Below are 57671 nucleotides of genomic sequence, written 5' to 3'. Positions count from 1 at the left end.
CGAGGTCAGGGCGACGTACTGGGCGGCAGCGAGCGACGCGACGTCCGACATGGCCGGTACAGTACGCCGGTGGTCAAGCTGTCGATCCTGATGCCGGTCTACAACGAGGAGGCCCGGGTGGCGGCGGCCGTCAAGCAGGCGCTTGACGTCCCCTACCCGTGCGAGGTCGAACTCGTGGTGGTCGACGACGGCAGCCGCGACGCCACCGCCGAGATCCTCGGCACGTTCGACGACCCCCGGCTCACCGTCGTGGTGCAGCCGCGCAACCGGGGCAAGGGCGCCGCGATCCGCACGGCCACCGAGTCGGCCTCCGGCGAGTACATGGTGATCCTCGACGCCGACCTCGAGTACGACCCGCAGGACATCCCGAAGCTGCTCGCGCCGGTGCTCGACGGACGCGCTGAAGTCGTCTACGGCAACCGGTCGTTCGGATCGCACAGTTCCTTCTCGTTCTGGTACGTGATGGGCAACAAGGCGGTCACCACCTACGCCAACATGCTGTTCAACTGCTACATCGGCGATCTGGAAACGTGCTTCAAGCTGATGCCGTTGGCCCTGTACCGCTCGCTCGACGTCAAGTCCCGCGGGTTCGGGATGGAGGCCGAGGTCACCGGCAAGCTGCTGCGCCGCGGGGTGCGCCCGTACGAGGTGCCGATCAGCTACCGCGCCCGCACCCGTGAAGAGGGCAAGAAGATCACGTGGCGCGACGGGGTGGAGGCGCTGGCCATCCTGGCTCGCGAGCGGGTCCGCCGCCCGTAGCCGGCGCGTCGCCCGTCGCGGACGCGTCGCCCGCAGCGGGCGCGTCGAGGAGGAGCTTGCCGGTGTGCGAGCTCTCGGTCATCACCCGGTGCGCCTCGGCGGCGTCGGGCAGCGGCAGCCGGCGGTGGATCACCGGCCGGATCCGTCCCTGCTCGACCAGCGGCCAGACCTCTTCGCGCACACCCGCCACGATCGCCGCCTTCTCCCCCAGCGGACGCGCCCGCAGCGTCGTCGCGGCGATGGTGGCCCGCTTGGCGAGCATCAGCCCGAGGTCGAGTTCGGCCGTGCGGCCGCCCTGTGCGCCGATGATCACCAGGCGGCCGTTGGTCTTCAGCGCGGCGAGGTTCCGGGCGAGGTACGGCCCGCCGATGATGTCGAGCACGACGTCGGCGTCGACCCGCTCGGCGAAGTCCTCGGTCTCGTAGTCGATCGCGGTGGCGCCGAGCGCGGTGATCGCCGCGTGCTTGCCGGCCCGAGCCGTGGCGAAGACCTCGCAGCCGAGCGCCCGGGCGTACTGGATCGCGAACGTGCCGATGCCGCTCGCGCCGCCGTGCACCAGCAGGGTCTCGCTGGACTTCAGCCCCGCGACCATCCGGAGATTCGACCAGACGGTGCAGGCGACCTCGGGCAGTGCGGCGGCGTCGGCCAGGGCGACGCCCCGCGGCACCGGCAGCACGCACGCCGCCGGCACGACGACCCGCTCGGCGTAGCCGCCGCCGGCGAGCAGCGCGCACACCTCGTCGCCGGGCTCCCACCCGGTGACGCCCGCACCGACGACGCTGATCCGCCCGGCGCACTCCAGCCCCGGATAGGGCGGCGCACCGGGCGGTGGCGGATACCTGCCGGACGCCTGCATGAGGTCGGCCCGGTTGACGCCGGCGGCGACAACATCGATGAGAACCTCACCGGCACCGGGTTCCGGGTCGTCGACCTCGGTCCACCGGAGTTCGCCGCCGTCGGCTGCTGCCGATTTGTCGCCGAAGGAGGCGACGATGACGATCGCGTGCACGCCGTTGAGCTTATTGGGCCTTCTGCGGTACCCGCGCCACCGCGACGACCGACTGGCCGAACGGCGGGTTCGCGATCTTCTCGAGCGCCCGGTTGACCGGCGCGACGAACCGGTCGTAGACGAACACCAGCTTGCCCGGGCCCGGCATCAGCCGCAGGATCTTGGTGGTGAACACGTAACCGAAGAGGCCGAACATGTTGGCGTAGTGCAGCTTCACGATCTCCAGACCGGCCGCGTCCATCGCCTTGCGCATCGACTTCTTCGTGTACCGGCGCACGTGCCCGGTGGCGTAGTCGGCCGGGCTCATCGCCCAGTTGAACGCCGGCACCACGATCACCACGTGGCCGCCCGGACGCACGAGCGCGCCCATGCTCCGAAGAGCGCTCACGTCGTCGTCAATATGTTCCAAAACGTTGTACGAGACCGCCGCACTGTGATCGCCCGGCTCCGTTGCGGGGAGCATCAGCTCGCGAACATCCATGCCGGGGTCGGCGGCGAACCGCTCCTTGAGCGCGACCAGGCGGTCGGGCTCCACCTCCGACACGGTCATCCGAGGGACCTGCGCGAACCACTCGGCCGCGTAGTCACCCATCCCGGCGCTCACCTCGATAGGGTGATCGCCCAGGTACGGGACCGCGAAGTCCGCGAACCACTTGCGGTGGTTCACGCACATCGACAGGCCCTCAAGGACCTCGGACTGGACCTTCTGGTCGCCCAGGATCTCCGCCATCCGCGCTCGTTTCCCGTCGTCAGTCATGTCGATCAGTACGCCAGAACCCAGGTAGCCTACCGGCTAGAGATTTCGAAGGCATCTCAGGCGCCGTACACTGCGCCGGGTAATCGGACGACGCATACCGGTGCAGGGAGGCAGTCAGGGTGAGCAGCACGGTGACGTCGCTTGCCCCGCAGGCACCGGAACCGCCGCCCACGGAAGATCCCGCGCCCGAGTCCCGCCCCCGCCGCCGCTGGATGCCCGACGCGCTGGTGGCGGCCGGGTACCTCGCGGCAGCGGTGTATGTCACATGGGGATTGTGGCTCGGCAACGGGGTGTTGCGGGAGAACCGCGACGACCCTCTTTTCTTCCAGTGGATGCTCATCCATGCCTCGCGGGTGTTCACCCACGGCGAGAACCCGTTCTTCGCGGAGCAGATGAATGCTCCGTACGGGCTCAACCTCATGGCGAACACGTCGACGCTCGGCTGGACCCTGCCGCTGGCGCCGGTGACCATTCTGTTCGGTCCGTGGATCGCCTTCCTGGTGATGACCACGCTCGGCCTGGCCGGTACGGCGTATGCCTGGTACCACGTGTTCGACCGGCACCTGGTGTCGAGCCGCGTCGCCGCGATCATCGGCGGTGCGTCTTGCGGCTTCGCGCCGGGAATGATCTCGCACGCGAACGGTCACCCGAACATCGTCAGCCAGTTCCTGGTGCCGTTCATCGTGCTCAGGGTCCTCAAGATGCGCGACCCGTCGCGGTGGCGGCGGAACGGCCTGGTGCTCGCCGGTCTGGTGATCTACCAGGCGTTCATCAACGAAGAGGTGCTGTTCCTCACCGCGCTGATAATGATCGTCTTCGTGCTGCTCTGGGCGGTGCAGAAGCCGCGGGAGGCGCGGACGCTGGCCGGGCCGGCGCTGAAGGCCTCCGGCCTGTGCCTGGGTGTGGCCGGAGCGGTGCTCGCGTACCCGCTGTACTGGCAGTTCTTCGGGCCGTCGTCGTACCACGGGCTGCCGCTGGGTGTGCAGACGATGGGCACCGACCTGATGGCCGTGAAGGCGTACGCCAGCCAGTCGGTGCTCGGGTCGAAAGCCACCTCGTACGCGCTGGCGTCGAGCGGGTCCGAGGAGAACACGTTCTTCGGGCTGCCGCTGCTGTACGTGCTGCTCGGCGTCGCCGTGGTGCTCGCGCGGTCGGCGGCCGGCCGCGCGCTGATGATCACGCTGCTGTGGTTCTGGTGGTTGTCGCTCGGCCCGAACGTGCTGATCGACGGCCAACCCACCGGCGTGCGCACGCCGTGGTACTACATCGCCGAACTGCCCCTGTTCAACTCGGTGGTGCCCACCCGCATCGGCCTGGCATTGACCCCGATGATCGGCGTTTTGCTCGCGCTCGCGATCGACCGGTTCCAGCCGGCCCGCTTCCGGGTGCTGTGGACCGCGATCGTGGTCGCCGCCCTGCTGCCGATCGCGCCGACGCCGCTCGCCACCTCGGCGCCGCACGTGCCGGCCACGCCGGTCTTCTTCACCAGCGGGGCATGGCGCGACGTGATTCCCGAGGACGGCGTGGTGCTCTCCACGCCACCGGGCTGGGTCCCGTACCTGAGCGCCATGTCCTGGCAGCTCGACACGAACCTCGACTTCGACGTCGTCGGCGGCTACTACCTGGCACCGACGCCCGGCGACCCGACCCGCCGGGCCAACTTCGGGCCGTACTACCCGCCCACCATGAAGCTGATCTGGTACGTCGGCGAGGGCGGTGTCGACGCGCTGATCACCGACGAGCACCGGCGCCAGGCCGTGAAGGATTTCCGCGAGTACAAGGTGACGACGCTGATCCTGCCCGTCACCACCCCGCGCGCCGACCTGGTGAAGAACACGGTCGACCTGCTGGTCGGTCCGGCCCGGCTGGTCGAGGACGTGTGGGTGTGGGACGTAAGGGAGTTCGTGGCGAACGGGGTACCCGGTTAGGCTGTGCGCACCGGGAGGGTTCGCCTAGTGGCCGATGGCGCTGGTCTTGAAAACCGGTATGGGGAAACTCATCGTGGGTTCGAATCCCACACCCTCCGCAGTTGCCTTTGAAGGCGGGCTCAGACGCCGCCGCGGGCTTCGATCGCGGCCAACTTGGTCTTGATGGCGGTGTCCAGGTCGATGCCGGCCAGGAGCGCGGTCACGTGGGCGACGATCACCACGTCGGCCAGTTCCTCGGCGACCGCCGACCAGGGTGCCGTCGACCGGGCCCGGCCGGTGGCCCGGCGGTAGGCCTGCACGGCCTCGCCGACCTCCTCGGCCAGGCACAGCACCTGGGTGTCGAGGCAGGTGGAGGCGTCGGCGTGACGGGCGCGGACACGCTCGGCGATCGCCCGGATCGCACCTTCTGTCTCTGTCACAGCGAGACAGCTTAAACTCCGGGCCGTGGCGATCGATCAGAGCGAACCCGGGCGCGAGCCCGTCGACGGGCGGCGTACCGCTCTGGACGCGGAGAACGAAGTGTCCGACCGGGTCAGCCTCGTCAAAGAAGAGGAAGAGACCGCGGTCGAGGCGCAGCCCGAGCGGCCGCCGCTGATCTACCGGCTCGCGCCCTACTTCGCGTACGTCGCGTTCGCCGTCTACCTGCTCAACGACCTCTGGGGCGACCCGGCCGGCCGGATGCTCCTGGACAACTACCAGGATCAGGTCTTCTTCGAATGGTTGCTGACCAACGGCGCCAACGCGATCGCCCACGGCGACAACCCGCTGTTCTCCGCCAAGATCAACGCGCCGTACGGCCTGAACCTGATGGCGAACACCTCGGTGCTCGCGCTCGCGCTGCCGCTGTCGCCGATCACGATGATCTTCGGCGCCGACGTCACGTTCGTCCTGATCACCACGATGGCGCTGGCCGGTACCGCGTCGGGGTGGTACTTCGCGCTGAACCGGCTGCTGGACCACCGGATGGCCGCCGCGATCGGCGGTGCGTTCTGCGGGTTCGCGCCGGCGATGATCTCCCAGGCCACCGGCCACCCGAACATCTCCGGCCAGTACGTGCTGCCCTTCGTGGTGCTCGCCGTGTTCAGCCTGGGCAAACCGGGCCGGCACCCGGTGATGCGCGGGCTGATCCTGGCCGGTCTCGTGATCGTGCAGGTGTTCATCAACGAGGAACTGCTGTTCCTCACCGCGCTCGGCCTGTTCGTGTTCCTGGTCCCCTACGCGTTCGCGCGGCCGCGCGAGCTCGCGCAGCGCGTCCCGGATGCCCTTAAAAGCCTGGCCACGACCGCGGTCGTGGCCGGCGTGGCGCTGGCCTACCCGCTCTATCAGCAGTTCTTCGGCAAGGGCTACTACCGCGGCCTGCCCGACTACATCCTCCTGTACGGCGCCGACCTCGCCGGCTACTGGACGTTCGCCCGGCGGTCGGTGGCCGGCGACCCGCTGATCACCGCCAAGATCGCTCAGGGCTCCACCGAGGAGAACTCGTTCTTCGGCTGGCCGCTGCTGCTCGTGCTGCTCGCGGTGGTGATCTGGCTGCGGCGCGACGCGATCGTGCGGTCGTTGGCGATCACCGGTGTCGTGTTCACCCTGCTCTCGCTCGGCTCGGAGCCGAAGATGAACGGTGAACCGCTCGACATCGTGGCGCCCTGGGGCTGGCTCGACGCGCTGCCGCTGTTCGACTCGGTGGTGCCGACCCGGCTGGCGCTCGTGGTGACACCGGTGGTCGGCTGCATGCTCGCGGTCGCGGTCAAACGGTTCGACGAGGCCGTCCACCGCCGGGCCGCGACGACCACCCTCGGCGACACCGCCGCGGAGGGGACGGTGGTGCGCCTGCTCGGCGTCGTCGTGCTCGCGATGGTGCTCGGCCCGCTGACGCCCACACCGTTGCCGGTGTTCGAACGCCCGTACGTGCCGCCGTTCTTCACCACGGCGATGTACAAGGACCACATCCCGCGCGACGGGGTGGTGCTCGGCGTCCCGCCCGGCTGGGGTCCGGCCCTGCACACGATGCAGTGGCAGACGGCCACGAACCTCGACTTCCGGATCTTCGGCGGGTACTACCTGGCCCCGAACCCGAACGAGCCCGACCGGGTCGCGATGTTCGGGCCGATCTACCCGCCCACGATGTCGATGCTCGGGCAGATCGCCGAGCAGAACGTGATGGTGACGGTCACCCCGGAGATCCGCGCCCAGGCGGCGACCGACTTCCGGGCGACCGAGGTGACGACGCTGGTGATGCCGGCGCACCACTGGCGGGCGGAGGAGCTGCGCACGGTTCTCGACCAGCTGGTCGGTCCGGGCGAGCTGGTCGGCGGCATGTGGGTGTGGGACGTGCGTCCCATGCTGTGACGCCGGGCGCGATCAGCGGATGCAGCAGCCCTTGCACACTTTGGGCTCGGGCAGCGTGAACGCCAGGCAGCAGGTGCGCCGGGCGATGTGCAGGCCGCCGGTGGCCGGGTCGGTGGTGATGTCGACCAGGTCGTCGACGCCGAGCGCGGCGAGCACCTCGTCGATCAGGGGCAGGATCGGGCCGGGCACCGAGTCGGCGGCCCGGTACAGGGCATGTGCCACGCCCGAGGCGAGCGAGCCCCACAGCGTGCGCCGCCCGACGTGCACCCGCTCGCGGATGCCCGCCATGAGCGCCTCGAGGTGATCGTCGACGAGGGCCCGCTTCAGTTCGCGCAGCAGCGCCGCGTCGTCCTGCTGCACGAGGACGCCGGGCCGGCGGCCCGCGGCCAGCGGGTCGCTCTCGAGGACCGCCACGAACGGACGCCGTAGCGCCAGGCGGAGGAACGGCTGGTGCTCGGAGTACCGCACGAGCACGTCGTCGAGTGCCGGCAGCGGCACCCGGCGGGCGCCGGCGTAGCCGATCAGGGCCGGCAGGGCGAGCCAGTACGAGTAGCACTTCCAGGCCAGGGCGGCCGCCACGTGCGGCTGCGCCTTCCAGCGCTGCTCGGCGGCGGCGAGGAAGTTCGCGAGGCCGGCCCCGCCGATGAGGTCGCTGGCCGGGATCCAACCGGTGGGATCGTCGACGACGAGAGTTGGCGCCAACCCGCGGACCGTTTTCTCGCCGTGCCGGGTCGCGAGGTCACGTAGCGTGGCGACCACGGGGGACATCGACGCGGCAAGCGCATCGTGTTTCGTGGTCAGCACCACCGTCGTCTACCCCCGATCCCAACGTTCAAGCGCCTCACCATACGCGCATTAGGGCAGCCTAACCAATGCCCGGGGGTGGCGTGATTCAGTGACGGAAAGTGGCGCGAATCCGGTACCGGGGAGTCGCCGCGTCCGGCCGATGCCCTGTCAAGGCTTTTGTCAGCAATCCGTCGACTCGATAAGGCCGTTCTGTCAGGACGGCGACACTGAGCGTACAGGGGACGTCTCCCTGGGGGCTGGGTAAATGGGCACGGGCGAGTCGCCCGTACAACGGGCATCGGCGGAGTTCGTCACTGAGTTTGCGCGCTGGCGGCTCGAACGCGGCCTGTCCAAGAAGCAGTTGGCGGCCGAGATGGGGTTCGACCCGTCCTACCTCAGCCATGTCGAGGCGCACCGGCACCGTCCCACCGAAGACTTCGCCCGCCGGGCCGAAGCCGTGCTGCAGGCCGGCGGGGCGATCTGGCGGCGCTTCCGCGAGTACGACGAGCTGCGCACCACGTCGCGCGCCCACCGGCAGGCGGCGGCCGCCCAGTCGCCCCAGATCCCCAGCCAGCGCGACCCCGACGCGTGGCTGCCGCCCAGCGCCGGCCTGGTGGTCGAGCGCGAGGTCGCCCGCCTCTCGTACGTCGACGGCCGGTACCGCTGCACCGTGCGGCGCTCGCTCTACAACGCCGGCAACGAGCCGGTGACCCGGTACCTGATCCGGGTCGCGGTCGACCGGTTCCCCAACGAGAGCGAACGCTCCAACCTGTACCACCGCGAGCACCCGCTCACCTGGGACGAACTGCACCTGATCGCGAGCTGCGGCGGCGAGCGGATGGAGTGGCGTCCCAAGACCGACCGGGACACGTTCAAGGAAGCCTGGCTGCTGTTCGAGAACGACCGCGGCCGGTTCCCGCTCTATCCGGGCCAGCGGGCCATGATCCAGTACACGTACCACGTCGGTGCCGACAAGTGGGGCCCGTGGTTCCAGCGTTCGGTCCGGCTGCCGACGCGGCGCATGCGCATCGAGCTCGACCTCCCGATGGCCATGCGGCCCGTGGTGTGGGGCGTCGAGACCACCCTCAGCGCCGAGTCGGTGCCGCTGCGCACCCCGATCGAGCAGGAGATCGAGGGCGACCGCGCGGTGTTCGGCTGGTCGTGCGAGAACCCGCCGCTGCATGCCCGGTACCGGTTGGAGTGGCGGTTTCGCGAACCGGCCGAGCCGGCGGTGTCCGCGCAGCGCACGGCGGTCGCGGCCGGTAACGGCCGCGGTCATCGTCCGATGGGACGCACGGAGCCCGCTCCGGCGCTCCCCAGCGTCCGCATGGCGGCGGCCGGGATCATCCAACGCGGTGCCGAGGTGCTCCACTCGCCGGGCCGGTGGTTCGACCTGCCTCGCGAGTCGGCGCTGGCCGAGGAGACCGTCGAGCGGCTGGGGTCGGCGCTGGTGCACGTGCAGCGGCTGCACCGCTTCCGCAAGGGCATCGGCCTGGCCGCTCCCCAACTGGGCCTGTCCCTGGCCGCCGCGGTGGTGCGCCCGATCGGCGCGCGCGAGCCCATCGTCCTCCTTAACCCCCGGGTGGTGGCCGCCTCGGCGGAAACCGATGAACAGTTCGAGGGCTGCCTGTCATTCTTCGACGTGCGCGGCCTGGTGGCCCGCCCGTTACGCCTGACCGTGGAGAGCGCCACCATCGCCGGTGAACGCATCCGGGTGACCTACGAGCAGGCCGTCGCCCGCCTGGTCGCCCACGAGGTCGACCACTTGAACGGCCAGCTCTACACCGACCGCATGTCGGCCGACGCCCCCCTCGTGCCCGTCACCCAGTACGACCAGGCCGACCAACCCTGGGTCTACTGACTCACAGGTCGCCGAAGGCGTCGTATTTGATGCGCATGGCGGGGACCTGCATCTCGGCCAGGGTGCGCAGCGTGCTGCGGACCATCGGCGGGGAGCCGGACACGAAGAAGTCGTGGTCCTGCCAGGGGCCGTAGCGGGCCACCACCTCGTTCAGGTTGCCCTGCTCGCCGTTGAAGTCGAAGTCGTCGCTGCAGGCGGGGACGACCGACAGCCACGGGTACGAGTTTGCCAACCGGTTCAGGGCGGGCAGGTCGTACAGGTCGTCGCGGTCGCGGGCGCCGTAGAAGACGTGCACCCAGCGGGTCCGGTTGTATCTTGTCAGCTCCTCGATCAACGCCTTGATCGGAGCCAGCCCGGTGCCGCCGGCCACGCACACGATGTCTCTCGTCGAGCGGCGGTCCAGCACCATCGAGCCCATCGGGGCGGCGAGACGGAGCATGTCGCCCGGTTGTACCCGGCGCACCAGCGCGCTCGACACCCAGCCGGCGCCCACCGACCGCACGTGGAAGTCGATGGAGCCGTCCTTGCGGGGGGCGTTGGCGGCGGAGTAGACCCGCCAGAGCCGGGGCTGGTACCGGCATTCGAGGCTGAAGTACTGCCCGGCGCGGAACTCCAGCGGCGCCAACGGGCGCACGGTGAGCACCGCGATGTCGCGCGACCGCCGCTCGTGGAACAGCACCTCGGCGTGCCAGTACGGCGGCTTGTCGGCGTCGTTCTCGGCACCCTTGATCATCGTCTGGGCGATCGCCGCGTAGGCGTCGCGCCAGGCCTGGTCGTATTCGGGACCCCACTCGTCGCCGGCGAATGTGCGCAGCGCCTCGATGAGAGCCGCGCCGACCACGTCGTACTGCTCGGGGGTCACGTGGAACTTGCGGTGGTCGCGACCGAGGGAGCTGAGGTACTCGTCGAAACGCTCCGGGTCTTCGACGGATTGGACGGCCGTGACGATCGCGCCCAGCAGACGGGCCCGTTGCACGTCCATCTGGACGGGGAACAGGTCGCGAAGCTGCGGATTGCTCAGGAACATTCGGGCGTAGAAGTAGCTGGCGAGTTTGTCCTGCTGTTCCTCGACGAGCGTCCAGCTTTCCTTCAACAACCGCGACAAGCCACTCATGAGCGGGTTTCCGGGGTACGCACGTGATTCAGCGTGGGGTGCGGTAACGGCCGACGACGCACATTTCGTGCGACGTCATCCGGCCCGATTTCCGCACCCTGGCCGTTCGACCGACGGCGTTCGGGTGGGATGCATACCCTTGCCTATACCCTATCGCCATCGAGAATGCTTCGAACGTATGTTCGAAGAGTTCGACGGATAGTGTTTGCGGGTGGTCGACGATCAACGGCGTTCCCGCGGCATCGAGGTGCTGCTCGTCCTGGCTATCTCGCTCGGCATGTCGGCGGTCTATGCGATGGTCTCGTTGGCCGCGAAGCTCACCGCGCCGGGCGGCCTCGCCAAGCAGACCGCCACCCTCAACGACGAGTTCGTGGTCGGGCGGCCCTGGCTGGACCTCACGTACCAACTGTTGAGCGTCACCCGCGGGGTCATTCCGGCGCTGTTCGCCGTCTACCTCCTGAGCCGCGACCCCGGCGATGCGCGCCGGACGCTCGGCCTGGACCTGCGGCGGCCCGGCTTCGACCTGGGGACGGGAGCCGCGCTCGCGGCGCTGATCGGGCTGCCCGGCCTGGCCCTGTACGTGGCGGCGCGGGAACTCGGTCTGAACGCCAGCGTGGTGCCGGCCGCCCTGGCGCCGCAGTGGTGGGTGGTGCCCGTACTGGTCCTGTCGGCGGTGCAGAATGCGGTGCTCGAAGAGGTAGTGGTGGTGGGCTACCTGTTCGAACGCCTGAAGCAGCTGGGCTACCGGACGGTGACGGTGGTGCTCACCAGCGCCGTGCTTCGCGGCGCGTACCACCTGTACCAGGGCATCGGCGCATTTGTCGGAAACGTCATCATGGGCGCGATTTTCGGGCTGTTCTATGTCCGATTCAAGCGGGTACTTCCGCTCGTGATCGCGCACGCGATCCTCGACGTGGTGTCATTCGTCGGGTATGCCCTCCTGAAGGATCGACTGTCGTTTCTCTCTTGAGTGCCGCCGATCGTGTGTCCGACGTGGACAGTCACCGATGGTCACGAGATAGATACATCGACGCGCTGCTCTTCTCTTAGGTGTACGTATGCAAATAAGCTCCGCGTCGCAACGTGGGCCACCCTCGACCCACGAAACGGCTCGGAGGTCAGCACCTGTGTCGTTAAGAAAGCAGGCCGGGCTGAGGCGCCCGGCAACGGTCGCGATCGCGACAGCGGCGATCACGATGATGACGGTGGCAAGCTCCACCTGGGCCCAGGCCGCCCCAACCAAAGCCACGGCCGCACCCGGCCTGTACGTGGTCCAGTTCGACGACAGTCCGTTGGCCGGCTACATCGGTGGCGTCAACGGAATCGCGGCGACCAAGCCCACGAGTGGCGGCAAGCTCGACACGAAGTCCTGGAACTATGACGCCTACCGCAAGTATCTGCAGAGCAGGCGTGCCGATACGTTGAAGCGGGCGAAGGTCACCGGCAAGAAGGCGGTGTTCGAGTACAGCGCCACGTTCAACGGTGTCGCCCTCAAACTCACCGGCTCGGAAGTGCAGAAGCTGCGCGCGACCGCCGGCGTGAAGAACGTTTACAAGCAGGAGATTCTCAAGACGCAGACCGCCGACACCCCGAAGTTCCTCGGGCTCGACGGCGCCAACGGCGTCTGGCAGAAGCAGTTCGGTGGCGACGCGAACGCCGGTGCGGGCGTGGTTGTCGGTGTTCTCGACACCGGTATCTGGCCGGAGAACCCGAGCTTCGCCGACATGCCCGGTGCCGGTCCGATCGAAGGCTGGCAGGGCGAGTGCGTTCCGGGTGAGGAAGCGCCGTTCGTCGAATGCAACAACAAGTTGATCGGTGCCCGGTACTACCCCATGGACGGGGTCACCGACTACGACTTCCTGTCGCCGCGCGACTACAACGGCCACGGCTCGCACACGTCGAGCACGGCGGCCGGCAACCACGGCGTTCCGGCCACCGTCAACGGTGACCCGCAGGGCAACATCAGCGGCATGGCGCCGGCGGCGCGGCTCGCGATGTACAAGGTCTGCTGGGAGACGGTCTCGGGTGCCGGCTGCGGCACGTCGCAGATCCTCGCGGCGATCGACGACGCGGTTTCCGACGGTGTCGACGTGATCAACTTCTCGATCGGCAGCAGCTCGCAGAGCCCGGTGCTCGACGCGATCGAGCTGTCGTTCATGAACGCCAGCCTGGCGGGCGTGTTCGTCGCCGCCTCGGCCGGCAACAGCGGCCCGGGGGCATCCACCGCCGACCACGGCTCGCCGTGGCTCACCACGGTGGCGGCCGGCACCCACGACCGCACGTTCGAGAAGTCGGTCACCCTGGGCAACGGCACGACCTACACCAGCCGTGGCTACGGCAAGGCGGTCCCGTCGAGCCCGTTGATCGACGCGGCCACCGCCGCCCTCCCCGGTGCCAACCCGGTCGAGGCGCGGCGCTGCTACAGCCAACGCGGTGACGCCCCCGGCGCCCCGCCGACCCTCGACCCGGCGAAGATCGCCGGCAAGATCGTGGTCTGCGAGCGCGGCGGAAACGCCCGCACCGACAAGGGCTGGGCGGTCAAGAACGCCGGCGGCGTCGGCATGGTCATGTACAACCCGACCACCAACTCGGTGAACGCCGACTTCCAGCCGGTTCCGACCGTGCACGTCGACGTCCCCACCGGTGCCGCGATCAAGGCGTACGCCAACACGGCCGGTGCCACCGCGTCGATGGCGGCGTCGGTTCGGAAGGTGGCGCAGGCTCCGGTCGTCGCCGCGTTCTCCAGCCGTGGCCCGTCCGACCCGTCGCAGGGTGACCTGCTCAAGCCGGACATCATGGCGCCCGGTGTCGACGTGATCGCCGCGGTCGCCCCTCCGGGCAACCACGACAACAACTACGACGCCCTGTCGGGTACCTCGATGGCCAGCCCGCACATCGCCGGCATCGCGGCTCTGATGAAGCAGAAGAACCCGACCTGGTCGCCGGCGGCGATCAAGTCGGCGCTGATGACGACCGCGGGCCAGACCGACAACACGGGCGGGGCGATCCGGCAGGAGAACGGCGCGACCACCGCGCCGTCGAACCCGCTCGCCTACGGCGCCGGTCAGGTGCGTCCGGCGGCGGCCTACGACCCGGGCCTCGTGTACGACTCCGGTGTCGAGGACTGGCTGCGGTGGATCTGCGGCACGTACAACGAGATCGGCGACGCCGAGAACGCCGGCTTCAACTGCGCCGACGTCAAGGCGGCCGTGGGCGAGGCCGACCCGAGCGACCTGAACTACGCGTCGATCGCGGTCGGTGACCTGGCGGCCAAGCAGACGATCAAGCGCACGGTCACCAACACCACCAACCAGGCCAGCGTCTACGTCCCCAAGGTCGAGGCGCCGGCCGGGTACACGGTCAAGGTGACGCCGCCGGTCCTGACGGTGCTGCCGCGCCGCTCGGCCAGCTTCACGGTCGAGATCACCCGCACGAACGCGCCCTTCGGCCAGTGGTCGTTCGGCTCGCTCACGCTGGCCGACCTGCGCGGCCACAGCGTCCGCACCCCCATCGCGCTGCGGGCGGCGCCGGCGTCGAGCCCGCTCGAGCTGAGCCTCAGCGGCACCAGCGGCTCGAAGCCGTTCGTGGTGCGCGGTGGCGTCAACGGCACGCTGAACTCGAAGGTCAACGGCCTGGTGCCGGACACCATCGACACCAAGCACCTGGTGGGTACCAACGTCGGCTTCGACGTCGACAACCCGGCCGAAGGGCCGGCGGTCATGAAGGCGACGGTCAACGTGCCGGCGGACACCCTGTTCGCCCGGACCAGAACGTTCGCGTCGGAGTATCCGCCGGGAACGGACCTCGACATCTTCGTGTACCGGGACGGCGAGCTCTGGAACCTCAGCGCGACGGGCAGCACCGACGAGGTGGTCGACCTCGAGCCGGGCGGCACGTACGACGTGTACGTGGTCCAGTACGCGAAGCCCGACAGCGTCGACGGGCAGGACGTCAACCTGCACTCGTGGGTCCTGCGGCCGGTGACCGCCGGCAACCTGACCCTGTCGCCGGCGAACCCGACGGTGACGGCGGGTGCCCCGACGACGATCACGGCGAACTGGACCGGGCTCACCCCGGGCCGGATCTACCTCGGCATCATCCAGTTCGGCCAGGGTGGCAACCTGACCAACGCGACTGGCGTGACGGTTCGTACCTGATCCTGATGTAAGCGAGGGCCCCGGCTTGATGCCGGGGCCCTCGCCTTTTTGTCCAATATGGACAGACACGCTATGTGATCGAAGGGTGCCACTTTCTAGATTCGAGCGAAGTGAATAGCCTTCGTGCATGCGCGGGCTGGCGCGTGTCCCTCGTCGGGCGCGGGCCGCTCAGGGGGGATTTACGCAGACACGGAGGTTTGTGTGTCAAACACGATGCTGCCGGCCGGTCAGCGGCGCGGGCGGGCCAGAGCCCTGCTCGCCATCGGTGCCACGAGCGCCGTCGTCGCTGCCCTCGCCGTCCCGGGCGCGGTCTCAGCCAAACCGCTGCGCGCCGAGAGCTCCGGGATCTACCTGGTGCAACTCGCCGGGGATCCGCTCGCCACGTACACCGGCGGGGTCGCCGACATTCCGGGGACCAAGCCGCCGGCCGGGCAGAAGCTGGACACCGGCACGTGGAACTACGCCGCCTACCGCCAGTACCTCCAGAAGCTCAGGGCCGAGGCACTCGACCGGGCGGGAATCGAGGAGAACCAGAAGGTCGTCGACTACTCGGTCGCCTTCAACGGGTTCGCCGCCTTCCTCACGCCGGCCGACCTCAACCGGCTGAGGGACTCTCCGGGCGTCACGCAGATCTTCGCCAACCGGCTCGTCACCACCCAGACGAACAACACCCCGCGGTTCCTCGGCCTGTCCGGTGAGGGCGGCGTGTGGAACCGGTTCTTCGAGGGCCAGGACCACGCGGGCGAGGGTCAGATCATCGGTGTGATCGACAGCGGATTCTGGCCCGAGAGCCCCAGCTTCGCCCCGCTGGCCGAGCCGCGCCCGGACGCCGACGCGATCGCGGCGAAGTGGAACGGCAAGTGCGACGCCGGTGACACGGGCCAGATCGACTGCAACAACAAGGTGCTCGGCGCGCGCTGGTACGACGTCACCGGGCAACTGCGCTCGTGGGAGGGCGAGTTCCAGTCGCCCCGCGACCGCAACGGACACGGCTCGCACACGTCGAGCACCGCGGCCGGCAACCCGACCGACGCGAGCGTCGCCGGCTCGCCCGTCGGCCGCGTCAGCGGCGTCGCACCGGCCGCCCGGCTGGCGGTCTACAAGGCGCTGTGGCACAACCAGGCGACCGGCGGAGCCAACGGCACCGAGGCCGACATCGTGAAGGCCATCGACGACGCGGTCGCCGACGGCGTCGACGTCATCAACTACTCCGTCGGCGACGGCCTCGACCGGCTCAGCGCCATCGACGTCGCGTTCCTGCAGGCCGCGTCGGCCGGGGTGTTCGTGTCGGCGTCGGCGGGCAACTCCGGCAACGCGTCGCCGACCGTCGACAACACCATGCCGTGGCAGGCGACCGTCGCCGCGAGCACGCACGACGTCATGTACGCCAAGAGCGTGGTGCTCGGCAACGGCGCGACCTACGAAGGTGTCGGCGTCGGCCCGGCGGTCGCGTCCGCACCGCTGATCCACGCGTCCGCCGCCGGCAAGGCCGGCGCCGACGCGACGCAGGTGCGGCTGTGCTTCTCGGCCGGTGCGGTGCTCGACCCGGTGAAGGTCGCGGGCAAGATCGTGGTCTGTGACCGGGGCAGCAACGCCCGCGTCGACAAGAGCGCCGCGGTCAAGGCCGCCGGCGGCGTCGGCATGGTACTGGCGAACAACACGGCGGCGGAGAGCCTCAACACCGAGATCCACTCGGTGCCGACCGTGCACCTCGGCCCGAACGAGTCGGTGGCGGTGAAGGCGTACGCGGCCACCGCCGGTGCGACCGCGTCGCTCACGTCGTTCACGCCGAAGGCGCAGCGGGCGCCGACCGTGATCGGGTTCTCGTCGGTCGGCCCCAGCCGGGCCAGCGCCGGTGACCTGCTCAAGCCGGACATCACCGCGCCGGGCGTCGACGTGGTCGCGGCGGTGCCGCCGATCGCCAACCCGACCGGGTCGTTCTACGACCTCAAGGGCGGCACCTCGATGGCGGCTCCGCACATCGCCGGGCTCGCGGCGCTGCTGCGCCAGGAGTTCCCGACGTGGTCGCCGAACGCCGTCAAGTCGGCGCTGATGACCACCGCGGGCCAGACCGACAACCAGGGCCGGCCCATCGCCCGGGCCGGTGCCGGCAACGCGACGCCGTTCGACATGGGTGCCGGGCACGTCCGGCCGGGTTCGGCCTTCGATCCGGGCCTCGTGTACGACTCCGGTCCGCTGGAGTGGCTGCAGTGGTCGTGCGGCATCGGGGTGGCGCTGAAACTCGGTGACGGCACGTCGGTGTGCAGCGCGGTCGGTTCGATCGACCCGAGCAACCTGAACTACCCGTCGATCGGTATCGGCAGCCTGGCCGGCACGCAGACCGTCACCCGCACGGTCACCAACACCACCAACCAGGCCAGCGTCTACGTCGCGAAGGTGCAGGCGCCGCCGGGGGTCAACGTCAAGGTGACGCCGTCGGTGATCACCGTGCTGCCGAAGCGTTCGGCGACGTATACGGTGGAGTTCACCCGCACGTCGGCACCGTTGAACGCGTACCTGTCGGGCTCGATCACGCTGGCCGACCTGCGTGGTCACAGCGTCCGTAGCCCGTTCGCGGTGCAGCCGACCGCGCTGAACGCGCCGACGGTGGTCAACGGCACCGGCACCAGCGGTTCGCAGCAGGTGAAGGTGCAGGCCGGTTACAACGGTGCGGCCTCGGCCGCGGCGTTCGGCCTGGTGAAGCCCGAGGTCCGCACGGCGCACCTGGTCGGCGCCGACGGCGGAGCGTTCAACGAGGACGCGCCGGCCACGAGCGACACGGTCGCGAAGTTCACGCTGACCGTGCCCGCCGGCACCCGGTACACGCGGATCGCCACGTACGGCGGCGACTATCCGTCCGGCACCGACATCGACCTGCACGTGTACCCGGCCGGCTCGAACCAGAAGTTCGCGGAGAGCGCCGGCGGTGCCTCCGACGAGGCGGTGCAACTGCCCCCGGGCACGTACGACGTGTACGTGGTGCAGTACGGCCTCGCGCAGGGCGTCGACGAGCAGGACGTGAAGCTGTACACGCACATGGTCGGCGCCAACGCCGGCAACGTCTCCGTGACGCCGTCGACGCAGTCGGTGCGTCTCGGCGGCGAGGTGACGTTCACCGTCAACTGGACCGGATTGACCGCCGGCACCCGCTACCTCGGCGTCATCGAATACGGCGACGGCAGTGTGGTCACCGGTCGGTCGCTGGTGAGCGTTTCGACCTGAGGCGTGCGGAGGGGCGTCACCAGAAACTGGTGACGCCCCGGCCGGAAATCAGTAGCGGCTCTGGCATCCCGCGGAGGAGCCGTCGCTGTCGCGCTTGTACGGGAACTTGATGGCGCCGGCGGTTGTCGGCCCGTAAATCCCGTCGTCGGTGACGCCGGCAGCGTCCTGCGCGTCCTTGAGAGCCTCGAAGGTGTTCTGGCCGAAGATGCCGTCGACCACGAGCCCGGCGTGGTAACAGGTGTTCAACGCACCCTGCAGGGTCCGCACGGCGACCCCCGAGTTTCCCTTGCCCATGACGCAGGTGCCGCTGCTGTTGTAGGCGGGATAGGTGGCGTAGAGGGCGCCCTTCGAGATGTTGACTTTGTTGTTGCATGTGGCCGCGGCCTGTGCCGGAGCGGCGACGGCGAATACGCCGAATCCGGCGAACGCCAGTGGAAGCAGGATCTTCGCGATGTGTGACTTCATGGTCCGAGGACACCACCGGTCCGTACATTTTTCGTACATTTCGGCACTGGGAGAGAATGGTGGGCGTGGATACCCCTGAAGGTGTAGACGGACGACTGACGCTTCGCGACGGACGCGTCCTCGCGTACCACGAGTGGGGTGTACCCGACGGGATTCCCGTTCTCCGCCTGCAGGGCACCCCGGGGTCCCGCTTCTCGCGCTACCCCAAGCCGGAGGTCTGGGAGCGGCTGGGGGTGCGGGTCATCATGGCCGACCGGCCCGGTTACGGCGCCTCGACGCGGATGCCGGGGCGCGGCGTCGCATCGGTGGCCGACGACCTGATCGAGCTGCTCGACCACCTGGGTATCGACCGGTTCCCGGTGATCGGCGGCAGCGGCGGCGGCCCGCACGTGCTCGCGCTCGCGGCCCGCCACCCGCAGCGGGTGAGCGCCGCCACCGTTGTCGTCGGCGCCGCACCGCTCACCGACGAGGACATTCCGCATCTGATCGGCCTGAACGCGGAGTCGTACCGGCGCATCCGCGACGGCGGCTGGGACGGGGTCCATCCGCTTCTTGTCGAGGTCCGCGAAAAGATCCTTGTCGATCCGCTGGCCGGCTTCCGCGAGGCGTTGCGCGACGCGCCACCCGAAGACCAGGCGGTCATGGACGACCCCGCCTGGCAGGAGACGCTCCGGCAGAGCGTCACCGAGGCCCTGCGCCCCGGCGCGGAGGGCTGGAGCGACGAGGCGATCGCCCTGTTCGAGTGGGACATCGCGCCCGAAGACGTGGCCGTCCACATCGTCTGGTGGCATTCCCGCCACGACGCCAACGTGCCGATCCGGGCCGCGCGACGGGTGGTGGACCGGCTGCCGTCGGTCGACTTCCGACTCTGGGAGGGCGGGCACCTGGAGACGTTCCACCGCGAGGAGGAACTCCTGCGGGACCTCCTCGCGCGCTAGCCCTTCTGGACGATGGAGAAGTTGCGGTACTGGTAGGCGCTCAGGTCGAACCCGATGCCGACGACCCAGAACGTGTCCGGTCCGACGCCGGCGGCCGCGGTGACGCGCACCGTGTCCGGTGCCGTCTCCCGGGTCCAGGTCGATCCGTTCCAGTGCAGGACGATCGACGAGCCGCCGCTGCCGCCCGTGCCGGTGGCGAGGATGTTGGTGGGGGACAGGGCGACGATGTCGGAGAGTTGGCCGCCACCGACGATGGTCGGAACGGCGACCCGGCGCCACGAGGTCCCGTTGAACTGTGCGATGTACGGCTGCATCCCGTCGATGTCGGTCTGCGCGTACCCAGCCACCCACACGTTGTTCGGCGTGATGGCTTCGACGGCGGAGAGCCCGGCGTATCCGGGGTTCGGCGGTGGCAGTGACGTCCAGGCGCTGCCGTTCCACCGCAGCGCGACGGGCACGCTGGAGATGCCGCCGCTGGAGCCGTAGCCGACGACCCACGCGTCGGCCGGGCCCGTGGCGTCGACGGCCGCGAACGAGTCGGTTGCCGAGAGGCGGGGCGTGGGGGACCGGCGCCACGTGCCGCCGACGCGCTGCAGCGCCAGGCCGTGGCTGGCGTAGGTGCCGGAGTCGAGGTAGTTGCCGACCGCCCAGACGGTGTCGCCGGCCGCGGCGACGCCCCGGAGGGTGTTCCCGCCGGCCGGGTTGCCGTTCGGGCTGGGCTCCGCCGCCCAGGCGGTGCCGTTCCAGCGGGTGACCAGGGTGCTGGACCGGGAGGTTCCGACCGCCCACGCCTCGGTGGCGGTGACGGCGTCGACCGCGTAGAGCGTCGAATCGTTGGACGCCGCGGCCGGTCGCCAGGTCGTGCCGTCGTAGCGCAGGATCTGGCTGTGCGGGGGGACGGTCCGGGGGCGTGGAACGACCGCACCGACGGCCCAGACGTGCGTGGCGTCGGTGGCGTCGGCCCCGTACAGGAAGTTGTCGCCGGGCTCGTTCGGGGTCGCCACCCTGGTCCAGGTTCCTTGTGCGGGTGCGGGACTGCCGACGAACAGCACACCGACGGCCAGCAGGGCGGCCGCCGTCCGAGTCGATGACCTCATGCCGTCAGCGTGCCGGACGCACCTGGTAGACAGCCTTGGCAAATCCTTGGATCGTCAGCCGTAGGTGTGTGTCGCCACCGCGCGGACCGGGGGCAGCGCGGACGTCGAAGCCATGCGCCGCACGGCATCCGGCATCGCGCCGACCGTGAACGTGTGCACGGCCGGCCCGACGGACACGGTGACGAACGAGGCCACCGCCGGAACCTCGGCGGGGAGCGGAACGACATGCTCGCCCGGATCGAAGCGGGAGTCGACCACGCGCGTCGAGGTGCTTGCCGGCTCGGGCGGCGTGAACGAGGTGGCCCACCAGGCCTCGACGACCACCTGCGCCGGTTGCCGCAGGGTCAGCCGCACGGTTCGCTCCGCGGCGTCGTATTCCACGCCGGTGTCGTCGCCGGCAGCCGACGTGACGCTCTCGACCTGAGCGACGATGAGGCCCGCGATCCCCGCGAGCCCCTGCACGAACGTGACGTGGCCGTTGACCTTCGAGATCTCGTCGCGGAGCTGCCGCTTGCTGTCGGGCGGAACCATGCCACCGAAGACGACGACGTCGACGGTGGCGGTGTCGTAGTCGGTGAGCACGTCGTCGAACTGGTTGGTGGCGTCTGCCCGGAAGCCTTTGCCGCGCAGACGTTCGGCGGCGTCGAGAATCACGCCCGGGCTTCGGCCGATGACCAGGATCCGTTGAGCCATGGCGTTTCCTCCTCGATGTCTAGGCGACATCGTTACATCATGACATGATTACGTCAAGCTATGCTCCGCGGCATGGACGACGAATTCCGCCCACCGACCCTGCTCGGCCTGCCGTCGTATCTCGCCGGCGCCGCGGCCCGCGTGGGCCACCGGCTGCTGGTCGAGGCGCTCGCGACGCACGACCTACGGCTGCCCCACTTCGCCGTGCTCACCGCGCTGTCGGACTTCGGGCCGCTGCCGCAACACGAACTCGCCGACCGCCTCGCGATCAACCGCAGCCATCTCGTCGGCTACCTCGACGACATCGAGCAACGCGACCTCGTCCGCCGCGAACGCGACCCGCAGGACCGCCGCCGTCAACTCGTGGCCCTGACCGCGTCCGGACGGGCCCAGATGCGGCGTCTCCACGAGGTCGCGCTCCGCTCCCAGGCGGAGTTCCTGCACGCACTCACGCAGCCCGAGCAGGAGACCCTCGTCGCGCTGCTCCGGCGCGTCATCAACGCCAACGACAAGGACCGGCTCGCCTGACGTGCCCGGCGGCCCCAGGCAATATGATCATGGCCGAATAACCGTGATCGCAGCGAGTCTGCCAAACTGGCCGGGTGCCGGGATTCCGTTCCATCACCGCTTACCTGCCCGACCGGGCCAGCACTCTTGGCCTCGGCCTGCTGGCGGAGGTCTTCGCCGACCGCAGCCACATGGGCCTGCCCGCATTCGAGGTGACGATCTGCGCCGATCGTCCGGGTGTGGTCCGCACCGACCTCGGCCTGAACGTCCATGTCGAGCACGGGTTGAACCGGCTCGCCGGCGGTGAGTTGGTCGTCCTCCTTCCCGGCAACTCGTTCCGTTCGGACGTCCAAGCCGTCGTCCTCGACGCGGTCAGGGCCGCCCACCGGCGCGGCGCCATCGTCGCCAGCCACTGCACCGGTTCCTACTTCCTCGCGGCGACCGGGCTGCTCGACGGCCGGCAGGCCAGCACCCACTGGCGGTTCGCCGCCGACTTCGCCACGCGCTTTCCCGCGGTTCACGTTCGGGCCGACGACCTCTACGTCGACGAGGGACGCATCGTCACCGGCGCCGGTGCCGCTGCCGGCGTCGACATGTATCTGCATCTGCTGCGGCGCGAACATGGCAGCGCCGTCGCCAACGCCGTCGCCCGCGACGTGGTCGTCGCGCCGCACCGAAGCGGCGGTCAGGGGCAGTACATCACCACACCGGTGCCGGCCGACCCGGACGACGAGCGCCTCGCAGACGTCATCGCCTGGGCCGCCGGGAACCTCGACCGCATCCTGTCGGTCGAGGAACTCGCCGCCCGCGCCCTGATGAGCGGCCGCACGTTCACCCGCCGGTTCAAGGCTGCCACCGGCGCCACGCCCCATGCCTGGCTCCGCGACCAGCGTCTGCGCCGGGCGGAGAACCTGTTGGAGATCACCGACCGTCCCATCGAGCACATCGCCCGCGACGTCGGTTACGCCAGCGCGACCGTGCTGCGTGAGCAGTTCGTCAAGCACCGCGGGGTATCGCCCCGGCAGTACCGGCAGACCTTCGGGTCGACCGGCCGACCCGTTCGGTCCTCATAGGCGGTGGCCGCTCACCGGGGCGTCGTCGCGTCCGGAACGAACGCCGGACCGTGACCGGGTACCACGATGTCCGCCACCGCGAGCACCCGCGCACGGCCGGCGTGCAGCAGTGAGATGTCGACGGCGTGCCGGTCGCCAACCGACGTCGCCTCGTTCCACACGTGGGTGAATGCGACCACGCCGCCCGGTGTGCCAACGAGGACGGTGATGTCCTCGTGCGTGTGTCCCGGCGTTCGGATGAACCTGATCGACGGGGTCAGGTCGTACCCCTCGGCGTCCCGCCATTCCCATCGGTCGTCCTGATAGATGGCCCAGTGGTCGTGGAACCGGGCATGGGGGAACAGCGCGGCGTTCAACGTGTGGTCGGGGTGGTGGTGGCTGAACACGACGTCCGTGACGTCCTCCGGCGCCACCCCGAGACCGCGGAGCGGATCGAGGATGACGGACCGGCTGCGGACCATGCCCGGATCGGTGACGAGGATGACGTCACCGTCGCGCACGAACCCGACCGTGCTCGCCACGTTCGGTGCGCCGTACCCGGCGTGCAGTACGGCGTAGGACGCCGTTGCCGCGCCCGGCCTGTCGCTCATGCGATCGAGCCTGCCCGGCCGCCCGTGGCGGGGCCAGCGCTCGCGGGCCCGTGATCACGGGATTCCCGCCAACTTCAGCGCGCCGCCCGTCGCATTCGACGTGCAGCGTCTCCGTTGCGGATCACCGATGACCTCCGATCGGCAGTCGTGCCACCACGCGGTAGCCGCCTTCGGCCCTGACCTCGGTCTCCAACGATCCTCCGACCAGCCGTACCCGTTCCCGCATGCCGCGCTGGCCGGCCCCACCCGCCGTCTCCACGGGTGGTGCCGGCCGCGTGGCCGCGTCGTTCTCGATCACGATGGTCAGGTAGGTGCCGTCGGTGGTGACCATGATCCGCACAGGTGCGCCGGGAGCGTGGCGGATCACGTTGCTCAACGACTCCTGCGCGATCCGGTACGCGACCAGCGCCACCCCGTCGGGCAGCTCGATGCCCTCGGCCACCCGCAGCTCCACCGGCACACCGGCCCGCTCGGCCGACTCGACCAGCTCGGGGAGCCCACCCAGGCCGGGCACCGGCGTCAGGGTGGCGTCGGCATCTTCGTCACGGAGCACCGCCAACAGGTAGCGCATCTCGTGCAGGGCCGACCGCGCACCGGCGGCGATCTGCGCGAACTCGGCCGTCACCGCCGGATCGAGCGTCTTGATCCGGTACGACGACGAGGTGGCCTGCATGTGGATCACCGACATGCTGTGCGCGACCACGTCGTGCAGTTCGCGCGCGATGCGGGTGCGCTCCTCGGCCACCGCCCGCTGGCTCTGCTCGACCTCGACGTCGTGCCGCGCGTCGGCCAGCTCGCGGCGCACCTCCCGCAACCGGCGCCTCAGCAGCACGGAACCCAGCACGATGATGGAGAAGATCGGGTAGAGGATCAGCATCCCCGTGCCCTCGGTCAACGACCGGCCGTTCCTGACGGCCAGCACCAACAGGGCCACCGCGAGCGCACTCGCCCACCAGACCGCCAACGCCGTTCGCCGCGGGTACCGGGCACCGACGAGCCCCACGTGCGCGATCAGCGTGAACATGCCGACGATCGTGAGCGGCCAGGTGGATCCCGAGTCATGCGGCAGGGCGGCCGCCATCACCGTGGCGGCCAACAGTTGCAGCGCGGTTGCCCACACCGGACGCACCGGCGTGAGGAGCAGCGCGGTGCTCTGCGCGATGCCGACCGCGAACGCCGTGAGGGGATGCACGTCGAACTTCGTGGCGGGGAGGGCCACGTTCAGCGGCAGGAAGATGAGGGCGAGCGCGGCCGTTGCCACCCACCACAGCAGCCACGCCAGTTCCGGACGCCCCCGCACCCGTACCCGCGGCACGTGGCGCGCGAGAATCGCGCGGAGCGTGCCGAGAGCGTTGATGAGGAGCGTCACGCGGACGACGGTATCGAGTTCGGGCGCCGGCCCGCGTCCGGCTGCGGAGGTATCTGACCCCCTACCGCGGAGTGACGCCGAATCCCTCCGCAGAGAGACGCCCCGGCCGTCGCCCTACGCCGAACCTGCAGCACATGGACATGACAACGAAGCGCCTCCGGGCGCTGGTGGCTCCGGTGGCGGTCACCGCAGCGATCCTGGTCGCGGCCCCGGGCGCCGTCTCCGCGGCGCCGGGTCGCGTCGCTCTGGAAAGGCGATTGGACGACGTGCGCACGGCCGGCGCGATCGGAGCGCTCGCGGAGGTGCGGACCGAGCGCGGAACGTGGCGTGGCACGAGCGGCGTGGCGCAGGTCGGTACGACGCGTCCGGTTCGGGTCGACGGGCGGTTCCGTGCCGGCAGCATCACGAAGACGTTTCTGGCCACGGTCGTTCTGCAGCTGGTCGACGAGGGCCGGTTGCGGCTGGACGACCCGGTGCAGGCGTGGTTGCCGGGCGCCGTACCGAACGGTGACCGCATCACCGTCCGCCAGCTGTTGAACCACACCAGTGGCCTCTTCGACTACCGGCTCACGCTGACGCTGCCGCCGGACGCGGGGTTCCTCGCATACCGTTGGCGCACCTGGACCCCGGACGAGCAGGTCGCGCGTGCGGTGGCCAACCCGCCGACGTCCACGGAGCCCGGTACGGCGTTCTCGTACACGAACACCGGATACGTGCTGCTGGGCCAGATCGTCGAGAAGGTCACCGGCCGGTCGTACGCCGACGAGATCGAGTGCCGGATCCTGCGGCCGCTGCGCCTGCGCGACACGTCGATGCCGGGCACGTCGCCGTGGATCCCGGGCCCGCACCCGCATGGCTACATTCCGATCGAAGGGCGCGGCCTGGTCGACTTCACGACCATGAACCCGTCGTTGTTCGGCGCGGGTGGCGAACTGATCTCCACGACGCGTGACCTGAACCACTTCTACGCCGAACTGCTGGGCGGCCGCCTGCTGCCGAAGCCGCTGCTCGTCGAGATGCAGACCCCGGGCATCCCCGGTGGCCGCGCCTACGGGCTGGGCCTGTCCTGGCGGATCACCCAGTGCGGGGTACGCGTCTACGGCAACGACGGCGACGCGCTGGCCTACGAGACCTGGTCCTTCACCACGGAGGACGGCCGCCGCCAGGCGACCGTCGCCATCACTCCCGACCACGACGGCGACCCGGACGACGCCATGGACGCATTCCTGAACCACGTCTTCTGCGGCTGACGGAACGTCTGCCCGAAGACGCGGGCCCGGTCATGGCCGGCGGCCTTCTGCCCGCAGCTACGTCATGGCGCCGCGTACCTCGCCCACGAAGCGCCGCTGCGCCGATGACACCGCTCGGCTCGTCCTCGCCGCCACCGCCGCACCGGCCCGAGGGCCGGAACCACCCCAACGGCGCCCGAGTCGAGGACGAAGCCGCAGGTCAAGGCCTCTCGGCACCCAAGTCGCGCCCACCGTCCACACCGGACAGACGACAATGGCGTCTGGCCCGCGTTTCCGCAGGCCAGACGCCAGTCGATCAAGCGCGCCCGAAGGGACTCGAACCCCTAACCTTCTGATCCGTAGTCAGATGCTCAGGGCGCCTTCACTCCCACGCTTACCCTCTCACAAAGCGTACCGTTACGCAACGTTCTATACCTCGTTCGTGCTGGCGAGTATCGGCTGGTCTACGCGAGGGGCGACTGGCGGGCTCGACGCCCGACGGTGATTGGCCAAGGCGGCGCGCTGATTCCGTTCGGTTGGTGCTCGTAGTTTGCGCTACGTCCGATCACGCCAGGAACACATTGCGATCGCGCGCGCCGGCAAGGCCCTAGTGAACTTGCGCCCCCGAAGGGACTCAAGCGCTTCGAGACCTTCGGTACCGACTCCCGGATGCCGACCTTGGCCGCACTGATCGGGCCAACTTCACCCATCCAAAGCGCCGTTCGGCCGATAACAATACATGTATTGTTATCGGCCATGACGCGTAAGAGAACCTCGGAAGAGGATCGAGTACACGGCAGACGCCTGGGACGCCTGATCGCCGAGCGGCGCGAGCGCAGACAGCTTTCCGCCCCGGATCTTGCGCGCGACTCATCGGTCGCCATCGATACAGTTCGTAGTCTGGAGAACGGTCGGGTTCCGACGCCCGCGTTTCTGACCGTCGCCCGCCTCGCCCAAGTGCTGCAGCTCAGCCTCGATGAGCTGCACACGCAGGCGTCCCGGGAAGTCGATTCGGTGAAAAGCGACGGGCGCCAGGCGCCATGACAAGAGCGGTGCACCTAAGCGACAACGGGCCGACGGTGGTCCTTGCCCCGGTGGGATACCCGGAAAGACTGCTTGCCTGGGGACGTAGCTGGCAGGTTGGCACGGCCGCGTATTGGGTTGCGGTGACCGAGGCTGCCGCCGCAGACGGAACGTTGCGCCGTGGGCCGCATCGTCATCGCCTCGGAAGGAATCTCGCCGAGGAGGTGGCGGCGTGCCTGCTGGGCGGTCACGGCATGCCCTACGAGACCGGGCTGGCCGCCTTCCACGCGGTTCGCGACGCCGGATTGCTGACCCGCGGCGCGGACGAGAGTGAACTTGAACGGGTGCTACGGACGCCGCTCGATGTCAGCGGCCGCACCGTTCACTACCGGTTCCCAGCCCAGCGGGCCCGCTGGTTGGCCGCCGCGCTGCGCTACGTATGTACCCAGCGGCCACCCACCACCTCGCATGAGCTGCGGGACTGGTTGTTGCCGGTGGTGGGCATCGGCCCCAAGACCGCCGGATGGATCGTGCGTAATCATCTGGGCAGCGACGACGTGGCGATCATCGATGTGCATGTGCTCCGCGCCGGCACGGACGCCGGCGTGTTCGACCCGGCGTGGAGACCGACAGTCGACTATCCACGGCTCGAAGCGTTCTTTCTGGCCTGGGCCGGTCAGGGCCGGGTCCGGGCGGCCGATCTCGATGCGGTCATCTGGTCCGAACGGGCGCACGCGGCCCGGATCCCCGGCAGACGCGCCGCCGTGGAGTAACGTCGCCGGAAGGAGCCGGATCGAGAGTGGAGCCACGATGAGCGGAAGTGACGCACCTGCCGGCACGGGAACCGGCGGGGGCGGCGGCTTTGATGCCTGCGCCAGCCTGCGTCTCATCCGGAACATCGAAGCACCCGTTCACGGCGTGGCCGATCGACTCGCACCCGGGGACACGTTAACGATCCTGTTGCGTGAGGGGCCACCCGATCTGGTCGTCGCCGTCGACAACCAAGGTCGGGACGCGGGCGGAATCTCACCGACCATCCAACTGATCAACTGCCTTCGACAAGGCGTGCCGTTCCAGGCCGGCGTGCTGACGGTCCACGGCGGAGCCGTACAGGTCGAGGTTCGGGCGGCGCGGTGATCGTCGTCGGTGGCACCTACCAAGAAGAGGTGACGGTCCCTCCGCACCAGGAACTTGCCGGTAGCGGACTGCGGGCCGCCGCCTGCCTCGGCCCGAACCGCGCCCGTCTGGTCACGGCGATCGACGAGCTCACCGCACCGTTGGCGGCATCGGTCGCAGCCGCCCTCGGATTGACCATGGTCCCGGTGGAACGTGATCAGTCGGTGGGGTTCCGCTACTTCAGCCCGGTCACCGCACCCGTGATCGATGGACCGTCGGCGGCCCATACCGCGGCCTTGAGCGCCGACGACGAAACGGTGTTGGCATTCGGCATGGTCGAGACCGGCCCTCGCAGCATCCGTGCCCGGCAGCTCGTCGTCGACCCGCAACGGCCCCGCGACCTGACCCGACTCGACCTCACCGGTCTGAATGCCGACGCTGTAGCGGTCGTGGCCAACGCCCGAGAGACCCGTGCACTGGCAGGTGGCATCGCCGACCTCGGGGCTGCCGCGCGTCACGTCCGCAGCGCCAGCGGAGCTGTCGCGGTCGTCGTGAAGGACAGCGCCCGCGGCTGCATGGTCCTGGCTGGAGACGGCGACGGGACCCTGACCCGTGTCGGCCCCTACCCGACTCGGACGGTATGGCCCTTGGGCAGCGGGGATGTCTTCGCCGCCGCCTACGCCCACGCGTGGGATAAGGGTGCCGAGCCGGTCGAGGCCGCCCGTATCGCCAGCAGCAGCGCCGCTTGGTGGTGCGGGACGCGGGCCACGGTCGTGCCGCACCAGGTGCTCGGCGGCGCACCCGTCGGCGAGGTACTCCCCGACGCCGGCCCTGTACTCCCCATTCCTGACGATGATCCGCTCGTTTACCTCGCCGCCCCGTTCTTCACCCTCGCAGACCGGTGGCTTGTGGAGACGTGCCGCAGCGTCCTAATCGGCCTTGGGGCACAGGTCTTCAGCCCACTGCACGACGTCGGACCCGGCGGCGATGAAGTCGCCTCCCGTGACCTTGACGGTCTGGACCGCGCGCATGCGGTCTTCGCACTACTGGACGGCTGGGACCCCGGCACCGTCTATGAGGTCGGCTGGGCGCACCGCAAGGGGCTACCGGTGGTCGGCTTCCTCCAGGGCCCATCGCACGAGGGCACGAAGATGCTCGTAGGAACCGGCGCCGAACTGCATCAGGATCTGTCCAGCGCCCTGTACCGCGCGGTGTGGGCAGCCCAGGGTCATCCGCTGACGCCCAGCCGCGTCACCGGTCACACGTGAGCGGAATGGGCGCTGGCCGCAACGACGTCCAGACTTCGCCGCGCCAGGACGGGAGCGTCCTGCTGCTGTCCGGCGGCCTGGACAGCACCGCCCTGGCAGCCTTGCAACGGCCCACCCTGTGTCTGGTCATCGACTACGGACAACGTCCAGCGCCCGCCGAGGTTCGCGCGGCCACCGCGATCACCGACGCGCTCAACCTTCCACTGGAGCACCTTCGCCTCGACCTCGGCGACACCGGTGGTGGCTTGCTCCGAGACGACAGGCCGCTGCCGGGTGCGCCCAGTCCGGAGTGGTGGCCCTTCCGGAACCAGATCCTGGTCACCGCGGCCGCCGCGGTCGCCCTCCGCAACAGCCTGCACACCGTGATGGTTGGTACCGTGCTCGACGACCGCGACCGTCACGCTGACGGCAGCCCGGCCTTCTACGACGCGCTGGACCGGCTCTTCGCGCTGCAAGAAGGAGCGATCCGCATCGTGACGCCAGCGATCGACGAGACCTCAACGGCACTGGTGGGCCGGAGCGGACTGGGCGAAGACGTTCTTGCCTGGACGGTCTCGTGTCACCGGGCCAGTCTGCCCTGCGGCCAATGTCCGGGCTGCTGGAAACGCGTCAAGGTTCTCGAACGCCTTGGCCTGCTGCAAACACCGGATCCGTGACCGGGGTGCCGCGAGACGCTGCGGCGGCTCGCGCCGCGTTAGCGTTCGCCGAGGCCCGCGCCGTCCGTCCGGTCAGGGCCGCACCGTCCGGCGGAGATCCAGTTGATGACCTGGCAGCGCCGCGTGCCGTCCCGGCTATCCCGCTCGACGTGCCCATCACCGATGCCGGTGTCACCCGTCCGTTCGCTGAGGTTGTGGCCGCCCGCCGCAGCGAGCGACACCTGCAACCGCCAAACCTCGCGCAGGTCGGTACCGTCCTCGCCCGGGCCGGGCTAACCCGCGGCAGGTCAACCGATCTCGCCGGCGCCCCCATCGCCCACCGCGCCGCCCCCTCCGCCGGGGGCCGGCATCCGCTGACCCTCGTCCTGCTGGCCGGGCATGTCCGTGGTCTCGATCCGGGAAGCTGGATTCTAGATCCCGACGCGGCCGTCCTGCGCCGCGGCGCACACTCGTCCGACCGCACAACGCAGGCACTGCAAGAACTCGCGCAGGCGATGGACCAGACGCGGCTACCGCCGGCCGCAGTGCTCGCTGTCGCCCACCCCGACCGCACCCTCAGCCGCTACCCCGATGGCATTTCCCTGCTCTGGCGTGAAACCGGTGCGCTGCTCATGCTCGTCCACCTCGCTGCGGCCGATCTCGGCCTAGGCTCCTGCATCGTAGGCACCTGCGGCGTCCTCCACGCCGATGACGGCAGCGGAACCGGACCGGTCGACCTCGGCGCCGTCGTCCTCGGCGCCATAGGGATGGTGCGGATCGGCGTTGATTCGACGCAAAGCGAGGAGACGTGACCAGAACCGCCAGCGTCACCCGATCATTCAGCTTCGACGCAGCTCATCAGCTGCCTTGGCATCCAGGCAAATGCGCGCGCCTGCACGGCCACACCTACCGCCTCGAAGTCACCGCCACCGGACCCGTCGGAACCAACGGCATCGTGATCGACTTCGCTGACCTCAAGTCGGCCGTCGAGAGGGACCTCATCGACCGCCTCGACCACACGCTGCTCAACGACAGCATCGACAATCCCACCGCCGAGCGGGTTGCGCTGCACATCCTCGATACGCTCGTGCAACGTGGGCTGCCTGTCACCCGGATCCGTCTCTGGGAAACCCCGGATTGCTGCGTCGAGGTCCACCCGTGAAACCTGGCACCGGCGAACGTCGTCCACCCCCGCGTGCGCCCGCAGGGTCGCTGCTGCTCAGCGAGACGTTCGTATCGCTGCAAGGCGAAGGGCCAAGCTCGGGTGAGCGGGCCGTCTTCGTCCGGCTCGCCGGCTGCAACCTGACCTGCACCTGGTGCGACACTCGGTACAGCTGGGACTGGGACCGATACGACCCAGCCGTCGAGACGAGCATCGTCGACCCGAAGCTGCTTGCCGCCGACCTCGACCGCCGCGCCGGCCCGCACACCCGCTTGGTCGTGCTAACAGGCGGAGAACCACTGCTTCAGCAACCAGCCGTCGTCACCCTGCTCACCGCGTTGCGCGCACGCCGCCCCGACGTCCGCTGCGAGGTGGAGACCAACGGCACCGTCGCACCCGCCGAGGCACTCGTCCCGCTCGTCTACCGATTTGTCGTCAGCCCGAAGCTGACCCACGCCGGCAGTGCGGCCGCCCGCGTCCGCCCTCAGACCCTCCGCGCGCTGCTCGACCTACCCAGGTCCGTACTCAAAATTGTGCTGGACGGACCCGGCGATCTGCCCCAGGTCGCCTCCCTCGCCGCGACCGCCAGAACTACTCCTGATCGCATCTGGCTCATGCCCCGCGCGACGACCACTGCGGAGTTGCTCATCGGAATGCGCACGCTCGCCGGCCTCGCCGTCGACAACGGCTTCAACCTATCCGGCCGTACGCACATACTGCTCTGGGGCGATGTACGCGGACGCTGACAACACTGAGAGCCGCAGTCGACAGTCTCCGAAACTGGTTAGGGCTGAGCTCGTTGGCCCCAATCAACCCCGCTGATCGCCGCCCCGACCCGCACTCGTCACTCGCTCGGACGACTCCAGACCGTCCTGGCCACCTCCCATCGAGCCAGTGAAGAGGATCCGCATGTGGCGTCTCGTTCTGGCTGAGAGGTTTCCGATGGCTGGCATCGCGTTGCCCCCGGAGCCGCCTGACGTAGACAACGGCATCGAGCATCGCCGGTACGCACGGGTCAGGAGTAGCGCTGGGCCTGACGAGCCCGCCGCAGCGGCTTACTAAGACGTCATGTAGGTATCGAGATGGGAGCGACTGCGGCGGACTGCCGTCTACCAGCGGCGACGCCGGTAAACGGGGACTTCGCGTACGGGCATCTCGGACCAGTGCAGTGGGCGGTCGACGACGGGGCGGGCGAGGTAGGGGGTGATGCGGTCGCGTTCGTGTTCTTCGGCGAATTGCTCGGCTTGCGTGGTTTCACCTGCGAGGTCGAGTGCCTTGATGAGTTCGACCACGAGCAGGTCGAGGCGGTGGTTCTCCGCTTCCGCGGCCGTGAGGCGTTCATGGGCGGCGACGGCGCGGTGGCCGCACCATTGCCGCAGAAGTTCGTGCTCCGGCCGGACGTGCTCGCGGTACCACCGGTACTCCCATTCCGGACTGGACTTTTCGCCCTTGCGGATGGGGTGCGGGCCGCCGTGTTTGCACTTGTGTCGAGCTTCGGCCTCCTCCACGATCACGTGCTCCAGGATCGTGTGCGGGTGGGCGCGGCAGGCGGCCCCCGCGATCACCAGGGTGCCGGCGGGCGAGACGACCGTGGTGTCGTCGGTGGTGAACCACTGAGCCCTGGCCAGGATCTCCTCGACGGGTATCTGAAGGATGTCGGCCAGGGCTGTGCGGTCCTTGATAATCGTCGCGTTCTCGACCGGCCGCCAGTCCAGCTCTGCCACCTCTTCGGGGACGAGGGCGGTGTAGACGGTGCCGACCGCGCTCTGTTCGACGGAGTCGAGGTCGAAGTCGTTGATGCGCTGCCAGTCGGCCTGCTGGGCGTCGTAGGTTTCGACATCCGCCCACCGGGCCTTCAGCCGGGTCGACGGCACGGTTTCACGGCGGCCGTCGTCGAGGAACTCCACCTCGATACTCGCCGTGACCTTCTTCGGCGTAACCGCCTTGATACGTACGCGCTCCGACGGCGCCGTGTCCCGAAGCCGGTACGCCCACTCGTCGCCGACGACGTACAGCGATGCATCGAATGCCACCTGAACCGCCCTTCGGATGCCGACCCTGCCACGACGCCGTATGACCTGGGCGCACAGAACCATGCTGGCATCGACTGATTACACGGCCCACCCGCTGTTGAGGGCCTATGCCGAGGAGGGAGCCGGTCGGTATAACTGGCCGATGGTCGACATCGCCGCGCCGCTGAAACCGTACCAAGTCGAGGTCCTGCGGTGGGTCGACGCGGGATGCCCCGACGGGGGCATGCCGGGCGATGGCGCCAAGCACACCGCGAGGGCGTTACAGGGTCGCCGCCTGGTCACCGTGTCACGTCGGGCCGGCCGGTGGTCGGCGACGTTGACCGAACGTGGCCGCTACTACCTCGACAACGGCCGGTATCCAGCGGTGACCAGCGACCGCGCGGAGAACTCGCCGACGCGGACGACGTCGGTCGGAAAGACCCGTCAGCCGGAGGCGCAACCGTCGGTGATCCAGGAAGCGACCGTCCTGGTCGAACGGCTCCAGACCAGCGGCGGCACTGTGGTCGTGTCGGACCCGGACGCCGACACCCGCGCCAGCTACCGCCGTGCCATCCACGCCGCCAAGCAGCACAAACTCGTACCGGACGGCTACGACCTCCGACACACCGGCCGCAACACCGGTGACCTCGTCATCCGCCTCTACTCGGCAGAGCAGCCCTACGACACCGACTGGAACCGGCTACGACTCAACCAGGGCGACATCCGCGCCACGGCCGCGGCTGACTACGACGCCCTCCAACAGGACCCCACCAACCTGCGGGTAGCACCCGAATCGATCCCCCGGGTACTCGCGCTGCTCCGAGCGATCGACGACGCCGGGGCGGACCGGAAATGCCGCGTCGGCATCAACCTCACCACGAAGAACCCGAAACCGTACGTCAAGTTCGGCAGCGCACGGCGGTCGCTCGAGTTCTTCGAGGAATACGACCAGGTACCCCACGTGCTCACCGCCGACGAAAAACGGACGAAACGACTCCGCCCCTGGGCGCACATCCCGGAGTTCGACAACGTCGCCACCGGCCGCCTGCGCCTCGAAGTCCACCAGCTCCAGTCCAATCAGCGCATCACCTGGCGCGACACGCCCACCAGAAAACTGGAACAGCAGGCCAGCCGCATCGTCGCCGACATCATCAAGGTTATCCAGACACAGGAGCAGGAGGCCGCCACCTTCCGGCAGCGCCAGAAGGAACGGCAGGCTGCGGCGCGACTTGCCGAACAGCAGGCAGCCGAGGAGAGGCGCCAGCGCGAGATTGAACGCAAGGCACGCTGGGAGAACGCCATCGCGAGGGCCCGACGGCTCGCCATCGAGGAGCACCGTACGGCGACGTTCAACACCGCGATGGCACAGTGGCAGAAGGCTGCGAGCATGCGGGCATTCTGCGACGCGCTCGAAAACGCCTCCACCGGCGAGGCCGCCACCAACAGCGAGCTCGCCGCCTGGCTGACTTGGGCACGCGCCCACGCCGACAAGATCGACCCCACTGTCGGAACACCCACACTCACAACCATCGACTTCACCATCGAACCAGGCCCGGAAGATTTACGCCCACACCTCAACGGATGGAGCCCGCACCGCCCAACGAAGGAATAGGGGGAAGATTCAAGGTCTGGCTGAGGAAGAGGCCGTCCATGTTTGACGGTGTTGTGTCAGTCCTCGGGGTCCTCCTCGATTCCTATCTCGCTCTCGGCCAGCGATGCCTCCGTCGGAGGAGAGTCGTCGACGGACGCGTGCATCGGGTCTTCGTGAGGCAGCGCATACTCTCCCGCGAGCTCGGCCAAGTGCATGATCATTGGAAGGACCAGCCCGTCGCGGTAATCGTCGGTCTGCCGCTGCTGATGGACGAACATGGCCCACGCTTCGGCGTTGTCGCCTGCGGCTTGACCTAAGATGGCGATCTCAAGAAGCTGGGGATTCCATGCGTTCTTGTGGTTGTCGATCCGTCGCTTCGCCTCGAGTCTCTCCTCGCCGGAGTCCTTATCTTTGACCTTGACCTGCTTGATGCGCGAAGTCAGTTTGGTGGCGTCGTTCTCGATTTGGTGGGTACTTGAGCGTTCCATGGTGCTGTAGAAGACGCGCCTGTCAGTCTCGCCAGAGCCGGTGAGCCAGAGCCCTTTGGCGATGCCAGCTGTGGCCGGGTCCTTAGGTGCCCACCACTGGGGCGTTTCCGATCGGTCGTCCACGCGAAGCCGGATCAGCCGCAAGTGTTTTCCTTGGAGCGCAAGGCGTTGTACGGGACCGCCGCCGAGTTGGAACATGTCCTGCCTGGTGATGCCGTTCTCGAGCCAGGGAACGTAGGTACGGCTGTTGTTGGCGTGGGTGATCGCGACGGTGGGCTCGTTTCGGAGCCCGTACAAGACTCGGTGGATGAAGCGGGCTGCCTCGGCCTGCTGCTGCGCCTCGGTCTTGAGGTCGTCGCCGCGAATACGCCCCGTCAGACTGCGCAGGAGCTGCGGGTACGGCACCCAGGAGTCACTGTCGGCGGTCCGGCCGAGGATGGCGGGCTGTCCTGGCCTGATGAGGACCGCGATGGGGGTGAACTGCGGCTTCCACCAGTCGCTGTCGGAGCGGCGTTTGACCATCCAGAAGGCCAGCTGGTTGAACGAGTCGGGTAGTGCTGTCCCCAGGCTGTGCTGCGGGACGAACCGCACTCCGACCTGCCGGAGCGCATCGCCCCAGGCTGCATCCGCGCGGTGCGGGCCTGATGCCGCTGGCTCATCCGCGAGTTCCTCGCCATCCTCAGGCGGAGTCTGCTCCACGGTGCGGAACGTCGTGATGAACTGGCTAACCCGGTGCGCGTCCGCGCAGCCGAGCCGGATGGCGAACTTGGGGTCGGTCTGCCGAGGATCCCAGTCCTTCCGTCCGTCCAGTTCGACGATGACCACTTGCGATGCGGGCTCGCTTTCAAGGCGCTCGCGTACTTCCCGGCGTCGAACGGTCACGGCCTCCTCGATTTGCTTCCGCTTTCGGGGTGTGTCTGCGCCGCCGAGCGGTCCGGCCAGCTTTCCTACCGAGCGGGCGTAGATCGTCACCTTGAGTTCGTCGGTGTTCCAGGTGAACGTGGCGGTGCCCGCTTCGGTGTTGTACTCGCCGAGTCCGAGGCTTTCCTCGGCGGCGCGGATGATCTCGTCTCGGCATTCGTCTGTTTGGTAGAGCAGGTGGCAACGAAGGTGGGCGTCGACGGCTTCAGCGGTGAGGGTGCGTAGCGCGAGGCTGTTGGCTGCGGCGATCGTCTCGTTCGCGGCCAGCGCTTTGGCCGTTTTCTCGCCTGTCTTGTCGTTGTCCGGCTTCGGTATCGGCCTTCGCTTCTTGAGCTGCGGCTTCGGGGTTCCCTTCAGGTCGCTGCCGAACAGGTTGGGCAGGCGGGTGAAGTCTGGTTCAAGGGCGGCGGCTGCCCACTCCGTAAGTCGCCGGCGCTCCGAGGGCATCAGCCCGGCTCCGATGCCGTGCTTGCCCATCATCGGGTGGTAGACGACGGCGGCGCGGACGCCGGTCTCTCGGTCCAGCCACTCTTCGGGCCGCTTTTGCAGGATGTCAGGCTCGGGAAAGTCTGAGTTGACCGTCAGGCGCCGCAGCATGCCTTCGGCCCCGGATGCCTTCCATATGACTTTGCGTTCTCGCTTGTTCCATTTGAGGGTGGCTGCCGCGAAGCGGCTGGACGCGGTGCCTGGTGCGGCCGGGTCGTCCCACATCCACGGGCTGTCGGCCAATAGGTAGGTCGTCACGCCGCGGTCGGCTGGCATCCACACTGGTCCGCGGACCCACCGTCTGATGCCGGTGTTGAGGTGAATGCGTGGGGTCGAGCTGAACGGGACGGTGTGCAGCGTGAGGCGGATGTAGGCCGAGTAGCTCCAGATCCGGACGCCGGTCTTGGATGGGACCTGACGTTGCAGCGGCGGCCAGGACATCAGCTCGGCGCCTTCTTCGCGTGCTACACGCTTGAAGTGCAGTGTTTCGCCGTTGTAGGTGTATGGCGTTCGGGTCGGGTCCGCGATCCGGTCCGCGAGCAGGTCGGGTAGCAGGTGATAGAGGTGTCGTGCGGGCTGGGCGGTGCCACCAATGGTCAGCTCCTGCTCCAAGAGATCGACCGAAACAAGGTCCCACTCGAGGTTGTCCACGTCGAGCTGGTGCTGCGTCGCGCGGACCAACGGGAAGTCATCGGGTTTGGGCTGTAGGTCGTTGAGCCAGCCCAGAACCAAGCTCTTGATGATGCTCGAGCGGTACTCCCCGCGGGTGTAGAGCCAGGGAAGTGAGTCGTCGACACTGGCGTACTTGGCGACGGATACAAGGTCCGGTGCGTAGGCCCGGATGACGTCGTTGATCCCGCGGATCGGCACCTGCCGCCGCTGCTCGGGGTTCTTCTTCCCATGCCGGTAGAAGTCGAGGATGATCTGCCGCCAGTGCGCCGGGAACGCCAGGGCGTTGAAGGTCTCCACCAGTCGGTCGCTGCGCGGTGCGGCGGCGAAGGCGGCGGTGCTGATCTGGTCGAAACTCACGGCTGTTCCTATCGGTCACAGGTCGATGGTGTCGAGCGCTTGGTAGAGCGGCTGGTACAGGGCCCGGACCAGTGATTGGTCGACGGGCTCGGCGTTGGAAACGTGGCTCAGGTAGTAGTGCAAGGCGTTGTGCATGCTCAGCAGCAGACTGGTTTCGGCTGTGTCTTCGGCCTGCATACCGGCTTCGCGGGGCGCGAAGGCGGCGTCGACGAACACGACCCGGGCCGGCACGCCGCCGCGCACGAGCCTGCCGATGACCTGCCACATGACCACGAGTTGGTCCCAGGTGAACGCGAGCTTCTCGTCGTCGGGCAAGCTTCCCCAGGACAATCGTCGTGTCAGGAACCGCTGCCAGGTGTGCCGGGCGCGGCGACGGAACTCGCGCCCGGCGGCGTCCGGGGTGCCACAGGCCAGTGCCATCTGGCGGAAATTGCCGCTGCGCACGTAACGCACCGCCCAGTCGTTGACCGACTGGATTGCCAGGGCTATGTCGTCCGGGCGGGGGTGTGGACGGGCGAGAAAGTAGACGGTGCCGATGGCCGCTTTCCCTCCAGTCAGCACAATGTTGTGCCCTCGCTCGACTGCCAGCAGCGGAGCGACCAGGATCTCCCCTCCCGCGTTCGCGAATGAGGCGACGTCGCCGCGGCGCAGGGTCCGTACCGTCGGGTCGCGGGGCAGGGTCTGCCAGGCGTCGTCGAGGTCGGCGTCGTCGGAGACCAGGACCGTGACTCGTCCGTTCCATTCCGGGATCGCGTTGAGATAGCTCGCGGCGCGTTTGGATTCGGCATAGCTGCCGACCAGGAGCAGGATTCGGCGCCGGTCGGGGTCGGTGATGTCGGCGAGTTCGTCGGCGAGCTTGCTGGTGGAGCCGGCCAGGCTGGGGTCGGCCTCCGCGAGCAGCCGCAGCATCTGGGTTAGTACGCGGGGGCGCAGGTCCGGGTTGGTGCCGGACAACTGGAGCGCTACCTGTCCGGCGCCGTCGGCGTACAGGAACTCCTTGCGGAAGGTCGTCTTGAGGATGGCGTCGACCTCGTCCTTGTGCGGTCGCAGGACCGCACCGACGGGATGGTGAATGTGGTATCGGCTTGAGGTACCGGCCCAACTGGTCGCGGACATGAGCAGCACAGCAGGTCCGGGACGGTCGTCCACATTCGGCATCTCGTGCAGGTTCAGCAGCAGGTCCCGCCCCAGTCCGTTGCAGCGGAAGAACCGCAGTGAGCCGCTACGAGCGTCCGTCAGACCGGGTTCCTGGACCTGATCGTCAAGCTGGAACTGGAATCCGAGCACGTTGCCCATCGGCGACTCGGGGATGATCGGCTCGTAGTCTTTCGGCGGCCGGCGTGACAGCACGTTGGAAGTCGCGTCGAGATTCAGCGCGGCCTCGACCCGTGGCCACAGCATCGTCATGAAGTCCAGGCGGTGGTGCAGAGCGGCAAGAACAAGTGTGAACTCGAATTGCATCGCGTGCTGTTCGATGCGAGCTTCGATGGCTGGGTCGTGTTCGACGAGGCCCAGCAGTGTTGTCCGTAGGCGATCCCGTGTGCGGTCGCTCTGCGAGTGCAGGAGCTCCAGAGTGAGGGCCACCAACTCGTTGGCGGTTGACGTAACGGTGTCGGAGGGGTCGGCGTCTGCCGGCTGCAACGGTTGGTCACGAAATCTGTCGAGGATGTCGCTGACATGGTCGCGTCGGCGGGCCCGCTCGTCGGTAGCTAGGCCGGTGTCGTGAAACAGGTCGTCTGCACTGTCGATCGCAAGGTCGGGGAACCAGGTGTTGAGCAACCAGTGGTGCAGGGTGTGAGCGCTAAAATAGTCCGCCACGATCCAGTGGCGCAGCGACTTACTGCGCGTCAGCATGCCGTAGAGCCGGTCCGCGGCCGTTGAAACGGTGTTCAGCGCGTTGATCCAGTCATCGATGAACTGTTGGGACAGCTGGAGTCGCCCGAGCCGGACCAGTTCAGTGATCTTGTGGCTGTGGACTTCGTCGAGCCATGAGTCCTGCCCTCGGCCGACGAGGGTGGTGGCCGGTGCGAACGCTGTATCGAGTTGCATCTGCACCCGATCGGCTTCGTCGACGATGATCAGGTCGGAGCGTTGGCAGGCAAGTTCCAGGTACCGCATCCGTTCGTCGATCTGATGGGCGGGTACCGCGCTGTGGATGAGGCTCGCCGGCGTCGCGACCCAGATTGCTGCGTCGACCAGCTCACGGGCACCGTGATGGCGTGGGCACCGAGCCCAGAGAGGGCATCCGTGGCGCTCCGCCTTCCGTCCGCGCGCGGAGGATTCGCCGTGTTCGTCGTTCATGACACCGGATGTGTCATCGCGCTTCGTGGCGGGATACAGCTGGGCGCAGGGAGCTTCGCGGATGCGAAGCGGCCGGTCCGCCTCCAGGCCACGCAACGCATCAACGGGGCAGGCGCTGTTGACGAACGCGAAGCCTGCATGCTCGTGGCTGAGCATGTTCGCGGCGCCGGCGGTGGCAAGGCGGCGGTGGAGCCGCTGGATGTGCCGTTCCCTGGTGGAGTGGCCGAGGATTGGTGCGGCCCTGACGCCCAGCGTGTTGAACACGCCGACGATGTTGAGGGCTTCGGCGACATCGCCGACCACGATGGTTATCTTCATCTGACGGTCCGCGCATACGAAGGCGAGGATGTCCCGGAGCGTGCTTTTGCCGGCGCCGACCATGCCTACCATGTGCAAGATCTGGTGGATTGCAAGTTTCTGTCCTGGTTCGAATCTTTCGGTGCCTTCGCTCCGGCTAAGAAGCTCGACGCGCCGTAGCCGCTTCAACCAGCTGTTTGCCTTGGTATCCGGGTTGGCGGCTTCGATCCGGTCCATCGCCTCAGCAGCGTGCTCGAGCTCCGTGTAGTTGACGGTGATGGCCTCGCCGTTGGTAACGGGAGGCATTGTGAGGTCGTGGCGTGACGCGGCAGGGCCATGGGCCAGGTCTCCGAAGGTGACGGAGTACGTGCGGTCGCGTACTGGGAACCAGTGCTCACCTGTTCCGGCGATGGGTAGTGTGCTGCGTTCGAACATCGGCGGGCTGGTGAGCAGTTCCCTGTAGCGGTCGAAGCGTTCGTCGGCGCGGGCGGGGGTGAGCCGATCAGGGATCGTGTCGACGTCTTTGACGTCGTAGCCGCGCAGGTCGCGCGGCACGGCCTGGTAGTCCCGGATGGCGGAGTGCCAGACCCGGCGACGCCGTAGCGACCACATGTAGTGGCGAGCTCGGCGCACCATAAGCCGTTGCTCCTCTGTGCGGACGTCGCCGAATGCCTCGCCGTAGGGGTAACCGCCGAACAGCGTCCATGCGTCAGCGGCGGGACGGCCTGGCATCACCGTTTCCAGTAGGTACAGCCCGAACTCGACGTTGAGCAGGTCGCCCGGAGTGAACGATTGAAGGGTGGCGGGCCATGTCGGGCGCAGCAGCTCGGTAAGCCCGCGGTGCCACTGGTTCCGGCTACGCATCGGATCCTCCCGAATCGGTCGGCCCTGTTGCGTGGCTTGCGCGTCGCAGCTCAGCTCGGAGCTTCGTCAGGAGGGCCTTGTCGGTGTGGAGCTTCACTTTTCCGCGAAGGTCGGCCGGCAGGTTCCGGTTGAAGACGCGCTGGTAGTCCTCGCGCTCAACGAGTCTGTACGCCGGCACCACCAAGAAGGCGTGCGTGAACGGCGGGACGGTGCGGAAGGGCGTCGTGGTCCGGCCGAGGAGTGCCGGGCTCGCCCGGTCTTTGACGTCGATTGCCCACACCTGGCCTGTCGGTAGGGTGATCCGCAGGTCGTAGGCGTCGTAGTTGGGCCACATCTCCGCTGTCAGGCGCAGTTTGCCCAATGCGATTTCGAGATCAATTTCTGCCAGTCCGGGCCCGGTGATGAATACCCGCAGCGGGCGACGCAGTTGATGGACACCGCCGCCGGTGTGCGCCAGCAGTTCTCGGCCGATCTCGTCGGTCCCGTCGCGTTTGCACCGATCCAGCTCGCAGCGCAGCGCCCCGCTGGTGATGGGAACCATCAGGCATCGGCATCTCTTGCAGGTGCTGTAGCGGCCGTCGCGCAGATATGCGGCGGGCGCCGGCTCGTAACAGCTGCGGATGACGGTGAGCACCGGGTGCAGGTCGACATCGGCCGACAGTTCGGCAAGTTCCGCGCTCGTGAGCACCGGCCTTTCGATCATCAGCCGGCGCAGAGCTGTGTACGAGTCGGGGGCGTGGGCGGCTCGACAGGTGGAGATGGCCTCGTTCATCAGCAGGTTCTCGAATTGCTCGGTCGTGGGGTCAGCGCTCGACACCGCCCACTCCAGACAGAACTGGGTGGGCGAGGTGGTCTCGGCGTCGACCAAGAGCTGGTGGTCGCTGACTTCGGCGTCGAACAGATCCAGCGGCCATTCTGTGACTGGTCTGGTCCGTGCCCATCGCGCCATCTCCGGCACGCTGCCCGGTGGTGTCTGGCCTCGTCGCAGGCACAGCAGGACAAGCTGGTCGAATGCTCGCTGAACGACCGGTTCGTATACCGGGTCGCCCGGGTGCGGGCGCCTGGAGAGGGCCATGAGCGCGGTTGCGACGGTGCGCAGCAACGGTTCGCCGTCGAATACCGATCCTGCCTGCGGCCTCGTGCGTGTGGCCATCGTGCTCACGCCTCCGTCTCGGCTGATCGCAGGTCGATCGGTGGGCCGTCATCGGACCCGGGAAAGTCCGGGCACCACATTCGAACGGGGCACATCTGGCAATCTGGGCCGGGTTTGGTGACCGCAAGGTCGTCGCGGTGCCACGGCTCAGCGAGCGCTGCGACAATGACGCGCGCCTTCGCCACCACTTCAGGGTCGCCGACGTCGAGGAGTTCGATGTTCGAGCTGGTCGGGGTGAGCGTCTCCAACTCGATCCGGTGCTGGCGAGTGTCGCCGCCGAGGAGGTTCGACGCGAGGATGACGACGCCCAGCGCGAGTTGTGGGTAGAACTGCAGCATGTCGTCGCCCATCCATCGGTGTCGTTCTTTGGTCTTGACCTCTCGCCACACCCGGGCCGGCCCTTCGGCGTACAGCAGGTCTGGTGTGGCCAGTACCAGGACGTTCGCGACGGTGTCGTAGAACGACAACTGCGGCTCTGCAGTTGCGCCGGTGATCTGGTCGTGGTGGAGGTAGGGGCATATCTGCCGATGCCGCCGCAGCATCTGCGCACCGCCTTGTGCGAGGTCGCCGGTGAGCTGTCGTCCTCCCGCCGCCCAGTTGCCCGGGTCCGCGGGAAGATCTTCGGCGGTGCAACACCGTCGAGGAGTCCGCGAGTGGGCGTTCTTCAGCATGTCGTGGACGGCCAGCCCTCGTTCGGCTTCCGGGCCGTACTCGTTGAGCTTGGGCAGGCGGATAGACCGTAGGTGCTGCTGGGCGGGGCATGCAGCGTGGGCGCGGCCGTCACGGATGGCGTAGGAACGGAGCGGTTGACCAGCCCGGCCTGCTATGCCGAGCAGGTGCGGCGCGCGGTTCACCGCGTCACAACTGGTCAGTTGCTTGCAGTCGAGACAATCGGCGCTCGGGATCCGATCACCACCACCTTCGAGCGGCCTGATCGAACTCCTCCCGTGAACCGCGAAGTACTCCTCAGCTTGGGCGACGGTGCCGTCGAACAAGACTGCGCGTGAGCCGTCCAGAAGCCCTACCTCGACGACCCGTACCCGTTCGGCGCGCGGAGCGGCACTAAGGCGAAACGGTTCTGACCAGGGTTTCGGCCAGGCCGCTGGTTCTCCTACCGCGGTCGTGTACGCCGCGACCGCGATCTGCGAGGACGGCCGTGACCAGTCGCCTGCCCTTCCCAGGCGCAGGAACCGGAACTCGCGGAGAGCCCCGTCTGCGGTTCGGTATCGCCGGCCCCACGCATACATCTCCCAGGTCGGCTCCGGACGCTGTCCGGAACGTTGAGTGACCCAGTGGTCCTGAACGGCTTCGAGGGGGTCGTCGCCCCCCTCGGCGGAACTCGCGATGTAGCACTCCGCAGCGTGCCGGATCCAGGTGAGGGTCCCCGCGTGCAGGGTCTGGTCGTCGGTGAGCGCGTCAAGGGCATCCCGCAGCGCGATGCCCTTGAATTCGTGCTGGTTCAGCACATCCATGAGCCGTCCCAGCGGAAAAGTCTCGTAGCGCGGGTCCGGACGCCTCGGGTACACCCGGAGTTTGACGGCAGGTCGCACCTTCGCGGCCAGTTGTTCGGGGCAGGCCGCCTGGTCGTTCAAGTCCTTGGCCGAGACGCGGATGAGATCCGGATCGCCGGTCATGCCATCCGGCATGCGCCAACGCAGATTCAAGATCGCCACCTTGCCGTTGAGGTCGGGCGCCCCCGAGCCGGCAGGCGACTCACCAATTAGAGGGCAACGTGTGAATGGTGTCAACCACGATGAGTCGTAGAGTCAACCAACCGGTGTGAACTCGGCTGCCGACCGCTAAGCTACTGTTCGGAGGAGATGATCGACTTGAGACGGGAGCTGCGCCGTGGCGGAGGGTGTCGAGGTAACCTCGGCGGACATAGCCCGCCTAGCGGCTGTGCGGCCGAGTGCGGTGACAAACTGGCGCCGTCGACACACCGACTTCCCGGCGCCGATCGGCGGCAGCGACAAGAGCCCCACCTTCAACCTTGCCGAGGTCGCGGAATGGTTGCGGCGGCAAGGCAGGCCCTTGGAGATTCCGCTCGCGGACGTGCTTTGGCGCATGGTGGATTCGCTCCGGGACACCTCGCTCTCCACCGGCGACAACGTCGGCGTCGTCGGACTGTTTCTGCTGCATCTTCATGGTGATCTGACGGACGTGCCTGATGATCGACAAGGATTCACGAGGGCGCTCACCCGGGCGGAACATGCAATGCTCCTTCGTGGCGACCGTGTGGTCGCTGGGCTAGTGAGTCTACTGACGCCAATCGAACTTACGGATGATCAATTGGCGGTTCTCCGGATGGCCGGACAGTGCGCGCTCATCGACACGCCGTCAGCAGTTTTTGATCACGTGTGTCAGCGATACTTCGAGCGATCGGCAATCAACGGCTTCTCCCCGACACCACCCGAACTCGCAGAGCTCATGCTGGATTTGGCTTCAGCGGGAAGGGGAACGCTTCTTGACCCAGCGTGCGGCAGTGCCGAGATTTTGATCGCTGCCACGAAGAGGGGGTACCGCCAACTACTCGGCCAGGAGACAAACTCGGCTTTGGCACGTATTGCGGTATTACGTTTGACCTTTGCGACACCGTCGGCGACCGGTCCCTTGTTCGACGTTCACGAAGGCGACTCGTTGCGTGATGATGCCTATCCGACCGGAAATGCGCACGCAGTCGTGTGCAGCCCTCCATTCGGCGAACGAAACTGGGGACACGAGGAATTGAGTCTCGATGCCCGCTGGGAATACGGCGTGCCACCTAGGGTGGAATCAGAGCTCGCCTGGGTCCAGCATTGCCTTGCCCATGGCGGACGGGGCTCGACCGTTGTCATGCTAATGCCCCCGGCTGTCGCTTCGCGGCCGTCGGGCAAAAAAGTGCGTACGGCGCTCGTCACACGAGGGGCAATACGAGCCGTTATCGCTTTGCCACCACGGCTGGCCGCCCAACACTCCGTCCCCTTACAACTCTGGATCCTGCAACCCCCTTCTGCAGCGCCGAATCCTTCATCAAACATCATGTTTGCCGATGTGAGTGATCGGAGTGCGTCGACGTCCGCCGGCGAAAGTTCCGCGTGGACCGTCGTACAGGACCTCGCCACGCGGGCATGGACCGCGTTTCAGAAGGACGGCAGTTCGACTGGTGGAGTAACGCAGGCCAGGGTGGTACCTGCACACAACGTTCTGACCGACGGCGTCGACCTCACCCCACGTCGTTACCTACCCGCCCCAAGCCGTGGCGTATCGGACGGCGACCTGACGGCGCTGCGGCAACAGGTCCAGGCACTCATGACGCAACTTCAGGGCGCGATACCGTCCACCGGACCGGCAATAGGATCAACGCCCTCATCGCGGGCAGTTTCATTGCACGATCTCGCGAATACGGGCGCCATCTTTATTCGCCGTACGCACGCTCGGGACGTTGATGATGGTTCGGCGACATCTCCGGTTCCCATCGTGCGGGCCGAAGACCTGGTCCGAGGAACGCGACCAAAGGAGTTGGTCCCGATTTCCGACGATCCGCTTCAATTAATACAGGAAAACGATGTACTTGTTCCAATAGCCGCTCCTCGACTGATTGCCAGAGTCGCAGGCGAGGAGTATTCGGGTGCATGCCTGTCGTCGTCGGTACTTCTCATACGTGCGAACTCAAGTCTTGTCGATCCATGGTTCCTGGCTGGCTATCTATCCAGCCTTAAGGGTGACCACCAGGCGAGAATATCGACTGGAAGCCCAAGGGAGCTGCTTCGTTTCGATCCTCGTCGCGTACGCCTTCCGCTTCCAGATCTCACCACCCAACAGGCGTACGGGCGGACATTCCGATCACTTTCCGATTTTGAACGAATCTTGCGTACGGCGAACGAGCGCGCCGAACGACTAATACGGGACTTAACCGACACTCTTGCCGCTGACCTGTCCGGCGTCATGCCAAGAGGAACGCATGACGCGTCACGTTCAGACCCCATGAATATCGGCGATACGGGCGTACCAGCTCTACTTGGCTCCCCTCCTCGATGACTCAGTGATCGAGGTCAGCCGCGACCTCGGTGTGCAGGCAGCCGGAGGTACCTTTTAGAGCATCGGAAGCCTCCGGTGGCACTCCGATCAGCCGGTTCGCGCGATACCTGCTCCAACTTGCTGGACGAGAACCACAACCTGCTTGGCGCAGGTGATGGCGGCCTGCAGGAGGCGGCAGGCGCCCTGAAGCCCGTGGGGGTGCAATAGCCCGGGTCGAGTGGCCGGACAACGTTCAGGCCCTCGGCGACGACGACTGCTTCGAACTCTATTTCCTTCGACTTGTGTATGTGTATCAGCGGGGTGGCAGCTGAAACCTCAGGCGCATGCTGCGGCCGGTCACGCGGAAGAACCCGAAACCACCGGCGGCCAAGGGATTCGGCAAGATGTGGAGGCGGCGCCGTGCCGGGTCGAGAGCGTGGGTGACGAAGGCGATGAGGTACTCCTCGTCGGCGGCGAGGGTCTGCGCTCGGCGTACCTCGGACTCGCCGAGGGCGATCTGGAGCGTGGCGTCGACAGTCGCCTTAACCTCGATGAGGATCCGCTTGTCCTGCGCGTTGACTAGGAAGTCGTAGCCGAGGCCGTCATCCCCGTCTTCCGGAAACCGCGTACGGCGGTAGCGGGATTTCCAGGTGGTCTCGGGTGGGTAGCCGAACTGATGCTGGATCCACTCCCCGACCAGGATCTCACCGGCGAGGCCAACCCGCGCGGTCACTTCCGGCGGCGCCGTGGGTGCCCGCCAGCCCCCTCCGGTGCCAGCCGTGCCAGAGCGGCCGGGATTGCCTGGCGGCGCGGCCGGCAGTGCGATTGGCTGAGGCGGCGTCGCCAGGACTTCAGCTGGGACGTCTGAGCGGACTTCATCGACGAACGCTTGGGTCTCCACGGCGTCGTGACCGAATTTCTTGGCTCCGTAGAAGGTGACTGTTGAAGCCTGATGCTGCAGTTCGGTGGCCCGGGTCAGGCGTTCTCGGGCGTTGGCCAGGTCCTGTTCGGTGAGATTCATAAGCGCGGTCTCCCGCGGCATCGTCTCCGGCCACTGTTGGTGGGCGTGCAACCATCGGATGACGTGGGCCTGGGTGAGCCGACGAAAGTCCATGCTGCCGTCTGATGCCATCGCGGCGGCGACCGCCTCGGGCTCACGGGGCCTCTGGGTGCTGCTCGTCGCGGAGCGGTGCAGCCACGCCTCCACCATGGTTCGGGCGGCCACTGTCGCCCGTATGGCGGTGCGATGGCCGGCATCCCTAAGCTCCTTTACGGAGGGTAACCGTTCAGTCGTTGAAGCGGGTTCCGGCGAGACCCGGTCAAGCCATCCCGCGACATGTTTATCGAGCACCGATTCGGATAGATCCCAGTAGCGATCCAGCCACTTCGGGTCGGGGCCAAGGTCGGGCAGGTCGCGCAGCCGCAGGTAGTCGGTCAACGGTTCGCCGCGCTCCGCCACGGCGAGGTACCGGTCGCGCAGTTTGTCATGGATCTCAGCGCGATGCTGCTGGAGGTAGGCCGAGAACTGCCGGGCATGTCCGTCTCGGTTGTGCAGCGGTGTCAGGCCCGTGGCTCGGAAGCCCACGTTCGCGGCCGCAAGGCTGACGCCCAGCTTATCGATCATGGAATGCAGATCGTCCTCGTCGGCGAGAGTGAGGATCCTGTCGGCGTCTACGTTGCGGTCTGCCAGCCAGGTGCGAAGGTCGTCGCGTCCGTCGAACGGCTCCCGCCGGTCCCGGAGTTCTTCGGCCACACCGGTGTCAACGACCGCGAGAACGGTAACCACCGCCGTGTGGTCCGACAGGTGGCTGGTGCCGTCGAGGACCAGCGCCTGCAGATCTTCGACCGGCACTCGCAGGGCCGTTGCGATGTTGGCGATCGTGGGGGATTGTTCGCCGCAGATGCGCTGTAGGTCGATAAGTGCCAACTCAAGCGAGCGTTCAACCTGCGGGAAGCCAGCCAACTCGGCCAGGGACCCGCACGCGGTCCGCAGCAGCGTCCAACGGTCAGAGCTGTCGGCCGCGACGACGATGCGGAGCTTGCCGTCGGCCTCGATGAGAAACGACCGCGGAATGACCCAGGCGCCGATCGGGTTGCCGCCGAGGCTGGCCGCGATCGCGATCGCCACGGCGATCTCGCACTGGCCGAGCCGCCGGTGGGCGAGCGCGAGTTGCTTGTTACTGACCGTCAGGAACGAGTTCTGCTGAAACTCCACGGCGCCGAGCACGACGGTGTGCAGCCACCGCCCCGTGATGTCGTCGAGGCGCCGGTATGTGAGATCTGCTGCTGGTGTGCCGTCCGCAGTGATGTCGAGGTTACCGCGGAGGTGCGAACCAGTCGCCGGGGGCCGGAGCGCTGCAGGAGGTCGTGGACCTGGCTGGCAAGCCGGCGGTTCTTGATCGCGAGCATCGCGACCGGCGTCTGGCCGAGGAGCCGCTCCTGGGCGACGCCGGTCTCGTCGCAGACGTACACCGGCTCTCCTTCGAGGTCCAGGTCGGTTACCTCCAACTGGGCCTGCCGGGCGACGATGATCCGATGCGGAGGCTCGGCAGCCGTGCCGAGGTCCTCCCACGCCTCCTCGTACGCCTTCCGGACGCTGGGCGGGATCGAACCGCCCTGCGGGCGGTGCCGCCCCACCAGATCGGTGAGCTCGTCCAAGCGGCTCCGCGCGGTGGTCTGGTCATCCCAGAAACGGACGCCGAGGCGAGCGAGTCGCGCCAGCACTCGCGGTGTCGCCAGCCCGCGCAGATTAGAAGGTTGGGCGCGTAGGTAGTCGGGCGTTTCCGCCTTCTGGAGCCACCATGCCTGGTCGGGTGACGCGAAGCTCACCCGTGTGCGATCCCCGGGCGCGGTCTGCGGGATCCAGTCGGCCGTAGCCAGAAACGCCGCGACGAAAGTCGGCCAGGCCGGCCGCATAGCGTCGGTGTCGCGTACAAACTGAATTTCCAGCGTCGAATCTGGCCAGGAGTCGAGCCCTCGCAGGATCAGCTCCGCGTAGAGGCGGCGCGCCCTGGCGTCAAATTTCGCCCAGTCCCTTTGGGCTGGGAGAAACGCGACGTTCGTTGCCGGCTGGTAGTACACCGTTTGATGAAGTGGCCCCCGTCGGGGCCACCTCGCTGCGACCTCGCGCCAGCGTCGCTGGTCATCGCCGGACACCGGGATCGACAGATGGCCTGCGGTTGTGGGGGCGCCGACCTGTGAGCCACGCAGCGTTAGCGCGCTCGATCGGATGTAGTTCGGCATGATCCCGTGGCGGACGCCGGCCGACTCCAGGAACGACCGCCAACGGTCCGGGTCTATGCCGCCCAGATGGGCGGGCTCGACTGTTGCGTCGCCGATACGCGCGATCTCGGTAGAAACGTCGCCCGCCGCGACGACCAGTTGCGCGAGGCGGGCGTCGACGTCGCCGGTGTCGCCACCCCAGCCCAGCCCAAAGGTGGCGGTGTTCGCCGTCGTCCAGCCCGACTTGGCCGGCACTCGCAATCGGGCAGTACGGACAGCCTCGGTACTCAGGTCCCGAGGTCCACGCCGCCAGACCTCGAAAGCAAACTCCAGACACCGCTGCAGCGTCTCGGTCTCGCCCACATCGATCGCCCGCATGGTCGACCCGATCAAGCTCAACACAGTGTCGGTTCGATAGTCCCTGACCAGATTCTGCGTGTCCAACCACACGCGACCTGGACGCCGACGTCGCTCGGCCGTCAACCACGGGATGCTGGCCAGCATGAAGGCCAGCCGCGTTCGCACCGCACCGGGTGGCACGTGCGGCCCGGCCCCGTCGTCGGTCGACCCGACGAACACACTTCGCTCACTGCCTGGCGACAGGAGGTTTCCCTCGTCGTCGATGAGGATCCGCCGGTCACGTACCGCTTTCTCATCGAGCCGTTCAGCCGCGAGGTCGTCGTAGAACCCAGCCCATACTTCCGGCTCCACCGATCGGGTCGCCAACGCCGCCGCGACCGACTCCGCGAACACGCCAACATCCGTCGAGCTCGGCTGTGCCAGGACGCCGAGATCACGGGCTAAGACCGACAGCCGGGTCCTTCGAGCGGTGTGGAGCGCCGTATCGACGATCGGGGTGCTCCCAGCGGCGGCGACCGCTTCCGCGGTGAAGACGGTGCCCCGCCCCGTCCACAGCTTCGCGGTTGCCAGCGCCGCTCGGCCGCGATCTGGTCCGAGCACGGGCACCAGCAACAGCTTGGTGAGATCGACACCAATCTCGTCGAACGCCTTCCGAAGACGAGGAAGTGCCGCACTGGACCAGCAGACGAGGTCAAGACCGACGTCGCCGGGCAGGCCGGCTGGGTCGGTTACGGCCTTGGCGCACAGCCGGGCCACCTCGGTGAGGAGCAGGTCGTTCAAAGGAATCGACGGCGAGAGGCTTCGGCGGTCGAGCTGCGCGAAGAAGGGCGCGTTGACAAACGCCGGCATCGGCGCGGGTGCCGCCTCGCCCATCGGCAGAAACGTGTAGAGCCGCCCGCGTTCCAGCGGCCGGTCGACGGGGACCGCGACACACACCTCAGCGTCACCCCGCCAACGCTCCCAGCCGGAGTTCAGACCGTCGTCGTCCCGGCTCTGCTGGATGATCCGGATCATCTCGGCTTCAACGACAGTACGGCGCAGCAGCAGGTAGGCGCCCCCGTCGACGCGAACCTCCTCCATCGCGGGGGCAACGGGACGACTCGAACGGTTGAGCAGGTTTGTATTGTCGGCGCCGACGGCGGTGCGCGTACGGACTGCAATTCGCCCGACCCGCTCCAGAAACAGGTTGAACGGCACGTCCGACGACGAAAGCTCGGCCAGCTGGGATCGGGTTCGCTCCCGCGCCGCCGCGGAACGGAGAACGAGCCGTATAACCGTGGCGAACCCGTCCTGCTCGAACTCGCTCACACGTGCCGGGATTTCGTCCGTCGGGACGGTGACTTTGAGAGAAGATACGTTCGCGCGCAGCGCCTCGGCAAGGTCCGGCCGGTCGGACGCGACGCGTGTTGCAAGGTCATCGAAGTCAGCCGGTCCGGCGAAGCGGAAGCAGAATCCGTCGAAGGTGGATGATTCCGGGACGGACCGGCTGTAGACCTCGGGACTCGCCGACAGCTGAAGCACGCTTTTGAAGCCGACGCCTTTGTTCCCGATGCCCTGGTCGGGACGCTTGCTGCTCATTGCGATCCGGCACATCGAGTCGAAATCGTCCACACTCACTGGTTGACCGCCATTGGCGACATAGAGCACTCCGAACTCAAGTTCATCCTCAGCGAGCAGGAACTCGATCCGGCCATCTCGTCTATCCGCAGGATGCGCGTCATGGCCGTTCTGCAGCAGCTCGACGACCGTCCGCCCGTCGTAGTCGGCCGCGATAACGCCCTGGATGAACTCCTTCTGTTCCCGTGTCGCCGGCTGGCCCAACCGCTCGCCCTCCAGGTACAGCTCGGCGATGCTGTCTGCCTGCCGAATAACCCGGTCTCGGAAGTCGCTCACAGCCTCAGGTTGCCATAGGCGGGTGCGAGGGGAGCGATTTCCTTCGCCGTTCGTCTGCAACGCTGATCGCGTTCGTGCCCGCTGCTCCGTTGAAGCCGGTCAATTCGGTTCTGCGGCACACCAGCGCTGCCCTGGGCCGACAGGCTGTTCGCGGGTGCGCGGCCCTCGACATGCCAAGCGTGTGCTCGCGCACGCCGTGTCAACGATCTCGAAGTGGGCTACCGACGATCCGTCGAACAGTCGAGACCGCCTCGCCGAGGGGGATTCGTTCCTGTTCTATGCGCCGGTACCTCGTCCATGCCTCGGAGGTAAGGCAGTGGAAGAGCTCCGTCTCTGCGTCGGTGAGCAGTGGTACCGGTCGTGGCGTACGTGGTTGCAGAGGTCGACCACGCGGGTCGAGATTCGTGCCGTATCGCTCCCATTCGGTATAGGCGGATAGATCCATGAACAGCGAGGCGGCTGGGACTCCTGCTGCGCGGAACTCGTTGAGGATCTCCAGCCCGTCGGCATCCATATCTCCCCAATAGAATATGTGGCTGGCCGCGACCAGCCACGGCAGTGCCGCGACCGTCGTGCCGCCGCGGCCGACACCCTCGACGCTTATGCCGGCGTCCAGTTCGGGGAAATGAATGGCGGTGTCCTTGTTCTCGGAGATCACCACAACCTGGGGTTGGTACGCCGGCGTCATGTGGTCGTCGACGGTTGCCGAGTCGTGCCAGCGCAGTCCGGCAGAGCGGTGGACGGGGTCGAGGTAGGTGAAGTGGACCCGCGGAGAGTGTGGTGGCAGCAAGCCAAGGTCTTCACGGGATGCTAGACGGCGCACCAGGCCGTGCCGGTGGTTGAGCCACTTGGCGTGCAGTCCTTCGATCGGTACCTGTCTGGGAGTGAGGCCTGTCGCGTCATGCGACGCGAACCAGACTCCGGCACGGCAGAGCAGGTCGAAGTCGACATCGCTCAGGTCGTCGACCGCGGCGACGGTCGCTGCGAGCACGCCCGTGCGGACGAGGTGCGGGAACTGCTGGGCGAGGACCGTGGCCCGTCGGCGGCCCAGTTCTAGTCGCTGGACCCAGGCCGACCCACACAATCGGGCGGCGTTGTCTACATCGCCGATGACGACATGCGTAGGAAGTTCCTGATCGGTGCCGTGTACGAGCCGGGTACGGGTGCGCAGCATCGTGCCGTGCGCGTGGCTCCATGCCCGCCAGTTAGTCGCCCACGCCGCGACAGCGGAGAAGTCCCTAGCGAGACCGGCCGATGCGAGTTGTCCGAGCGGGAATGCGTACGGCCAGGCAGCCGGCAATGCTTCCGCATCCTGGGGCTGCGGCGGGTAGTGGGTAGAGGCGATGTGGTGCGCCCACGTGTTACTGAGCCGGCGTTCGATGTCGGCCAGCAGCCGCTCGATGGTCTTCACCGCGGCGGGTGCCGTTCCGATGTGACCTGTACCGCTGGGGAAGCCGCGCCGTTGACCGGGCCGCGGGGGGAGGGCACAGTCGGCGGTGGCGCGGCAGTGACCGGTGTGGCGTCGGCGATGCGGGCGACGAAGGAGTAGTGCGTGGTCGTGTTCTTGGTGATCGCGAGCAGCTGGTCCATGTGCGGCTCGAGTGCGGTCACTTTGTCCAGCGGCGCGCCCACGATGAGTTGGAACCCGAGCCCTTTCCATGCCTGCACCGCTCGGCCGGCGAACTCGGCGTCGGACTTGACGAAGCCTTCGTCAAGGAAGACCGGCGCGAACCGCGGACGGGCGCGCAGCTCGTCACCGAGCCGGAACCGCAGCGCCGCCCCTACGATGAATGCGACCAGTTCCTGGCTTTCGCCGCCACTCTTGCCGCCAAGGGAGGAGTGCGTGCTGAGCAGCTGTCCGGCGGCGTCGTAGCGTTCGGCCGTGATCTCGACGTGTCGGCGGACATCCAGCAGCCGGTTGCGGTCGCTCAAGTCGGCGACGGCACGGGGGTCGTCGCGGCGACGGATACAGCGCATGAACTGTTGCAATTCATGAAAGCGTTGCTCCATCTGCTGTTCGGGCAGCTCCCGTGTCGCACCGGAGGACAGCACCCGAAGCTGGCGGCGGAACTGGGCCACGGCGTCGGGGGCTAGCCGGCGCAGTTTGATCCGCAGCCGGTCGCGGTTGGCGCCGAACGGCAGGTTGCGCAGGATGCTGTTGATCGGGTCGAGGCGTTCCTCGATCTCGTCGATGGCCGACTCCATCGACCCGGCGAGCGGCACAAGATCTTCACCGCTCCACTTCATCAGCCGTTGCCGCCATGTTTCCCGGCGCTCGTGTAGCCCGGTGGTGAGGATCTTCTCCAGGATGGCCGCGTAGTCGGGGTATGAGGACACTGTGCGTCCCAGATTGGGGTCCTCGAACTTCAACTGGTAGGCGTTGAAGATCCGTTCAAGTTCAGTCTCGGCGTTACGGGCCTGGGTGCGAGCCGACTCGAGGGTGGAGGATAGCCGCTGCCGCAGCCGGACCAGGTTCGTCGGGAACTGGCGGAGATCGTCCGGGTCGGCGGGGACGACTGCCACGGCGAAGTGCAGGTCGAGGGCTGCAGCCTGTTCGTTGGTCAGCGCGACCCGCCGTTCCCGCTCGACTCGGGCCGATTCGGCGTCGACCGTCGTCTGCTGCTCCAGCAGTTCCGACGCCTGATCGCTGAGCCTGGTCTCGCGCTGGTCGAGAGAGAAGCGGTGCCCGCGTGCCTTGTCCAGTTGCCCGCGCAGGTCCTCGATGCGTCCTTGAAGGTGCTGCAGTTGATCGTCGGCGTCGAGAATCGCCTGACGTGCACGCTCCAATTCGCCGATTCTGGCCTCGACGCCGGCGACGTCGATGTCGTCCCAGTTGACCGCCCGGATAGCCTCGTAGGCACCGCGGAGCGCGTCGAGGCCGTCCCGTTCCTCGTCGATCGAGGCTCGCTCCTTGTCGATCGCGTCGAGCCCGACCTTGATCCGGTTGAGCTCATGGTCGATATCGGCGATCGTGTCCTCGTTACTGAACCCGATGATGTTCGCCTGCTCGCCCCGGCCGTGGGTGCCACGTGCCCCGGACCGGGTCTGCCCGGCGAGCGTGACTCGGTACCCGATGCCGGCAAGCTGTGTCGCCGTTTCCACGCACAGGGCGTTGCGGGCGGGATCGGATACATGCTGGCCGACCCAGCCGGCGAACGGAGACTCTTTGAAAACCAGTTTCCCCGCGATCCGGTCCGGGTCATGGTCAACGCGACCATCCAGGCCCGCTGGCACGCCCTCGAACGTCAACCGGCCACGCAGCCGCAGCGGGTCGATGGCTGCAGAGAACGTCTCCAGCCGGTCGCGCGGCACAAGCAGCAGCCGGGCGCTGGCGCCAAGCACGGTCTCCACCGCCGTTCGCCACCGGTCCTGGCCCGGAGCGATGTCGATCAGCTCGGCGAGGAACGGCAACTCGGCGACGTCCATGCCGGCGGCCCTGGCCACATCGAGGCGCAGATCGTCGAGGAACTTTGTCACGCGCCCGGCCCGCCCGGCCAGTGAGCCACGCTCTGCGGTCAGGTGCTTACGGCGTTCCAACAGCGGAAACTCGCGGTCCCGGAGGCCCTCGCGCCGCTCCAGCAGAGCTCGCGTGGCACCGGGGTAGTCGGCGGCGAACTGTGCTGCGGTTGACCGTAGCCGTTCGAAGGCGCCTCGGTCGTCGAGCGGCACGGTCAAGCCGGTGACGCGTTCAGCAAGTATGGCGCGACGGGCTAGGCGCTCGTCGCGGCGCTGACGTTCCTGGTCGGCCTGTTCGGCCAAGGGTTCGAGTTCGCCGCCGCCTGCGTCACGATGCGCGGCTTCGGTCGCGGCGAGTTCTTGCTCCAGCGACTTCACTGCCGCAGACGCCCGGATAAGATCCGTTGCGTTGCGCGCCTGCTCTTCCTGGTTGACGGAGATCGCCGTGTATAGCAAAGCGGTCTCACGTCGCAGCCGCCACAGCACGATCGGACTGTCACCGATCGTGGTAGAGCCAAACCCGTCGATCTGCTCGACGGTGTCTCGCGCCGTCGTGAGCTCGGTGTACTTCTGTGTAATCGGGCCGAGCAGGTCTGCCTTCTGTTGTTCGGTCTGCATCGCCAGGTAAGCGGCCTCGAGATCGTCGAAGTGGCCGATCGCCCGATCGGCAGCCTCGTACGTCGCCGGGCGTTCCAGCACCATCTCCTTGTACAGTTCGTCGACGGTTCGGATCTGATGCCCGGACTGGATGCGTACGAGCAGCCGTAGCGCCTTTTCGCCGTCACCGTTCGCGCCGATTCCCAACCGAGTGTGTAGGCGAGCGGCGAACGCGGCGTAGCTGTCATGGGTCGCCATGCCAGGAAACGCTGCCTTGAGCGACTTCGGGACGAACAGCGCGGCGGCGTGCTCGGCGAGGTCGGTAAGGTCCAGTTGGCCTTCGTAGCTGGCCATCCGCATGGTGATGTCCCCGACCTGGGTTGCGCGCGCGGGAACGTAGTACACGCGCAGTGCTGTGAACAGGCGGCCGTGATCGTCGACGAACGTCATTGCAACGGCGCCCCACGTAGGACGGCCGTCGCCGCGCAGCACCTTTGGTCGTGCCCGGCCGTGATCGTCAGTCGTGGTGTCCGTCTGCCCCCGCAGATACGACAGCAGGTTGCGTTGTTCGGCGCTGCGTGCCCGGCCCGCTACAGCGTCGTTCGACGCGCCGTTGAATGGGGTGTCCGACGGCATCATCAGGGCGATGTACGCGTCGAGCAGGGTGCTCTTGCCTGTGCCTGATGCGCCCGAGACCAGCGTCGCGCCGGGGTGGAAGTCGAAACGGACCCGGCCTTCGAACCCGCCCCAGTTCACTAACTGAAACGAGTCGGCCTTCCACTGCAACGTGCCGTCGGTCGCGCCAGCGACGTAGAACAGCGGGGTGGGCGGTTGACTGCTGGGCTGTGAGATCGACGAGACCTGCAGGAGCGCTGGTTGGTCAGGATCGCTGATCGTCACTGCGCGTCCCCGTCATAGGCGATGTCGTTGCTGATCATCTCGCTGCCGTCTCGGTCAGTGCGTGCGTCCTCGCCACCGTGTCGTCCGCTTAGCCAGCGCAGGAGTTCCTGCAACCGTTCCAACGGCAGCACCACGTCGATAGCCGGGCTGACCTCGAATCGGTCGGCAGTGCTCGCGCCGATCAGCAACCCGGCCCGATTGAGGCTCTCGATCGCCTTCACCGCACGCCGACCGTCGGCGACGTGGTCGGTGGCGTGTGCTGGACGCAACGCGGCCACATGTTCGACCATGTCCTGCCGCTCTACGAACGAACGCGACGCACCAGCGGCCTCCTCCGACCGACTCCGGATCCGCAGGTACACCATCAACGCTGTCTCCTCCCGGCTCCACGCGGTGTCAAACAGCAACGTCGGGAACCTCCCACCGCCCTCGGGAGCCACCTGCCGCTTGTAGGCGACCTCCCGTGCCGCGTCGAGGTGAAGATCGAGGAACATGTCGTTGAGCCGTGACCGGATCGGGCGTGGATTCGCGATCAGCGTCCTCCACTCCTTCGGATGGCTTTGTGCGGTGATGAACCGCTGCTTGAGCAGCGCCACCAGAGTCCGACGCTGCAGCAGTTCCAGCGCGCCCTCGTCCCCTTCGAACAAGGCGACACTGCTTGTCGACTCCCGGTCAGAATCGTCCCAGCCGTCGATCGAGCCGTTGGCGAGGAAGACGTCGTCGAGGCTCATGCCTACTCCGATCCCGCAGACGCACCGGATCTGTCGGCCGTGGACTCAACGATCCCGTCGGGCTGATGCCGAATGGGTGCGATCAGGGGAACCATGAGATCTCGCTGAGAAGAGTCAGGCCGCACAGTGTGGTAGATCTCCTGATGTTCGTCGTCGCGGAGGAAACCGCTCAGATTGGTGATCAGGTGCAGCAGGCCAAGGACTTCGACCGGCCGACGTAGCGATTGATCCAACGTGTCGAACAGGGATCCCAACGACGCCAGCGGCCGC

Annotated in this window: 41 protein-coding genes, 1 tRNA gene and 2 pseudogenes (1 of these 44 running past the window's edge); 22 read left to right on the top strand and 22 right to left on the bottom strand. The window is 67.7% G+C overall.

The window, feature by feature from the left end; genetic code table 11:
* Positions 1 to 51 carry the 5' end (the start) of a PPOX class F420-dependent oxidoreductase gene (locus tag Vau01_RS55980; protein ID WP_204010817.1) on the bottom strand. The gene continues 327 nt to the left of window position 1, outside the view, so the window shows 51 of its 378 coding nt (coding positions 1-51); its start codon is at positions 49 to 51; its stop codon lies beyond the left edge, outside the window.
* A gap of 39 nt (positions 52 to 90) precedes the next feature.
* Here Vau01_RS55980 and Vau01_RS55975 point away from each other — a divergent pair, with 39 nt between their 5' ends.
* Entirely contained in the window at positions 91 to 759 is a 669-nt protein-coding gene (locus tag Vau01_RS55975) for a glycosyltransferase family 2 protein (protein WP_204010851.1), read from the top strand.
* Between the two features lie 37 nt (positions 760 to 796).
* Here the strand turns inward: Vau01_RS55975 and Vau01_RS55970 are convergent.
* Together Vau01_RS55970 and Vau01_RS55965 are read right to left on the bottom strand one after the other, a co-directional pair.
* Positions 797 to 1759 (bottom strand): annotated as a pseudogene (locus Vau01_RS55970) (NAD(P)H-quinone oxidoreductase); the annotation flags it as partial.
* Between the two features lie 19 nt (positions 1760 to 1778).
* A complete protein-coding gene (locus tag Vau01_RS55965) occupies positions 1779 to 2498 on the bottom strand; it encodes a methyltransferase domain-containing protein (protein ID WP_204010815.1) in 720 nt (239 codons plus the stop codon).
* Between the two features lie 146 nt (positions 2499 to 2644).
* Between Vau01_RS55965 and Vau01_RS55960 the strand changes: the two genes are divergently transcribed.
* Positions 2645 to 4453 carry a glycosyltransferase family protein gene (locus tag Vau01_RS55960; RefSeq protein WP_204010812.1) on the top strand — a complete coding sequence of 603 codons (1809 nt, stop codon included), beginning with the start codon at positions 2645 to 2647 and terminating at the stop codon, positions 4451 to 4453.
* 13 nt (positions 4454 to 4466) lie between these two features.
* Positions 4467 to 4551: transfer RNA gene (locus Vau01_RS55955), tRNA-Ser, on the top strand.
* Between the two features lie 21 nt (positions 4552 to 4572).
* Here Vau01_RS55955 and Vau01_RS55950 read toward each other — a convergent pair.
* On the bottom strand, positions 4573 to 4872 hold the full coding sequence (locus tag Vau01_RS55950; protein ID WP_204010804.1) for a MazG nucleotide pyrophosphohydrolase domain-containing protein: 300 nt from the start codon (positions 4870 to 4872) through the stop codon (positions 4573 to 4575).
* A gap of 25 nt (positions 4873 to 4897) precedes the next feature.
* On the opposite strand from Vau01_RS55950, the gene Vau01_RS55945 reads away from it, so the two are divergent.
* A complete protein-coding gene (locus Vau01_RS55945; protein ID WP_204010802.1) occupies positions 4898 to 6799 on the top strand; it encodes a DUF6311 domain-containing protein in 1902 nt (633 codons plus the stop codon).
* Between the two features lie 12 nt (positions 6800 to 6811).
* On the opposite strand, the gene Vau01_RS55940 is transcribed toward Vau01_RS55945, so the two are convergent.
* Positions 6812 to 7567 carry an IucA/IucC family C-terminal-domain containing protein gene (locus Vau01_RS55940; RefSeq protein ID WP_204010847.1) on the bottom strand — a complete coding sequence of 252 codons (756 nt, stop codon included), beginning with the start codon at positions 7565 to 7567 and terminating at the stop codon, positions 6812 to 6814.
* Between the two features lie 283 nt (positions 7568 to 7850).
* Between Vau01_RS55940 and Vau01_RS55935 the strand changes: the two genes are divergently transcribed.
* On the top strand, positions 7851 to 9446 hold the full coding sequence (locus Vau01_RS55935; RefSeq protein WP_204010800.1) for a peptide deformylase: 1596 nt from the start codon (positions 7851 to 7853) through the stop codon (positions 9444 to 9446).
* A 1-nt stretch (position 9447) separates the two neighbouring features.
* Here the strand turns inward: Vau01_RS55935 and Vau01_RS55930 are convergent, their stop codons facing one another.
* Positions 9448 to 10560 (bottom strand): globin domain-containing protein, encoded by a 1113-nt coding sequence (locus tag Vau01_RS55930; protein ID WP_204010793.1) that lies wholly within the window; start codon positions 10558 to 10560, stop codon positions 9448 to 9450.
* Positions 10561 to 10771: 211 nt separating this feature from the next.
* On the opposite strand from Vau01_RS55930, the gene Vau01_RS55925 reads away from it, so the two are divergent.
* The 3 genes from Vau01_RS55925 to Vau01_RS55915 all read left to right on the top strand — a co-directional run bounded on the left by Vau01_RS55925 (position 10772) and on the right by Vau01_RS55915 (position 17939).
* Positions 10772 to 11530 (top strand): CPBP family intramembrane glutamic endopeptidase, encoded by a 759-nt coding sequence (locus tag Vau01_RS55925; RefSeq protein ID WP_373320474.1) that lies wholly within the window; start codon positions 10772 to 10774, stop codon positions 11528 to 11530.
* A gap of 229 nt (positions 11531 to 11759) precedes the next feature.
* Positions 11760 to 14717 carry a S8 family serine peptidase gene (locus Vau01_RS55920; RefSeq protein WP_239152827.1) on the top strand — a complete coding sequence of 986 codons (2958 nt, stop codon included), beginning with the start codon at positions 11760 to 11762 and terminating at the stop codon, positions 14715 to 14717.
* A 201-nt stretch (positions 14718 to 14918) separates the two neighbouring features.
* A complete protein-coding gene (locus tag Vau01_RS55915; RefSeq protein ID WP_204010790.1) occupies positions 14919 to 17939 on the top strand; it encodes a S8 family serine peptidase in 3021 nt (1006 codons plus the stop codon).
* A gap of 48 nt (positions 17940 to 17987) precedes the next feature.
* Here the strand turns inward: Vau01_RS55915 and Vau01_RS55910 are convergent, their stop codons facing one another.
* Positions 17988 to 18404, bottom strand: a complete 417-nt coding sequence (locus tag Vau01_RS55910) for a peptidoglycan-binding domain-containing protein (RefSeq protein WP_204010787.1) — start codon at positions 18402 to 18404, stop codon at positions 17988 to 17990.
* Positions 18405 to 18469: 65 nt separating this feature from the next.
* Here Vau01_RS55910 and Vau01_RS55905 point away from each other — a divergent pair, with 65 nt between their 5' ends.
* Positions 18470 to 19342, top strand: coding sequence for an alpha/beta hydrolase (locus Vau01_RS55905; protein ID WP_204010784.1), 873 nt, complete (start codon positions 18470 to 18472; stop codon positions 19340 to 19342).
* Here Vau01_RS55905 and Vau01_RS55900 read toward each other — a convergent pair.
* Both Vau01_RS55900 and Vau01_RS55895 read right to left on the bottom strand, forming a co-directional pair.
* Entirely contained in the window at positions 19339 to 20439 is a 1101-nt protein-coding gene (locus tag Vau01_RS55900) for a hypothetical protein (RefSeq protein ID WP_204010781.1), read from the bottom strand. The genes Vau01_RS55905 and Vau01_RS55900 overlap by 4 nt on opposite strands.
* 54 nt (positions 20440 to 20493) lie before the next feature.
* Positions 20494 to 21132 (bottom strand): hypothetical protein, encoded by a 639-nt coding sequence (locus tag Vau01_RS55895; RefSeq protein ID WP_204010778.1) that lies wholly within the window; start codon positions 21130 to 21132, stop codon positions 20494 to 20496.
* Between the two features lie 72 nt (positions 21133 to 21204).
* Here Vau01_RS55895 and Vau01_RS55890 point away from each other — a divergent pair, with 72 nt between their 5' ends.
* Together Vau01_RS55890 and Vau01_RS55885 are read left to right on the top strand one after the other, a co-directional pair.
* Entirely contained in the window at positions 21205 to 21660 is a 456-nt protein-coding gene (locus tag Vau01_RS55890) for a MarR family winged helix-turn-helix transcriptional regulator (protein WP_204010775.1), read from the top strand.
* Between the two features lie 74 nt (positions 21661 to 21734).
* The gene (locus Vau01_RS55885; RefSeq protein ID WP_204010772.1) at positions 21735 to 22712 is read left to right on the top strand and encodes a GlxA family transcriptional regulator; all 978 of its coding nucleotides are present in this window, start codon (positions 21735 to 21737) and stop codon (positions 22710 to 22712) included.
* 11 nt (positions 22713 to 22723) lie between these two features.
* On the opposite strand, the gene Vau01_RS55880 is transcribed toward Vau01_RS55885, so the two are convergent.
* Positions 22724 to 23302, bottom strand: coding sequence for an MBL fold metallo-hydrolase (locus tag Vau01_RS55880; protein ID WP_204010769.1), 579 nt, complete (start codon positions 23300 to 23302; stop codon positions 22724 to 22726).
* A 121-nt stretch (positions 23303 to 23423) separates the two neighbouring features.
* Positions 23424 to 24671: a sensor histidine kinase gene (locus Vau01_RS55875; protein WP_204010766.1), complete on the bottom strand. Its 1248-nt coding sequence runs from the start codon at positions 24669 to 24671 to the stop codon at positions 23424 to 23426.
* Between the two features lie 134 nt (positions 24672 to 24805).
* Here Vau01_RS55875 and Vau01_RS55870 point away from each other — a divergent pair, with 134 nt between their 5' ends.
* The 9 genes from Vau01_RS55870 to Vau01_RS55830 all read left to right on the top strand — a co-directional run bounded on the left by Vau01_RS55870 (position 24806) and on the right by Vau01_RS55830 (position 31850).
* Positions 24806 to 25921 (top strand): serine hydrolase domain-containing protein, encoded by a 1116-nt coding sequence (locus Vau01_RS55870; RefSeq protein ID WP_239152810.1) that lies wholly within the window; start codon positions 24806 to 24808, stop codon positions 25919 to 25921.
* A 735-nt stretch (positions 25922 to 26656) separates the two neighbouring features.
* Positions 26657 to 26944, top strand: a complete 288-nt coding sequence (locus tag Vau01_RS55865; RefSeq protein ID WP_204010763.1) for a helix-turn-helix transcriptional regulator — start codon at positions 26657 to 26659, stop codon at positions 26942 to 26944.
* 122 nt (positions 26945 to 27066) lie between these two features.
* The gene (locus tag Vau01_RS55860; protein WP_204010760.1) at positions 27067 to 27696 is read left to right on the top strand and encodes an 8-oxoguanine DNA glycosylase; all 630 of its coding nucleotides are present in this window, start codon (positions 27067 to 27069) and stop codon (positions 27694 to 27696) included.
* A 37-nt stretch (positions 27697 to 27733) separates the two neighbouring features.
* Positions 27734 to 28060, top strand: coding sequence for a hypothetical protein (locus Vau01_RS55855; protein ID WP_204010758.1), 327 nt, complete (start codon positions 27734 to 27736; stop codon positions 28058 to 28060).
* Complete coding sequence (locus Vau01_RS55850) at positions 28057 to 29307, top strand: PfkB family carbohydrate kinase (RefSeq protein ID WP_204010756.1); 1251 nt, start codon at positions 28057 to 28059, stop codon at positions 29305 to 29307. The genes Vau01_RS55855 and Vau01_RS55850 overlap by 4 nt, the downstream gene beginning before the upstream one ends.
* A 5-nt stretch (positions 29308 to 29312) precedes the next feature.
* Entirely contained in the window at positions 29313 to 29963 is a 651-nt protein-coding gene (locus tag Vau01_RS55845; RefSeq protein WP_239152825.1) for a 7-cyano-7-deazaguanine synthase, read from the top strand.
* Between the two features lie 149 nt (positions 29964 to 30112).
* Complete coding sequence (locus Vau01_RS55840) at positions 30113 to 30754, top strand: nitroreductase family protein (protein ID WP_204010744.1); 642 nt, start codon at positions 30113 to 30115, stop codon at positions 30752 to 30754.
* Positions 30751 to 31104 carry a 6-carboxytetrahydropterin synthase QueD gene (gene queD / locus Vau01_RS55835; RefSeq protein ID WP_204010738.1) on the top strand — a complete coding sequence of 118 codons (354 nt, stop codon included), beginning with the start codon at positions 30751 to 30753 and terminating at the stop codon, positions 31102 to 31104. Before Vau01_RS55840 ends, queD begins: the two co-directional genes overlap by 4 nt.
* Positions 31101 to 31850 carry a 7-carboxy-7-deazaguanine synthase QueE gene (locus Vau01_RS55830; protein WP_204010737.1) on the top strand — a complete coding sequence of 250 codons (750 nt, stop codon included), beginning with the start codon at positions 31101 to 31103 and terminating at the stop codon, positions 31848 to 31850. Before queD ends, Vau01_RS55830 begins: the two co-directional genes overlap by 4 nt.
* 363 nt (positions 31851 to 32213) lie before the next feature.
* Here Vau01_RS55830 and Vau01_RS55825 read toward each other — a convergent pair whose 3' ends face one another.
* Positions 32214 to 33200, bottom strand: a complete 987-nt coding sequence (locus Vau01_RS55825; protein WP_204010735.1) for a tudor domain-containing protein — start codon at positions 33198 to 33200, stop codon at positions 32214 to 32216.
* Positions 33201 to 33279: 79 nt separating this feature from the next.
* Between Vau01_RS55825 and Vau01_RS55820 the strand changes: the two genes are divergently transcribed.
* Positions 33280 to 34728: a hypothetical protein gene (locus Vau01_RS55820; protein WP_204010733.1), complete on the top strand. Its 1449-nt coding sequence runs from the start codon at positions 33280 to 33282 to the stop codon at positions 34726 to 34728.
* A gap of 56 nt (positions 34729 to 34784) precedes the next feature.
* Here the strand turns inward: Vau01_RS55820 and Vau01_RS55815 are convergent, their stop codons facing one another.
* The 4 genes from Vau01_RS55815 to Vau01_RS55800 are packed head-to-tail and all read right to left on the bottom strand — an operon-like array spanning position 34785 to position 43910.
* Positions 34785 to 37631 (bottom strand): pPIWI_RE module domain-containing protein, encoded by a 2847-nt coding sequence (locus Vau01_RS55815; RefSeq protein WP_204010731.1) that lies wholly within the window; start codon positions 37629 to 37631, stop codon positions 34785 to 34787.
* 15 nt (positions 37632 to 37646) lie between these two features.
* Positions 37647 to 41093 carry a pPIWI_RE_Z domain-containing protein gene (locus tag Vau01_RS55810; protein ID WP_204010728.1) on the bottom strand — a complete coding sequence of 1149 codons (3447 nt, stop codon included), beginning with the start codon at positions 41091 to 41093 and terminating at the stop codon, positions 37647 to 37649.
* Positions 41086 to 42246 carry a pPIWI_RE_Y domain-containing protein gene (locus Vau01_RS55805; protein WP_239152823.1) on the bottom strand — a complete coding sequence of 387 codons (1161 nt, stop codon included), beginning with the start codon at positions 42244 to 42246 and terminating at the stop codon, positions 41086 to 41088. Before Vau01_RS55805 ends, Vau01_RS55810 begins: the two co-directional genes overlap by 8 nt.
* A 5-nt stretch (positions 42247 to 42251) precedes the next feature.
* A complete protein-coding gene (locus Vau01_RS55800) occupies positions 42252 to 43910 on the bottom strand; it encodes a PD-(D/E)XK nuclease family protein (protein ID WP_204010720.1) in 1659 nt (552 codons plus the stop codon).
* Positions 43911 to 44094: 184 nt separating this feature from the next.
* Here Vau01_RS55800 and Vau01_RS55795 point away from each other — a divergent pair, with 184 nt between their 5' ends.
* Complete coding sequence (locus Vau01_RS55795) at positions 44095 to 46263, top strand: N-6 DNA methylase (protein WP_204010718.1); 2169 nt, start codon at positions 44095 to 44097, stop codon at positions 46261 to 46263.
* A gap of 292 nt (positions 46264 to 46555) precedes the next feature.
* On the opposite strand, the gene Vau01_RS55790 is transcribed toward Vau01_RS55795, so the two are convergent.
* The 6 genes and pseudogenes from Vau01_RS55790 to Vau01_RS55765 form a co-directional block, all read right to left on the bottom strand.
* Positions 46556 to 48457 carry a protein NO VEIN domain-containing protein gene (locus Vau01_RS55790; protein WP_204010712.1) on the bottom strand — a complete coding sequence of 634 codons (1902 nt, stop codon included), beginning with the start codon at positions 48455 to 48457 and terminating at the stop codon, positions 46556 to 46558.
* Positions 48430 to 51717, bottom strand: a complete 3288-nt coding sequence (locus Vau01_RS55785; protein WP_204010710.1) for a sacsin N-terminal ATP-binding-like domain-containing protein — start codon at positions 51715 to 51717, stop codon at positions 48430 to 48432. The genes Vau01_RS55790 and Vau01_RS55785 overlap by 28 nt, the downstream gene beginning before the upstream one ends.
* A gap of 199 nt (positions 51718 to 51916) precedes the next feature.
* Positions 51917 to 53128 (bottom strand): Wadjet anti-phage system protein JetD domain-containing protein, encoded by a 1212-nt coding sequence (locus tag Vau01_RS55780; RefSeq protein ID WP_204010708.1) that lies wholly within the window; start codon positions 53126 to 53128, stop codon positions 51917 to 51919.
* Complete coding sequence (locus Vau01_RS55775; protein ID WP_204010706.1) at positions 53125 to 56670, bottom strand: ATP-binding protein; 3546 nt, start codon at positions 56668 to 56670, stop codon at positions 53125 to 53127. The genes Vau01_RS55780 and Vau01_RS55775 overlap by 4 nt, the downstream gene beginning before the upstream one ends.
* Positions 56667 to 57401 (bottom strand): DUF4194 domain-containing protein, encoded by a 735-nt coding sequence (locus tag Vau01_RS55770; protein WP_204010703.1) that lies wholly within the window; start codon positions 57399 to 57401, stop codon positions 56667 to 56669. The genes Vau01_RS55775 and Vau01_RS55770 overlap by 4 nt, the downstream gene beginning before the upstream one ends.
* A gap of 2 nt (positions 57402 to 57403) precedes the next feature.
* Positions 57404 to 57671 (bottom strand): annotated as a pseudogene (locus tag Vau01_RS55765) (DUF3375 domain-containing protein); the annotation flags it as partial.

Origin of the sequence: Virgisporangium aurantiacum, assembly GCF_016863635.1 — a bacterium.
Taxonomy (GTDB): Bacteria; Actinomycetota; Actinomycetes; order Mycobacteriales; family Micromonosporaceae; genus Virgisporangium; species Virgisporangium aurantiacum.
Note: the sequence above shows the minus strand (reverse complement) of the source record. Positions and strands in the feature narration are given on the sequence as shown.

Bases quoted from the DNA above. Each gene is read 5' to 3' on its own strand.
- Vau01_RS55975 (WP_204010851.1), top strand. From the start codon at position 91: ATGCCGGTCTACAACGAGGAGGCCCGGGTGGCGGCGGCCGTCAAGCAG.
- Vau01_RS55965 (WP_204010815.1), bottom strand. From the start codon at position 2,498: ATGGCGGAGATCCTGGGCGACCAGAAGGTCCAGTCCGAGGTCCTTGAG.
- Vau01_RS55940 (WP_204010847.1), bottom strand. From the start codon at position 7,567: ATGTCCCCCGTGGTCGCCACGCTACGTGACCTCGCGACCCGGCACGGC.
- Vau01_RS55935 (WP_204010800.1), top strand. From the start codon at position 7,851: ATGGGCACGGGCGAGTCGCCCGTACAACGGGCATCGGCGGAGTTCGTC.
- Vau01_RS55930 (WP_204010793.1), bottom strand. From the start codon at position 10,560: ATGAGTGGCTTGTCGCGGTTGTTGAAGGAAAGCTGGACGCTCGTCGAG.
- Vau01_RS55920 (WP_239152827.1), top strand. From the start codon at position 11,760: ATGACGGTGGCAAGCTCCACCTGGGCCCAGGCCGCCCCAACCAAAGCC.
- Vau01_RS55910 (WP_204010787.1), bottom strand. From the start codon at position 18,404: ATGAAGTCACACATCGCGAAGATCCTGCTTCCACTGGCGTTCGCCGGA.
- Vau01_RS55900 (WP_204010781.1), bottom strand. From the start codon at position 20,439: ATGAGGTCATCGACTCGGACGGCGGCCGCCCTGCTGGCCGTCGGTGTG.
- Vau01_RS55895 (WP_204010778.1), bottom strand. From the start codon at position 21,132: ATGGCTCAACGGATCCTGGTCATCGGCCGAAGCCCGGGCGTGATTCTC.
- Vau01_RS55890 (WP_204010775.1), top strand. From the start codon at position 21,205: ATGGACGACGAATTCCGCCCACCGACCCTGCTCGGCCTGCCGTCGTAT.
- Vau01_RS55880 (WP_204010769.1), bottom strand. From the start codon at position 23,302: ATGAGCGACAGGCCGGGCGCGGCAACGGCGTCCTACGCCGTACTGCAC.
- Vau01_RS55870 (WP_239152810.1), top strand. From the start codon at position 24,806: ATGGACATGACAACGAAGCGCCTCCGGGCGCTGGTGGCTCCGGTGGCG.
- Vau01_RS55865 (WP_204010763.1), top strand. From the start codon at position 26,657: ATGACGCGTAAGAGAACCTCGGAAGAGGATCGAGTACACGGCAGACGC.
- Vau01_RS55855 (WP_204010758.1), top strand. From the start codon at position 27,734: ATGAGCGGAAGTGACGCACCTGCCGGCACGGGAACCGGCGGGGGCGGC.
- Vau01_RS55845 (WP_239152825.1), top strand. From the start codon at position 29,313: ATGGGCGCTGGCCGCAACGACGTCCAGACTTCGCCGCGCCAGGACGGG.
- Vau01_RS55825 (WP_204010735.1), bottom strand. From the start codon at position 33,200: ATGGTTCTGTGCGCCCAGGTCATACGGCGTCGTGGCAGGGTCGGCATC.
- Vau01_RS55820 (WP_204010733.1), top strand. From the start codon at position 33,280: ATGGTCGACATCGCCGCGCCGCTGAAACCGTACCAAGTCGAGGTCCTG.
- Vau01_RS55810 (WP_204010728.1), bottom strand. From the start codon at position 41,093: ATGCGTAGCCGGAACCAGTGGCACCGCGGGCTTACCGAGCTGCTGCGC.
- Vau01_RS55805 (WP_239152823.1), bottom strand. From the start codon at position 42,246: ATGGCCACACGCACGAGGCCGCAGGCAGGATCGGTATTCGACGGCGAA.
- Vau01_RS55770 (WP_204010703.1), bottom strand. From the start codon at position 57,401: ATGAGCCTCGACGACGTCTTCCTCGCCAACGGCTCGATCGACGGCTGG.